This is a genomic window from Acinetobacter sp. 1294596 (assembly GCF_000582925.1).
GTDB classification, from domain to species: Bacteria; Pseudomonadota; Gammaproteobacteria; order Pseudomonadales; family Moraxellaceae; genus Acinetobacter; species Acinetobacter radioresistens.
The window spans coordinates 1-44589 of record NZ_JFCC01000022.1 but is presented as its reverse complement, the minus strand read 5'-3'; the positions used below and the strand labels follow the sequence as shown (position 1 = coordinate 44589).

Genomic DNA, 44589 nt, shown 5'->3' with positions numbered 1-44589 from the left:
GAATAATACTAGAGATAGAGATTATTCATAAATGTTTTTTATTTTTGAATAATCTAAATGACTTAAACTATATAAGTAAAGGAGAAAGAAGCATGGCAACAGGTATCGATCTCAGTCAAATTACTCAACATGCAGAAGTTTTAGGTTCAGATAACGAACATGTAGGCCGTGTTGACCACCTAGAAGGTGAAGATCAACTAAAACTTATTAAGAATGATGAAGACAGTGATGGAAAACATCATTTAATTCCTCTGACTTGGGTACAGGAAGTCAGCAATAATCAGGTAATTTTAAACCTGACAGCCAATGAAGCAAAACAGCAATGGCAAGTTGTATAATATAATTTAACATTATATTAATAAAAGGATTACCCTATTTAAAGGTAATCCTTTTATTTTATTTTAAAATGTAAAGAATCATTTCGGTTAATTGCTACTTTAAATCAACATTATTTTACCTAAGCCTTGTATATGTACATTTTTTCAACAGGCTAAATTGTTTTTTTATACATAAGCTTACCTCATGACGCTGCATTATGAATGACAGGTCAGTTTTCTTACTCAACAAAATTTTTACATGATTCTGCTGACTCTAAAAATAAACCAGAGAGGAAATAAGAATGCGCGCTCTTACATATCATGGTGCTCGGGATGTCCGGGTAGAATCTGTTCCTGATCCGATTATTCAAGAACCGGATGATGTTATTTTGCGAGTTACTGCAACTGCAATTTGTGGTTCTGACCTGCATTTATATCGAGGTAAAATTCCGGCCACTAAAGATGGTGATATCTTTGGCCACGAGTTTATGGGTGTAGTAGAGGAAGTTGGTCCGGCAGTCACTGAAGTAAAAAAAGGCGACCGGGTAATTATTCCTTTTGTAATTGCCTGTGGTAGCTGCTTCTTTTGTGAGCATGATCTGACTGCGGCCTGTGAGAATACCAATACGGGTCGGGGTGCTATCTTAAATAAAAAGCAGATTCCGCCAGGTGCTGCGCTGTTCGGCTATAGCCATTTATATGGTGGAGTTCCAGGTGGGCAAGCTGAATATGTACGTATTCCTAAAGGAAACGTAGGGCCATTTAAAGTACCAGGTTCTTTATCTGATGAAAAAGTTTTATTCCTGACTGATATTTTGCCTACTGCCTGGCAAGCAGTCACCAATGCCAAAATTGGTAAGGGATCAAGTGTTGCAATTTATGGTGCAGGACCGGTAGGCCTGCTCTCGGCCGCCTGTGCACGTATGCTGGGTGCCGAACTTATCTTTATGGTAGACCACCATAATTATCGTCTACAGTATGCACGAGACACCTATGGTGCCATTCCAGTTAATTTTGATGAAGTCGATGCAGCTGAATTTATTATTAGCAATACGCCGGGCTACCGTGGTGTAGATGGAGTAATTGATGCTATCGGTTTTGAAGCCAAGGGCAGCATGCTAGAAACCGTCATGACTAACTTGAAGCTTGAAGGTTCGAGTGGCGCTGCATTACGTCAATGTATTGCAGCTGTACGTCGTGGCGGTGTAGTAAGCGTACCGGGCGTTTATGCAGGACCAATTCATGGCTTCCTGTTCGGTGATGCATTCGATAAAGGCTTAACCTTTAAGATGGGACAAACCCATGTACATAAGTTCTTGCCACAATTACTGGAATTTATTGAAAATGGTGACCTTTCCCCAGAGGTAATCATTACCCACCGTATGAACCTGTCTGAAGCTGCTGAAGGCTATCGTATCTTTGATAAACGTGAAGAAGACTGTCGTAAGGTGATCCTTACCCCTTAATAGTAAGATATAAAAAAGCGCCTTCTGGCGCTTTTTTATTGGGCAGTAATGAAATTAAGCATCAATATCGGCATTCAATGCATTTTCTTCAATAAATGCACGACGTGGCTCAACATCATCTCCCATCAGGCAAGAGAACATACGGTCTGCTTCAATTGCATCATCAATAGTTACTTGCAGCATATTACGATTTTCCGGGTCCATCGTGGTTTCCCAGAGCTGCTCGGCATTCATCTCACCCAGGCCTTTATAACGCTGAATCATCATGCCGCGGCGTGAGTCCTGCAAGATGAACTGCCAGACCTGATGGAAATTACTGACCTGTACACGACGCTCACCTTTTTCAAGATAAGCACCCTCTTCAATCAGGTTGAACCAGCTTCTTGAATTCTTGAGCAGTCGAGCATATTCGGCAGAGGCCAGCAATCCGGCATCAAGCAGATAATGATGTGGCAAGTTATGCACATAAACAGTGATCCGTGGCCAGTAAAGCGCCGAGGACTGACCATCTGCATCAATGCGTTCAAATTTTTCAAGAGTCAGTTCAGGACGCAAGCTAGACTGCATGTCTGCAATACGTGAACGTAACTGTTCGCCCCATTGCTGGACATAACTTTCATCATGGTTCTGGTCCATTTTAAAAGCTTCTAGCGCCAAGAGACCATCAAGCAAGGTCGCAGGATAACGCAAGGTTAATCGGTGCAGACTCTTTTGTGAAACCTGGTAATCCTGAATCACCTGAGCCAATGCCTGTCCATTAATTGCTGGCGCATCGGCACTGACATGCAGAGACAAATCATCAATTGCATTGGAAATCAGATAAGTCTCCAGAGCATCATTATCTTTAATATACTGTTCCTGCTTGCCTTTTTTCAGTTTATATAAAGGCGGCTGAGCAATATAAATATGACCCCGTTCTACCAGTTCAGGCATTTGACGGAAGAAGAATGTCAACAGTAACGTACGAATATGTGAACCGTCGACATCAGCATCTGTCATGATCACAATCTTATGGTAACGCAGCTTGTCCGGATTATATTCCTCACGTCCAATACCACAGCCTAATGCCGTAATCAGTGTACCGACCTCAGCAGAAGAAATCATCCGGTCAAAACGGGCACGCTCTACATTTAGAATTTTACCCTTTAATGGTAAAATCGCCTGCATTTTACGGTTACGGCCCTGCTTGGCAGAACCGCCTGCCGAATCACCCTCGACTAGAAACAGCTCAGACAAGGCGGGATCTTTTTCCTGACAATCAGCCAGTTTTCCAGGTAAGCCAGCAATATCCAGTGCACTTTTACGGCGTGTCATTTCACGGGCTTTACGTGCTGCATCACGGGCACGTGCTGCATCAATAATTTTACCTGCAATAGACTTGGCCGCTGCCGGGTTCTCAAGCAGATATTCAGAGAACGCCTTATTCATTGCCTGTTCGACAGCCGGTTTAACCTCACTGGACACCAGTTTTTCTTTGGTTTGCGAAGAAAACTTAGGATCTGGAACTTTAACTGACACGATAGCAGTCAATCCCTCACGTGCATCATCCCCTGTTACTGCAACTTTTTCTTTCTTAAGAATATTCTCATTCTCAAGATAGCTGTTCAGGCCACGGGTTAATGCTGCGCGGAAACCAGCCAGATGGGTACCACCATCTTTTTGCGGAATATTATTGGTAAAGCAGCGTACATTTTCCTGATAAGAATCATTCCACTGCAACGCCACTTCAACACCAATTCCATTTTCAGCCTGAGTGGTGAAATGGAAAATTTCATTCAGGTGATTTTTACCTTCATTGATATATTTAACAAATTCGGACAGACCACCTTCATAGTCAAATACATGTTCAAGGTTAATGCGTTCATCGCGCAGAACAATACGGACACCGGCATTTAGAAAGGACAGCTCACGCAGACGGCGTGCCAGAATATCGACATTAAAAATAGTCTGGCTAAAGGTTTCAGCACTCGGCCAGAAACGGACTTTAGTACCTGTACGTTCAGTTTGTCCCACGACACGTAACGGATACTGAGGTACACCGTGCTGGTATTCCTGCTCATGTATCTGCCCTGCACGCTGTACAGTCAGCTCAAGCTTGCTCGACAAAGCATTAACAACCGATACACCTACACCGTGCAGGCCACCAGAGACTTTGTAACTGTTATCATCAAACTTGCCGCCCGCATGCAAAATTGTCAGGATTACCTCTGCAGCAGAGACACCCTCTTCCGGATGGATATCGGTTGGAATACCCCGGCCATTGTCAGATACGCTCACAGATTCATCTTCATGAATGGTCACCACAATTTCATCACAGTGTCCAGCCAGTGCTTCATCAATCGAGTTATCGACCACCTCGAATACCATATGGTGCAGACCTGTCCCATCGTCTGTATCACCAATATACATACCAGGACGTTTACGCACTGCGTCTAGGCCACGTAATACCTTGATACTAGAGGAATCATAAGCCTTTTCTTGGGTGTGTTCTGTTGGAGAGGCAGATTGAGATTCTGAACTCATGGTTTCTCCCTAGTGTAAAATGGATCAATCCAAAGATGGGTTAAATCATTGCTGAACGACACTGACTTGACCGTGTTCAACGTGGAATAATTGATAGGAAATAGACAGATCATGCAAATGCTGCTGTACCGATTCATGCTCTAGAGTGGTAATAAAAACTTGACTACCAAGTTGGCTCAATCGCTCAATTAAACGTTGTTGTGCGGTTAAATCTAATTCTGCCGTCAGATCATCTAATAATACCACAGTTTCCTTATTGCTCGCATGCAACATTGCAATCTGAGAGAGTTTTAAGGCCATAATTAATAGTTTTTTTTGTCCTCTTGAAAGAATGTTATCCGCATCTCCAAGTGGTGTTTTCAAGCGTAGGTCTGCCCGGTGTGGTCCATACTCGGTATAGCGTCTATCCAGGTCTTTCTGATGATATAACGTCAGGTCCTGATAAAGCCCCTGCTCACTATGAAAACCGGATACATAGTCTAGCTCAATCTCCAGATCAGGTAAAAGCTGGCTTAAATCCTGTTTAAAATAAATCTTCCATTGCTCCATCACCTGTGAACGTTGAGCATGGAGCAATTCACCATAACTGGCCAACATCTTGTTCCATGGATCAAGCTCATCCACACTTAGATTTTGGCGGGATTTAAGCAGACTGTTACGCTGCTTGAGTGCGCGAGAATAATATTGCCATGTCTGATAAAATTCAGGTTCCACGTGGAACATCAGCCAGTCCAGTAACTGTCGCCGCGGTTTGGCTCCATGGTCAATGATATCCGTACTGAGTGGGTCGATATATTGTAATGCCAGCATTTTAGCAAGCTGACCCTGAGTTGCGACCGTATCGCCATTCACTTTAATTATCTGCTCCCCCGAGAGCATTTTTTGCATGCCAATTTTCTCGGTAGCAGACTGTGCAAATACAATCGCGTCTGAAGCACCACTCTGAATGTAGTGTTTGGGAATATAAGTTCGAAAAGAGCGGCCTGTGGCCAGCAAATGAATCGCCTCAAGAATCGAGGTTTTGCCTGAACCATTGGCGCCATAAAAAACATTAAACGGCTGCAACTCAGAGAGTGCAACCGCTGAAAGGTTCCGGACACGTTCGATATTTAAACGCGTAATATACATAAAATAGCTTTAAGTCTAGACACGCATTGGCATGACAACATAAGTCTGGTCCTGCTGGGCAGGGTCTTGCACCAGCACTGACTGATTGGCTTCAGTCATAGTCATAACAACATCGTCACCATCCAGCACGTTTAGCACTTCAAGCAGATATTGTGCATTAAAAGACATTTCTAGCGGAGAGTTATTATATTGAATAGCCAGATCCTCAATCGCTTCATCCTGCTCCGGGTTATTGGCTCGAAGCTGTAATGAATCTGCATTAAAGTTGAGGAATACACCACGCAATTTTTCATTACTAAGAATCGCCACCCGTTGCAATGACTGTTTAAATACGTCATGCGCGATCTGGACAGTTTTATCACCACCACGTGGAATAACCCGACGATAATCAGGGAATTTCCCGTCAATCAGTTTGGTCGTGAAACGTACTGTAATTTCGCCCTGTTCCTTGTCACGGCTTGGGGTTTGAATTGTAACATTTAACAGTTCACGGCCAATCAGTAACGTAAGCTGTTCATCTTCAATGCTGAGCAGGCGTTGCAGTTCTGCTACTGCCTTACGTGGAACAATTGCCTGTACTGACTGAGAAGCGGTAGAAGATGCCAAGGTTTCACACAATGCCAGACGGTGACCATCGGTAGTTACAGCACGCAATTGAGCTTCATCAATTTCCAGTAATGTGCCGGTTAGATAAAAACGGACATCCTGCACTGCCATTGCAAAAGCAGTTTTTTCAAACAGACGCTTGAGTTCACGCTGGGTAACTTGAACCTGAGTACCCTGACTATTGTCATGATTAAGTAAAGGATAATCTTCAGCAGGTAAGGTTCCCAGTACAAAACGGCTATTTCCAGACTTTAAAATGCAGCGCTGGTCTTCAGTGATTTGTAAATCGATTAAAGCAGCACTTGGTAGTGACTTACAGATATCCATGAGTTTACGTGCCGGCACAGTAGTTTCACCCGGCTGTAAACAGGCTCCCTCACTTAAGCCGGTACTGGCCACCAGCTCAACTTCCAGGTCAGACCCGGTGATTGTCAGAGCCTGCGGACTCGCCTGAATTTTAACGTTTGAAAGAATGTTCAGGGTATGACGACGTTCGACCGCCCCTACCACATGTGATAGAACATTGAGTAAGCTCTCTTTAGCGATTTTCAAACGCACGATTCATTCCTCTAACAACTGAAGACAGATAAAAAAATAATTTTTAGCAGTGTACTATGCGGCAGTTTCAAGCACTTTGCAAGAATCCGGATTGATCAACTCTGCAACAGGCGCAGCAGGTTTTTATAATCCTCATTAAAGATCGGATCTTCAGCACGGAGGCTCTGGACTTTTTCGCAGGCATGCATGACTGTACTATGATCTCGCCCGCCAAAAGCCATGCCAATTTCTGGAAAACTGTCACCAGTTAATTCACGCGCCAAACCCATTGCCAATTGACGAGGACGTGCATAAATTCGGGTTCTTTTAGGCCCGACCAGCTCTTTGAGGGGAATACGAAAATACTCACTCACCACACGCTGAATATTTTCTACACTAATAGTTCGGGCCCTAATCGCCAAAACATCTTTTAAGGATTCTCGTACCACGTCCAGATCAATTGCGGTTCCCTTAAACCGGGAAATAGCGACAACCTTGTTTAACGCGCCTTCAAGTTCACGAACATTGGCAACCACCTGCTGTGCAATAAATAAAGCACAGTTACGGGGCAAATCAATCTCATTGCTTTCAGCTTTTTTCAGCAGGATTTCTATCCGTGTTTCAATGTCTGGTGGCTCGACTCCAACAGATAAGCCCCAGGAAAAACGGGAAACCAAACGTGGATCCAGTTCAGTCAATTCTTTCGGATAGCGGTCTGAAGTTAAAATAATCTGCTTGGATTCATCCAATAAAGCATTAAAGGTATAGAAAAACTCGACCAGACTTGCTTCTTTACCCGCTAAAAGATGAATATCATCGACCAATAATAAATCCAAGGAACGACAATTTTTTTTGAATTCTTCAACCTTGCCACGCTGTAAAGAACTGACAAAATCCTGTACAAAACTTTCCGCAGTCATATACATGACACGTGCATTGGGTTTGGCCTGTAATAGCGCATTACCGACAGCCTGCATCAGGTGTGTTTTACCCAAACCGGTAGGTCCATACAGAAATAAGGGATTATGCTGGGATGCACCAAGCTGTGTCAGTACTTTGCGGCACGTTTCTGCTGCCATCTGGTTAGAGCGCCCTTCTACAAAAAGTGCGAAAGTGAAAAGTGGATTTAAAAGACGCTTCTTATTCTGTTTGGCCGGTTCAGCTTCTTTTTCCTTTTTAGGACGCGATACCGGCATAGAAGCCGGGTGCTCTAATGCAGCCGTAGTAGTGGCTGGCTGCTCCGCTGCTGATAAAATAGCGCCGGGCCGGGAATCTACTAAAATCTCAACCTTACGTACACGGCCTTCCGACATTTGTTCAGCCAGAATTGTGATTAATTCTAGATGATGCTCTTGAATATATCTGGTCCAATAAGGATTAGGCGCATATAAACGTAAAGTATCCTCCAGTTCTTCAGCCACTAGAGGACGAATCCACATCGCAAAGATATTATCAGAGAGCTCTTGTCGCAAGCGAGTTAAGCAGTCCGTCCAAAGCATGTGAATCCCCTATCTTCATGTTTTAAATTTAAATTGAACTACAGCACCCCTTGCGAGGGGTGGCCATTCTAACCAAGTTATCCACATCTGTCATGGGTCATTTCTAAAGTTTTGGCCAAAAAAGAAACTTTCTGTTTTAAATTTGAATTTAAACCACATGTGGATAAAGTTTTCCATAACCTGTGGATAAAATATATCACAAAGTTATCCACAATTCATATAAATTATAAAAACATAGTTATCCACAATGTAATCACCTGATATTAGAATATAAAAATATCATTTCCACAGAAAAAAGCCGCTCTAATAATAATAAATTTAAATTTTAAAATTTGAATTTAATAATAACGATGCAATCTGGTGTGGATAACTTAACTTACAATGAATTTAAATTCAAAACCAGCAGCCTAACTCAGAAATATAATATATTGTTTATAAAACTGTGGATATTTTTGGTTTTTACATAAATATATTTTAAAATAAATGGTTTATATTGTGTATAAGTTTCAAATTTTATCTCTCTCCTTTTTATATTTGTATATTTCTCTCTTCTTGGAATTACAATCAAAATTGAACAAAAGACGGGTTTTCATTGACAGCGTAAAGATTGCACAATACAATCGCGAACCTTTATAGAAAGATCATTTTGGAGTTTCGACATGAAACGTACATTCCAACCATCTGAATTAAAGCGTAAGCGCGTTCATGGTTTCCGTGCTCGTATGGCTACTAAAGCTGGTCGTCAAGTATTAGCTCGCCGTCGTGCCAAAGGTCGTCACAGCTTAACTGTTTAATTTCAGTTTAAGTTTAAACGACTTGGGTGTCATGACACTTTATAGCTTCAGCACAGCTGTACGTATCCGCTGTGCTGCAGATTACAAAAGTGTGTTTGATGGTGCGCTTTTTAAAGTGCATCAACCCCACTTCTTATTTCTTGCCAGACCGACCGAATTGCATCATAGCCGTTTGGGTATTGTTGTGGCCAAGAAAAAAGTGCGTCGTGCACATGAAAGAAATCGGATAAAACGACTTGCTCGCGAAAGTTTTCGCCTGCATCAGCAGCAACTGGAATTATTAGATATCGTAGTAATGCCTAAAATAGGTATAGAAGATATTTCTAATGCCGAGTTGCACCAGCAATTACAGATAGCTTGGCAAAAGTTACAACGCCAGGTTAAAAAACACCGAAAAATAGCTGTTTCTTCCTCACAAAACTAGAGATACCAATGAGACGTTTATTGCATTGGTTGATACGTTTCTATCAAATTGCGATTAGTCCGCTGCTTGGACCTCGTTGTCGTTATATTCCAACTTGTTCTCAATATTCGTTAGAAGCCATTCATGCGCATGGCGCGATGCGTGGCGTGTGGTTGGCCGGTAAACGTATCTGTCGCTGTCATCCGTGGGGTGGTTCTGGCTATGATCCTGTTCCCCCAAAAGCAATTCGTTTTATTTCATTTCAGCAAATAGATTCTCAAACCTTTCACGTTGCTGTACCCTTTCGTGATCGTTTTTTGAATCAAAATCACTCTAACCACTTGGGGTAATAGATATGCAACAATGGGCCAGGTTTGCAATTCTCGGGGCCATGTTTGTCGTCGCATATTTGCTCATTTTGGCGTGGCAAAAAGATTATGGTCATGCAGAGACAGCGCCGCAGCAACAGGCAGTCGTTTCGCATGAAGTATCTGCAGATTTGCCAAATAGCCAAGCGGCATCAGCTTCTTCTGATGTACCGCAAGCAAATATTGCAACGCCACAAGCAACAGATGTAACTGCACCTGTAAATCAGCAGCTGATTTCAGTACAGACTGACCTCTATCATCTTTTGATCAATCCAAAAGGTGGGGATATTGTACGAATTGAATTACTGAATCATGACAAGAATAAAGACAGCGATCAGCCGTTTGTCATGCTGGAAAGTGATGCCAAGCGTACCTATGTCGCACAATCTGGTCTGATTGGACTCAATGGTCCAGACAGTAACCGTAGCGGCCGCCCGGTATATGAGGTTGAAAAAACTTCTTATGACTTGCTTAAAGATGCTCAGACTGTCAGTAAAGATAATGGTAAAGCAGTAAAAGTACTGACTATACCAATGGTATACAAGACTGCTGATGGTGTAGAGATCATTAAGACCTTTACCTTTAAGCAGGGCGAGTACCCGATCGTGGTCAACCATAAAGTGGTGAACCGTAGTCAGCAAAACTGGCAGGGTCAGATGTTTGGCCAGATCAAACGTGATAATTCTGAAGATCCTGGTAAGTCTGATCAAGGGATCTTTACGCTGGGTACCTTCCTGGGCGGTGCCTGGGGCACACCAGAAGAGCATTACAACAAGCTCAAGTTTGATAATTTTAATGATGAAAAGCTGAATGTTGATGCAAAGGGTGGCTGGATTGCTGTAGTACAGCATTACTTTGTGAGTGCCTGGATTCCGGGTCAGCTTAAACTGACTCAAGCCAATGGACAGCCATATGCTGCCAAGCTCGAATCACGCAAATCAGCTGATGATATGAATATCATTAGTTTTACTTCGCCAACTATCAATGTGCCAGCCGGTACGGTTGCTGAAGTAGATGCAACCTTCTACTCAGGTCCAAAGATTCAGTCCGAGCTCAAAGATCTGGCAGTAGGTTTGAACCAGACTGTAGATTATGGCTGGGTATGGCCAATTGCTAAATTATTGTTCCTGGGTCTGCAGTTCTTCCATAACATTGTCGGTAACTGGGGTTGGTCAATTATCCTGCTGACTATACTGGTTAAACTTATTCTTTGGCCACTGTCGTCCAAGAGCTATCGCTCTATGGCGAAAATGCGGGTAATTGCGCCAGAAATGCAGCGCATGAAAGAAGAGTTTGGTGAAGACCGTATGCGTTTCTCTCAGGAAATGATGGCACTCTACAAGCGCGAGCAGGTCAATCCTCTCTCAGGCTGTTTGCCGCTCTTGCTGCAAATGCCGATTTTCCTTGCCCTATACTGGGTATTGATGGAAAGTGTAGAACTGCGTCATGCGCCATGGTTCGGCTGGATTCAGGATTTGTCGGCGATGGATCCGTGGTTTATTCTGCCGTTAGTCATGGGTCTGACCATGTTTACTCAGCAATCACTGAATCCGCAGCCAGCTGATCCAATGCAGGCAAAAGTCTTTAAGATCATGCCGATCATTTTCACGGTATTTATGCTGTTCTTCCCAGCAGGACTAGTACTGTACTGGATTGTCAACAACAGTATTACTATCTTGCAGCAATGGTTTATTAACCGGAGCGTGAAGAAAGAACGCGAAAATGGTGTTGAAGTGATTTAATAATCCATTCAGCTCACTTGATCGATGCTGAATAAATCCGTCCAAGATGATAATCTTGGACGGATTTTCTTTTGCTGTTTTTAAAATTTTTAGGTGATCAATATGCTCAACTCCACCACAATTGCTGCGATAGCGACTCCACCTGGCCGTGGTGGTGTTGGGGTAATTCGCCTCTCAGGTCCGAAAGCCTATATGATTGCCGAACAGTTAACCCAGCGGTCTCTACCAAAAGCCCGCATGGCAGCTTTTCGGCAGTTTTATGATGCAGAGCAGCTGGTAATGGATGAGGGATTGGTTATCTGTTTTCCAAATCCCTATTCATTTACGGGAGAAGATGTTGTTGAGCTACAGGGTCATGGTGGACCGGTAATTCAAAATGCCCTGCTCTCCCGACTATTCGAGCTGGGTGCCATAGCGGCCAAGGCTGGCGAGTTTTCCATGCGTGCCTTTGAAAATGGCAAACTTGATCTGGTACAGGCCGAAGCCATTGCTGATCTGATTGATGCCACGTCACAGGCAGCTGCACGCTCTGCAGTACGTTCTTTACAAGGTGCTTTTTCTGTTAAGGTGAATTCTGTATTAGAGAAGCTTATTCATTTACGTTTACATGTAGAAGCGGCGATTGATTTTCCTGAAGAAGAAATTGATTTTCTCGCTGACGGAAAAATTCTCAAGCTGCTGGATGATGTTGCCAGTTCAGTCACGCTGGTACAGCAATCTGCACGTCAGGGCCAGTTACTGCGAGAAGGCTTACAGGTGGTCATTGCCGGAAAACCAAATGCCGGTAAGTCTTCGCTCTTAAATGCATTAGCAGGTAATGACCGCGCTATTGTTACTGATATTGCTGGAACAACCCGTGATGTACTGCATGAAAAGATTAGTCTGAACGGTCTACCCATTACACTCACAGATACAGCAGGTTTACGTGAAACCGGTGATATTGTAGAACAAGAAGGGATACGTCGCGCAATTAAGGAAATTGAACAGGCTGACTTACTGTTACTGGTCTATGATTTGAGCCAAGGTGAAGATCCTCTAAAATTAGCCCAGAATTATTTTGCTGAACATCTGGAGCCTAAACGGCTTATACTAATTGGAAATAAGTGTGACCTCATTGGGGTCCAGCCAGAAGCAGGAAAATATCAGGGTTTTCGTCATATCAGTGTATCTGCAAAAATGGAAACCGGCGTCCAGACACTCATAGAAGCGATTACAGACCATGCCGGCTTCCAGCCAGAAGAAGATACCTTTATTGCCCGAACACGGCATCTGGACGCAATGAAGCGTACACAGGCATATCTGGCTGAGGCACGTGAGCAGCTTACAGATTTTCATGCAGGTGAGCTGGTAGCCGAATCATTACGGCTGGCCCAAAATGCTTTAAGTGAAATTACTGGTGAATTTAGCGCCGATGACCTGCTTGGGAAAATTTTCGGGTCTTTCTGTATCGGGAAATAGTTCAAAATCAAGTGAACTCATTATCAATAAATTGATAAGTTATTTAAGCCGGTCTTAGGACTCTCTATAGAGAATTAAAACCCTACCTTTATCAGAGTTGGCCGGCTTTTAATTTCTATTAATAATTTGCCAGAATTTTTATAAAAAGCATAAGCAATGAGCTAAATTTTAATATTAGTAACTCCAAGACTTGATAGAAAATTTTACCTGAATCAGGTTTAGATAAAATTTATGGAATTCCAAATATCTAAATAATATTTTCAGTGAAAATGATTAAAATATAATAAATTAAGCTGATTTAGGATTTGATGACTGCTCCATTCTGCTAAGCCATAAAGTTCAGGTAATTATGATGAAACTATTTTTTTAGGCCAGAGTAATAAGGCCAGACAGAGCAGCGCTATGCTCGCACAGAAACTCAGTACCCCGAATGTCAGTCCAAAATGATCAGCCAGATAGCCTACGGCAATAATTGGTACAATTGTGCCCAGATAACCGATAAAAAGATAAGTTGACATAACCGCAGCACGATTACGTTCATGAGTCATGCTGTGAATCAGACCAAATGCACCCATTAACCCTAACCCATGCCCTGCGCCGACCAGAAGGTCACTGATGAAAAATAGCGGGCTCCATTGGGAAATCATACACAAGGCCAGTAAGATCAGGCTGAACATTAATGTACCCACACCCAGATTCAGGCTTTTAATGGGTGATAGTGAGCGTGCAAAAAACTGTACAACAGCAGAGGTAAGTAAAATACTGGCAATTGCACTGCCACTTACCAGCGGGCCATGCCATGGAATTAAATCTTTCACAAAAGAAGGTGACAGTGAAGCAAATAGACTGAAAGCACCAAAAGCACTAAAGGCAGTCAGGCCGGCAATAAAAAACAGGGTCTTGTAATGTGACTCAGGAATTTCCAGATGTGGCGCTATAGAAAAATTCTGCCGTTCGAATTGAGGTGATTCAAGGCGGGCCAAACCTAACAGGCAAAGGAAAGCTACCACAATCACCGGCAAATAAGGACTTATAAGAGGCTGATCAGAAAACTGGGCAATCAGTCCTCCAATAAAGGGCCCAAGCCCGAAACCAATCACAGTAATCACTGAACTGAGTTGCGGTGCATAAAGTTTATGTTGATCAGGAATCGTCGTAATCAGGCCAAGCATGGCTGAGGTACTAATCAGTCCAGAAGCAATCCCGATCACAAATCGTCCTGCCATCAACCAGTAAATATCAACGGCAACTGCAGAAAGTGCCAATCCACAAATCACGATGACTAAACCGATTTGCAGTGTACGGAGAAAACCCAAACTATTACTGGTACGACCAAAGAACAGTAAAGTGGCAAGACAGCCAAACATATAGGCGACGAAAATATAAGTAATGTGACTTGGCAGTAAATGCCATATTTGCTGGTAAATCGGATAAAGCGGGCTAGCGAGCGCTGTTCCAATGGTACCAGTACATAAGGCAAGGCTTACCATAAGAAATGGATGCCAAGATTGTTGTTTCATAAATGAAAAGATCAGGTCGTAAGCAGGAATAAAGCTGATAGTAGCCTGAAGCCTTCGAAAAATCGAAAGTAAATAAGTAACCTGAATTAGTGCCTGTCATAAATCTGGGACATTACTATTTAGATAGCCAGGATCTATGGCCAGATCAGGTATAACGCTTAAGTAACTTGAGAAACTCGGCCAGTTCCTTTTCATTATCATCATTTTGTTTGATTACATGTTCACGTAGATGAGATTCAATCAGCTCATTCATCAGGCCATTTACTGCACCTTTTATAGCTGCCACCTGCTGTAATACTTCAATGCAGCTTTTATCTTCTTGCTGCAACGCAGTTTCTACAGCTTGAAGCTGCCCTTGAAGCCGCTTGACCCGATTTAAAATTTTCTTGTCCTGATGTAAATGACCCATGCATCACCTCTAAAAATAATTATACTGGGGGGAGTATATGGAATAAACTGTTATGCAAAATTTTAACCTATCCCGACACCATAAACACCAGTTTGATCAGGGGAATCCGCTCGCCCAGAAACGAATCCTGTGGGCTACACTGTTAACCGGTTTCATGATGCTACTCGAAATAAGTGGTGGCTGGCTATTTAACTCTATGGCTTTACTGGCTGATGGCTGGCATATGAGTTCACATATGTTGGCTTTGGGGCTCGCTTATCTGGCTTACCGCGCGGCGCGTCACTATGCAAATGACCAGCGTTTCAGTTTTGGAACCTGGAAAATCGAAATTCTGGCAGGTTACAGTAGCGCCATTTTATTGATTGTTGTAGCTTTATATATGGCGGTTCATTCAGTTGAACGTCTGATTTTTCCGGTTGCTATTCACTATAATGAAGCAATTCCGATCGCAGTACTCGGCCTATTGGTAAATCTGCTTTGTGCCTGGCTCTTGCATGATCATACTGACCATCACCATCACCATCACCATCACCATCATGAACATGAACATGAACATGAACATGAACATCGTAAGCATAGTCATGATTTAAATCAAAAAGCTGCTTTCTTGCATGTGGTTGCTGATGCGGTGACATCGGTTTTCGCTATTATTGCGCTTCTGGCTGGAAAATATTTCGGCTGTGCCTTTCTGGATGCCGTCTTGGGAGTTGCTGGTGCTGTATTGGTAGCGCGCTGGGCCTGGGGACTTATAAGAGATACAGGCCGAACCTTGCTGGATGCAGAAATGGATCATCCGGTAGTCGCTGAGATTCGTGAGGTTATTGTCGGTTTACCAGTACAAGTAGAAATTACTGATCTGCATGTGTGGAAAGTAGGCCGTGGAAAATTTGCCTGTATTTTGGCTTTGGAAACCCAAGATGACTTGAATGCTGATCAGGTTCGTGATGCATTAAGTATTCATGAGGAAGTGGTGCATATTTCGGTTGAAATCAATATGCCGTTGCAGATGTTCCACGTGAAACCTTCCTTAGTTAGTTAAAATATTTTGTTAAAAATATGTTTAAAAAGAGCTAAAAGATTAGAATCAGGCAGGATTAACCTAAAATGAGCCATCCACGCATGAAAAAATTATTAATGCTAGCGCTAGCTGGAATACTCAGTAGTAGCTGCTTTGCCAATGTAGAGTCAGTACAGAATAATTTAAAGCAGCATTATCCTAACCTGAAATTTGAGCAGATTCAGTCTACTGAGATGAATGGAATCTATAGTGCAGTGCTAGATGGCCAAGTAGTTTACGTGGGTGAAGAAGCCAATCATATTCTGGTTGGTTCCATGATACGTCTTAAGGATCAGCAGAATCTAACCAAAGATCTGGTGCTTAAGCAAAATAGTATTGACTGGAAAAAGCTACCTTTACAGGATGCGCTTAAAACAGTACGGGGCAGCGGCAAGCGTCAACTTGCCGTCTTTTCTGACCCAAATTGTCCATATTGCAAAAAGCTTGAGGCTGAGCTTGCCAAACTTAATAATGTAACGATTTATACTTTTATTTATCCGATCAAACCACAGTCGGTAAAACCGGCTAAACAGGTATGGTGTTCGGATAGCCGTACAGTGGCTTGGCAAAGCCTGTTAGTTAAAGGAATACAGCCCACTGCCAATACCAGTTGCACTAATCCGATCGAGCGGAATTTGAGTCTGGGAAAATCACTGGGCTTGCAAGGTACTCCGGCAATCATTTTCTCAAACGGTTTTAAACTGATGGGGGCTTATCCGGCGGAACAGATTGAACAGGCTTGGCAGGAATTTGGCTTATAAGCTATAGCCATAAAAAAGCACCGGAAACGGTGCTTTTTTATTTTAATTTTTAAATTATTTAAGGATGATGATTTACACGTGAACGCTTGGTAATCATGTTATAAATAAACAGGATGATCAATGCACCCACGACTGATGCAATAAAGCCTGCAGCCGAGTTTTCATCATAAAGGCCGAGCATACGGCCACCATAGGTAGCCACCAGTGCACCAGCGATCCCTAATAAAGTGGTAACGATAAAGCCTGCCTTGTCATTACCTGGGTGAATTGCCCGTGCAATTAGCCCTGCAATGAAACCGACGATAATAGCAACAATAAGTGACCACATACGCGTTCTCCTTCTTATCTTTTCTGATGTGATGTCTGGAACATGTACGCTTATTATCATTGAGCACGTATCAAATTTTAAAAAGTGCCATAATGCTACTTCCTGTTGAGTTTTTGTGCCGCTAGGGCATCAATACGATAAAACTGCTAAAGAACGTATAAAAAAAGTGGCCATAGGCCACTTTTAAGTATCAGGAATTTAGAAAACTAAAGACCAATTTCCCCAATAAAAGGAATGTGTCGATACTTCTGGTCATAATCCAGACCATAGCCAACAATAAATTTATCTTCTACTTCAAAGCCTAAAAATTTGACTTCAAGTTCAATTTCACGGCGTGACGGTTTGCTTACCAGGGTGCAGAGTTCGATTGAATTAGGATTACGGGTTTGCAGAATTTCCAGAACTTTACTCAGGGTATTGCCTGAGTCGATGATATCCTCGACTACCAGAACATCTTTACCCCGGATTTCCCCGTCCAGATCTTTCAGGATTTTTACATCACGACTTGAAGTAGTGCCTCCCCCATAACTGGAGACGGTCATAAAGTCCAGTTCATGTGGTTTATGAATGGCACGGCATAAATCTGCCATGAAAATGACCGAGCCACGTAACAGTCCGATCAGAACCAGTTCCCGGTCACTTTGTGCATAGTGAGCATCAATTTTTGCACCAAGCTCTTTGACTTTTGCCTGAATCTCTTCAGCAGAAATCAATACGCTCATTTCAATGGTCATGGGCAGATCCCTAAAAACGAGTAAAATGGAAAAATAAAAAAGGTGTTGACCTGCAACACCTCGAATAGGGAAATTTTAATGCAATTTTTCATTCTGTGCATCCTTTTCAGAAGCCAGAATATGAATTATCTGTTAGTTGAGGGCTGATCAGACTTGAGCAGAACTGCACAGGCTAAAGCCAATACTCCCCATTTAAAAAGACTACTACCAGGAACTCTAGACTGGTTCTGCTTTGCTGTAGGCCTTTTGTCCATAGATATAGGTTGCTTCAACATTACGATCATCTCCTAATGTAAACAGGGCAAATAGGCTGTCTTCTAGTCCCTTGCTATGTTCCTGACGCAGTTTCTGTAAAGTTGTTGCCTTCAGGTCGAGTACTATAAAGTCAGCTTCTTTACCTAAATCGAAATTACCCAGTTTGTCCTCTAGGTTCAATGCACGTGCGCCCCCCAATGTAGCGTGGTAGAAAGCCTCAAGCGCAGAGAGCTTGTTGCCCTGTAACTGCTGGACTTTATATGCTTCATTGGCTGTCTGTAACAGGCTGAATGATGTACCTGCACCAATATCAGTCCCGAGGCCAACCTTTACCTGTTTTTGCCAGGTTTTAGACAATGGAAACAGCCCGCTTCCTAAAAACAGGTTCGATGTTGGGCAGAATGCGATTGCAGATTTACTCTGGTGCAGACAGTCCCATTCCTGCTCCTGCAGATGAACACAATGTGCAAATACACTGCGTTCTCCAGTCAGCCCGTAATGATGATAAACCTCCAGGTAACCCTGCTGCTCAGGGAACAATTCTTTTACCCAGGCAATTTCATCCAGATTTTCACTCAAATGGGTATGTATATAGACATCCGGAAATTCTGTTTTTAATTTTCCCGCCAGCTGCAATTGTTCCGGTGTAGAGGTAGGCGCAAAACGTGGTGTAATAGCATAGAGTGCCCGGCCCTTGCCATGCCATTTTTCAATGAGTGCCCTGCTATCTTCATAGCTGCTCTGGGCCGTGTCACAAAGTGCCTCGGGCGCATTACGGTCCATCATGACCTTACCTGCAATGAGCCGCATCTGGTACTGTGCTGCCTGCTCAAATAATGCATCTACTGATTGTGGATGCACCGTACAGAAAACCAATGCAGTGGTGGTTCCATTTCTAAGCAGTTCTTCTACAAAAAAATGGGCAATCTTGCTGGCATGTTCAGGATTTTCAAACTGCATTTCAGTCGGAAACGTATAAGTATTAAGCCAGCTCAACAGTTGCTCGCCATATGCACCAACCATTTCACTTTGCGGATAATGTATATGCGTGTCAATAAAGCCAGGAACAATCAACTGTTCAGGATAATGTTCTACCAGAATACCGGCAGGTAATTGGGTCTGGCCCTCCTGCCAAGGGCCAAACCAGACTATTTTCCCCTGTTCTGTAATCAGCAGGCCATCTTCTAAATAACGGACCTGATGAGCCAGATCGGTAGGCTGGACAACAATCTGCCGAATATCTAGAAAGCGCCCGCGAATGGCTGTGGAAATGGGAAGTGAAGACATGGTTAAAACCTGCAAGTTATACTTTTTTCAACCGATTTTAACCGTAACTCTCAGCGACTGTATACCGTTATAATGCGTAAAACGGTTAAGTCAGAGCCTTAACCGTTTAAGCTATCTGTGGACTATTGTGGTAGCTGCTTTTGGTTATAACGGTATGACATCCAGCCGGTAATGGTGAGCACAACTGCAATAAAGCCTAGAGAAATCCAGATTGGCATATGGAATACGTCAAGCAGAAGCATTTTTGCGCCAATAAACAGCAGGATTACACCTAAACCATAAGGAAGGTAATGCATTTTTACTGCAGCACCAGATAGAAGAAAGAACATGGCACGTAAACCGAGAATCGCCATCAGGTTTGCTGTAAGAACAATAAACGGATCACTGGTGACTGCGAAGATTGCCGGAATAGAATCTACTGCAAAAATTACATCAGAGAATTCAACCAGAATCAGTACTACAAAGAGCGGCGTCAACCATAACTGGCCCTGTTTACGTACCCAGAATTTATGACCTTCGAGCTGCGGGGTAATACGAAAATGCTTACGCAGCCATTTCAGTAAGGCCATCTCTTCAATATTGGGGTCATCATCTTGCCCTTTCAGGAATTTATAGCCGGTATATACCAGGAAGGCACCGAAGATATAAAGTACCCAGGAAAACTCCTGTACCATCCATGCGCCAATAAAGATAAAAATGGTCCGCAGGATAATTGCACCCAGAACCCCGTAAAGCAGAACCTGTTTCTGCAAAGCAGGTGGAATGGCAAATGCCGAGAAAATCATCAGCCAGACAAACACATTATCAATAGCCAGCGATTTTTCCAGTAGATAACCGGTAAAGTATTCCATGGTTTTCTGGTTGGCAATTTCAATTCCGCTGTTCTGTTGCAGATAAAACCAGAGACCTGCACCAAAAATCACTGAAACGGTTACCCAGGCTGCACTCCACCACGCAGCCTGCTTCATAGGAACAGGCTGATCCTGATGCTGTCTGAAACCTAAAAAATCTACCAAAAGCATGACTGCAATTATGGCAAAAAATACCAGATACAATCCCATACTGCCGATTGATTCCATCACTATCTCCTCATCCGGCATACGGGCACAAAAAAACCTTGACCTGCTGCCAGATGTTTTTATTCATCTGTGTCAACATGATCAAGGTCTTGCCTACATCAGGGTTAGAACATCCTGATGCTCAGATACCGACTTTTTGCAAAGTGTATTGACGATATCTGACACGCAACCGAACGTTATAAAAAACTATCGGCTACGCTTGGAGGAGGCTACTCCCCTTGTCAAACTAAAATTCTGTCTCAAATAGAATGCTCTATTTGAATATGTGTAGAGTTGCACATTTTTTAACAAAGTGCAATTTAAAAAAATAACTCAAATCAACGGTAATTGTTGTCTGGATGTGGCATGTTAAAACAAATTGACAAGATTCATGAAGGAGAAAAGTATGGAAGTTCAGCATCATGAAAATGACCAGCGCGGTGCCTTTATTATTCCTGAAAATGGCGAACGCTTGGGCGAGCTGACTTATGTGTGGCAGGGTGAGGACAAATTTGCTATTGATCATACCTGGGTCAGTCCGGCAGCACGTGGCCGAGGCGTGGCACGCGAACTGCTTGATGCTGCAGTTGCTTATGCACGTGAGAAACAGGTCAAGATTATTCCAGTCTGCTCTTACGTAGCTACCATGTTTCAGCGTGAGAAAAGTTTTGCTGATGTAGCTGTCTGAGTCTTGTATCTGAACAGGTACTGCTGCTACAAGCAGTACCTGAGAGACTTTAAAGGATTATACAGTCGTGACCAATGGCAGTTTTAACTGAACACGACGGCGTAACCATGCACTCGGACGATAACGTGGATCACGGCTAATTGCAGACATACGGTCCAGAATAAGCAGAATTTTATCTGCTCCCAACTTGTCACCCCATTCAATCGGGCCATAAGGATAGCCCAGACCCAGACGTACTGCAGCGTTAATATCCTCAACACTGGCCACACCCTGCTGGGCAATGTCACAGCCCAGATTGACGATCATGGCCAGTACACGCTGTGCTACGAAGCCGGTACTTTCCTGAATCATGCTAAGTGAAGTGCCATCCAGATTAAAAATGGAATGTGCTGCTGTCTTATGTTTTGAGTCAGTGATGAGGGTTGGCATAAGAGTACGATGTTTATTAAAACCGTATAGCAGGTCAATACACACTACCTGTTTCGGATTGATCTGATAGCGTAAGGCCGCAGTCGTTGCATCTTCACCATAGCTGGCAATAAGCACTAAAGCCTGTTCAGAAGGCTCTGGACCTGTTTCTAGCGTTATGCCCTGCTGTTCCAGATAATCTTTTAAAATACTCTGGTCTTTTTCAAGGTCTGCTGCAATCCAGACGGTTGGATACTGATCCAGCTTTTCTACAAAAACTGCCGGGTCTTCACCCTGCTTTTCACCAGTCGTATAGTCATAAAAACCTTTACCGGTCTTTCTGCCCAGCTGTTTGGCTATATATCGCTGCCGGGTAATAACACTTGGACGATAACGGGCTTCTTCATAGTACTGATGATAAATTGATTCGCTCACCGGATGGGAGACATCCATCCCGGTCAGGTCTACCAGTTCAAATGGACCCATTTTAAAACCGATACCATCACGGTAAATCCGGTCAAGCTCAGACACTGAAGCCACATTTTCAATCAGCATGGCATAGGCCTCACTGCCAAAGGCTCGGCCCGCATGATTAATGATAAAACCTGGGGTATCCTGTGCTTTAACCGGATGATGACCCATTTTGACAGAAAGCTGCATGAGTGCATCTACAATATCCTCACGGGTATTGAAGCCCTGAATGACTTCGACAACTTTCATCAGCGGTACAGGGTTGAAGAAATGGTAACCCACGATCTGTTCAGGACGCTTACAGCCAGCAGCAATTGCAGTAATAGATAAAGAAGAGGTATTGGAAGCCAGAATGGTTTGTGTACCCACTAGGCTTTCCAGCTGCTGCATGAGCTGCTGCTTGACCTCAAGATTTTCAACAATTGCTTCAACAATCAGGTCACAGTTTTTGAGCTGTTCCAATTCGGTCGCTATACTAAGATGGCTCAAATCCTGATTGGCTTTTTCCTGACTGAATTTTCCTTTACTGGCCAGCGTATTTAAAGTCTTGCCGAGTTTTTCTCTAGCTTGCTCTGCAGCCCCCGCCTTGGCATCAAACAGTATTACATCGTGGCCAGATTGGATTGCAATCTGGGCAATACCTGCGCCCATAGTACCTGTGCCAATAATTCCGATCTGCTGAATTTGAATACTCATGTTTCTATCCCTGAATTATTTACCCTGATAATTTGGTTTTCGTTTTTCAATAAAAGCCTGCATGCCTTCTTTCTGGTCTTCGGTATCAAAGAGTAACTGGAAGGATTTACGCTCTAGCGCCAAGCCTGCATGAAGGGGTACATCTTCGGCCATCAGCGCAACTTCTTTAATCTGTTCCAGCGCGACAGGAGGCAATTTAGCTATGGATTCAGCCATTTTGAGGGCAGCTGGAATCGCATTGTCTTCTTCAACTAACTGGGACACCAAGCCCATTTGTAAGGCTTCTTGAGCTGGAACCAGACAGCCAGTCAATATCATGCGCATGGCCTGGAATTTGCCTACCGCACGGAACAGACGCTGGGTACCCCCCGCCCCTGGCATCACGCCAACTTTTACCTCTGGTTGTCCAAATACCGCTGTCTGGCTGGCAATAATAATATCTGCATGCATGGCCAGCTCACAGCCTCCACCCAAGGCATAGCCATTGACTGCAGCAATGACCGGTTTTGGACAGCTGGCAATTGCCTGCCAGTAACGCTCACTGCGACGTTGCATCATCTGAACTGCATGAGCATTTGCCAACTCTTTTAAATCTGCGCCTGCTGCAAAGTCCTGTTCTCCGCCTGTCAATACAATGGCACGAATTTCCGGGTCATCGCTGAGTTGATTAAAGATTTGTGCCAGCTGAATCCTCACTTGGGTATTTAAGGCATTTTTTGCTTCTGGACGGTGAATTTTAACTACAGCTACATAGGATTTTAAATATTCAACCTGAACGACCTGTTCCATTTTATCTCCATTGTTTCGTTATGCGGAAATATGTTTTATTAAAAATAAGTTTATTCTATAGCCAATGCAATGCTTTTTTAATAAAAACTTAGCTTAATAGGCATTCTTGGCTTCTTTGTAGTGTTTTAGGAAAAACACTTGAGCAGTTTATGGGAATATGATTTTATATTTCGTATTATGAAATAAAATTTTGGATTCATCTGAAGCTGGTTTATTTCATTAATATCCGACTCATATAAAAACTTAATTCAAGACAAAAGCTGCTGCAGTGACGCAATAGCAGAAACCATAAAGATAAGCCTCTACAGCCCAGGAGGAAAACTAGAAAAAATATTAGGAATTTGATGAGCCTGTTCTATCACCGGTATATCTAACTATATGACATCACTTCTAATCGCTGTTTAATAACCAAAACAATAATTTGCTGTAAGCAATAAAGATAATAAGGAAAATTTAATATGGAAAAGGTTTCACCTTTAATAATAGAAGAGGTTTCAGTACCACCTGCTAAAAAGGTCTGGATGACCGCATTTATATTTTCATTTCTGGTTTTACTGGTCGATGGCGCTGATATTGCATTTTTAGCCTATAGCCTGACCAGTCTTAAAGCCGAATTCGGATTGACCTCGATTCAGGTAGGTGCCTTGGGCAGCTGGTCATTGATTGGCAGTGCAGTAGGTGGCCTGATTGGCGGCTGGGCCTGTGACCGTTTTGGCCGGGTACGTATTATTGTGATTTATCTGGTAATTTCATCTGTTCTATCCTGTGCATTAGGTTTTGCAGACTCCTATTATCAGTTTGTTATTTTAAGAACGCTGGCTGCGGTCGGACTGGGTTCATTATACATTGCCTGTAATACCTTAATGTCAGAATATGTGCCTACCAAATACCGGACTACGGTACTTGCGGCGCTAATGACCGGTTTCACTATGGGATCTCTGGTGGCCACACTGTTAGCCGGCTGGATTATTCCGGCTTATGGCTGGCGAATGCTGTACTGGATTACTATCGTTCCCATCTTTCTCTCGGTTCTGATTCATTTTATGGTACCAGAGCCGGAATCCTGGAAAAAATCCATTGCCTTAAAGCTGAAGAAAGCCGAACAGCTGGCACAAACTATAAAAACCACCAATCCATATAAAGATATATTTAAAGAGAGAAAACACCGCAAGATGTTTTTACTCTGGTCATTAAGCGCGGGTGCATTACAGTTTGGTTATTACGGTATGAGTAACTGGTTACCATCTTATCTTGAGGCCGAAGTCGGCATCAAGTTTAAAGAGATGACCATGTATATGATCGGTACATTCCTGATCATGATCTTTGCCAAGGTTGTAGCAGGGATGGTCGCCGACCGTTGGGGACGCCGTGTAGTTTTTGCTTTTGGAACCATGGGTACGGCGCTGTTTATTCCTGTTCTGGTCTACCTTAATACCCCTGCCAATATTTTATGGCTGATGTTGCTGTTCGGTTTTCTGTACGGTATGCCATTTGCTATTAATGCTACTTACATGACCGAAAGTTTTCCAACATCTATTCGTGGAACAGCGGTTGGCGGTGCATTTAATGTCGGGCGAATTGGAGCAATTTTTGCGCCTGTTACAATTGGTATTTTTGCTCAGAATGGCTCTATTGGAACCGGCCTTCTGGTAATGGGGGCTGCTTATTTTCTATGTGGCCTGATTCCGTTGTTATTTATTAAAGACCGCTTATATGATCCGCAAAAAGCTGATTAAAAAAGAATTCACAAAGCAAAAATCTACTTTTAATTAGATTTTTTATTAAAAATGCAAGACAAATTAACAGATTAAGAAGAATTTTTATAAATAAAAAACCATGATCAATAACCGATCAGATTCCATATAAGAAAAGGATCACAAGAATGAGAAAGACAGTAATCGCTACAGTAATTGGAACATTATTTAGCCCAACACTTCATGCGGCAGCATTTGACCGTACTGGCCAATCAATCTCCAGTTTTTTACAGCCGGGCAATTACTTTGAAGCCACTTTAACGGTCAGTGATACTACACTCAAGGGCCAAGAGGCTGGCACGACAAATACTGACCGTATGATTGATGATATTGCCAATACTGATTATCGACCGGCGGCTGCATTCAAATTGCAGCTTGCACCACAATTTTCATTTGGCCTGATTTATGATCAGCCTTTTGCTTCAGACAGTGAATACTCAGGAAATAACAGTTTCACTGCTACTCCGCAGGATCAGGTGGTACTGCCAGGAATTACAACTGGCAGTCTGGCTGAGGCTACAGATGGTCAGATACCTGAGGGACAAACCCTGTCACAGGTAAATACACAAAATTTGAGCTGGATCATGGGCTATCAGCCCAATAAAAACTGGAATATTTATGCAGGGCCGGTTTATCAGACTTTTAAAAGCGATATTCAACTGCGGGGGGCCACTTACAGCTTATATAACGGTTATAACTTTCAGGCCGAGGAAACAGGAGATTGGGGCTGGCTTGCCGGCTTCGCCTACCAGATTCCTGAAAAGGCTATCAGGACTTCCTTAACTTACCGCTCTGCAATCACCCACAAGATTAATGCCATCGAAGAAGCACCACTGATTGATATGCTGAGTACCCGGTCCGGACGAGATTATGTGGGCAATTATCTGCAACAGCTGGTAGCTCTTGGCCAGATTTCTCCGGAGCAGCAGGCTGCCATTAATAGTATCGTTGCCCGTTTACCTTCTGCAGGGGAGTCTGGAACCACCAAATTTGAATCACCGGCTTCGCTTAATTTTGAGTTCCAGACTGGTTTACGGCCGGGCACTCTTCTGTTTGGTAATGTGCGCTGGGTAAACTGGGATGACTTCGCATTTCAACCTTACCGCTTTGGCGCAATATCTGAAATAGTCGGTGTGCTTTCTACGCCCAGCCGGCCGGAGGGATTTAATCTGGTGCGCTATTTTCATGACCAGTGGTCAGCGAATTTAGGTATTGGACAGCGTTTTAGCTCCAAATGGAATGGTTCTGCTTCTATAGGATGGGATTCCGGTGCTGGAGAATATGTATCTACGGGCGGTCCAATAAAAGGTTATTACAATATTGGACTGGGCTTTCAATATAGCCCTGTCACGTCATATTTTATTTCTGGAGGAATGAAATATACCTGGCTTGGAGACGCCAAGGGGCAAGTCGGTGCACAGGCAGGAAGTCAATACTATGTCAGCGAATTTAAAGATAACCATTCTATCGGCTATGGATTAAAGATTGGTTATCGTTTCTAGTCAGCTAATGGCACAGCCTGTCTCATCCAATAGAACCAATAAGAAGTGCAGCTTATTTAAAGTAAATCCTAAGCCACTTGATTAGTAAAAATAAGATGACTGCTTTTCTGAGTATATTTAAAAATTTTAGCTAAAATTTAATTTCTTGATATGAAATTTTTTGTAATAGCTATTCTTATGCTTCACTGGATTTTCAAGATTTCTTAAATTATGATGGAATAAAACATAACTGAATTTCACAGTGCGAAATATTATTTACAAATAGCTTGAGCCGTACAGATAGAAATTCAGACTACAAACCCGATAAGGATATGGCCGATGCCGAATTATATTGCACCGCTACGCGACATGAAATTTGTTCTCAATGATTTTTTAAACTTTGAACAGAGCTATCAACAATATCCGGCTGCCCAAGATAACTTTAGTGCAGAGATATTAGAGCAGTACTTGGAAGCTGCAGCAGATTTTTGCCAGAACGAACTTTTACCACTTAACGGTATTGGTGACCAGCAGGGCTGCAAGCTGGAAAATGGTGTAGTAACCACGCCAGACGGTTTTAAAGATGCCTATAAAAAATATGTCGAGCTGGGTTTTACTTCACTCACTGGCGATGAGCAGTATGGCGGGCAGGGGTTCCCTACCCTATTCCGTATTGCAATTTCAGAAATCATTACTTCAACCAACTGGGCTTGGGGCATGTACCCTGGACTCTCACATGGAGCCATGCGCACTATTGAACATCATGGTTCCGAACAGCAGAAGCAGCACTACCTTACCCGGCTGATTTCGGGGGAATGGACAGGTACTATGTGCCTGACCGAATCCCATGCGGGTTCTGATCTGGGTCTGATCCGGACCAAAGCAGTGCCCAATGCGGATGGCAGTTATGCTATCAGTGGTGAAAAAATCTTTATTTCTGCTGGGGAACATGACCTGGCTGAAAATATTATTCATATTGTACTGGCACGTTTACCAGATGCTCCTGCGGGTACCAAAGGAATCTCCCTGTTTATCGTACCTAAGTTTAATTTGGATTCGGACGGGAATATTGCCGAACGTAATGGCGTGGTGTGTAGTGCACTTGAACATAAAATGGGTATTCATGGAAATGCGACTTGTGTACTGAATTTTGATCAGGCTAAAGGCTTTCTGATTGGGCCGGAAAACCGGGGCCTAAACTGCATGTTTACCTTTATGAATTCGGCACGGATCGGCACTGCAATTCAGGGACTGGCTGCTTCTGAAGCTTCTTATCAGGGCGCACTGGCATATGCCAGAGAACGCCTGGCAATGCGCTCTCTGGCTGGACCCCAGCACCCAGAACTGCCGGCTGACCCAATAATTGTGCACCCGGCAGTACGCCAAATGCTATTAACTCAAAAAGTCTTTGCAGAAGGCTCGCGTGCCCTTGCCTATTACTTATCTACTTATGTCGATATGGCCGAGTTTTCAAATGATGAAGATGAAAAGAAACAGGCAGAAAACAAACTTGCCCTTTTAACCCCAATCGCCAAAGCATTCATGACCGAAACGGGGGTAGAGTCGGCCAAGCATGGGATGCAGATTTTTGGCGGACATGGTTATATCGCTGAACATGGAATGGAACAAATTGCTCGTGATGCACGGATCGCCTGTCTTTATGAAGGAACAACCGAAATTCAGGCAATTGACCTGCTGGCACGTAAGGTAATTGGTTCTAAAGGTAACTTGCTCAAAGCCCTGACCGATGAAATTCAGGAGTTTACTGCGCAGCATCAGCAGCACGATAAGTTCTCTGCTCAGGTGCAGCAGCTTGAGCAGCTAGTCAAGAAATGGTTAGAACTGACCAGAGACGTGGTGGATAAAATGCAGCAGAGACCAGAAGAAATTGGTGCCGCAGCAGTCGATTATCTTTATTTCTCCGGATACACCGTATTTGCCTATTTGTGGGCAAAAATGGCGATTGTAGCGGAAGATAAAATTGCTCAGGGCGATACAGATCCTTACTATCCGGCCAAGGTAGCTACGGCGCAGTTTTATTATAGCCGCATTCTAAACCGTACCTTAACCCATGCGGCAATGATCCGTTCTGGAATGGATACCCTATTTGAACTTAATCCGGAACAGTTCAAGTTTGATTAATGACTTTGACTCGACAGGTGTGTAATTCACACCTGTTTTTAAAATTCAAATATAAAGATCATTTTGAAGCTGCTCGCAATGAGCAGTAACTAGCTCCATGAGAATAGCCTGATTGAAAAATAATAATTCTGAATAGAAAACTGCTTTGATCTAAAGCGCACAATAAAGGATAGAGCAATGACAGAGAATGTCTGGTCAAATGAATATAAACAATGGAATATTGCCCCAACTATTCAACTGCCTGCACGGCATGTGACTTTACTGGATTTCTGGGAAAATAGTTTTCAAAAATTTAGCTCGCGTACTGCATTTATTTTTAAAGATAAAAAATTCTCTTTCGACGAGATTGAGCAATATAGCCGTAAATTTGCCAGCTTTTTACAACATCTTCAACTACCTCAAGGTAGCCGCATAGCAGTGATGATGCCGAATATCATTCAGTATCCCATTGTATCACTGGCTGTCATCCGGGCCGGTTATATACTGGTCAATGTTAATCCACTTTATACCGCACGTGAACTACACTATCAGCTTAATGACGCAGGTGTCTCTGTACTGGTACTGCTCGACCAGTTTATGCCTGTCTACCAGCAGGTCAAAGATCAGCTTGCTATACAGCATGTGGTGATTACAGCTGCGCCAGATTTGCTGGTTGATCCTGCTGAAAGACCTGAAAGCCAGCAGGAAGCACAAATATTCAGTTTAAAAGATATTCTCTCTGAAACTTTACCGGAGACCTATCTTCGTCCCAAGCTTGATCAAGAGGATACTGTAGTACTGCAATATACAGGTGGAACGACTGGAGTTTCTAAAGGTGCAGAGCTGACACATCGTAATATTATTGCCAATCTACTGCAAAATAATGCAGTGTTTTGCAGTTACTTCGGTGACCGTGATGCCTATGCAGATGAAGTCACGATCTGTGCCCTTCCGCTGTATCATATTTTTGCCTTTACCGTGTGTTTATTGCACAGTACATTAAATAAAGGCTATGCCACAGTGCTGGTAGCCAATCCGCGCGATCTGTCTGATCTGGTGCATTGTTTTAAAACATATCAGCCTGCAGTTTTTCCAGCAGTAAATACCCTGTTCAATGCACTTATTAATCATCAGGAGTTTAAAACACTCGACCATAGCCATCTGCGCATCACCACAGGCGGCGGCATGACTGTACTCAAATCTACTGCCGATGCCTGGCAGAGAATTACCGGCTGCATGATCCGTGAAGGCTATGGTTTGTCTGAAACATCACCAGTGGCTACATTTAACCCTCCGGCATCCACTACATTCAGTGGTTCAATTGGCATTCCACTCCCGGCAACAGAAATCAAAATTCTGGATGATACAGGACAGGAAGTAGTACAAGGCGAAAAAGGCGAGATCGCTATACGGGGACCGCAAGTAATGAAAGGTTACTGGAATCTGCCTGAAGAAACAGCAAAAGTCATGACAGTAGACGGGTTTTTCCGCAGTGGCGATATTGGCGTCATGGATGCAAAAGGCTATGTACGAATTATTGACCGTAAAAAAGATATGATTCTGGTTTCAGGTTTTAATGTCTTTCCCAATGAAATCGAGGCTGTATTATCACAGCATCCCAAAGTGCTGGAAGTTGCAGTGATTGGGGTAGCAGATGAAAAATCTGGGGAAGTACCAAAAGCTTTTATTGTCAAAAAAGAACAGTCTTTAACAGCAGAGGAAATCCAGTCTTATGCCCGAGAAAATTTAACCGGCTACAAACAGCCACGCTATATCGAATTTCTGCATGAACTGCCTAAATCAACGGTGGGCAAAATTCTGCGTAAGGCACTCAGGCAGGATGCATCACTACAGTAGAGAGTCATAAAAAAGCGGGTGTTAACCCGCTCTTTCAGTTTAGCTTTGTAATGCTGCCAACAGTTTCTGATGCAGTCCGCCAAACCCGCCATTCGACATAATCACCACAGCATCACCCTCACCTGCTTCCTGAACTATACGCTGGATAATTTCATCCAGAGAACGGCTCACCTGTGACTTATTTGGAGCAGCCTCGACTACAGGTTGCAGATCCCAGTCCAGGCCTTCTGGCTGATACCAGATTACCTCATCTGCCAGGCGGGCCGAGTGGGCCAGTCCGTCTTTATGGCTACCCATACGCATAGTATTTGAACGCGGTTCAATAACCGCCCAAAGGCGCCGTTCACCCAGACGTTTACGAGCACCATCCAGTGTCGTTTCAATTGCAGTGGGATGATGTGCAAAGTCATCATAAACTTCGATACCCCTGAGCGTACCCAGCAGCTCCATACGGCGTTTGACACCCCCAAAACTGGACAGTGCTTCACACGCCTGAACAATACTGACACCCACATGCTGTGCAGCAGCAATGGTAGCCAAAGCATTGGCAACACTATGCTGGCCTGTCATGGACCATTGAACTTCAGCAATAACCTTACCCTGCTCCAGCACCTTAAAATGGCTGCCATCTGCTTGAATTAGTTCTGCATAGAGTTCGGCTTGGGTATCGGTATCCAAACCGGTACGTATAACAGGTGTCCAGCAGCCCATTTTCAGTACTTCATCAATATGGGTTTCAGTAATAGGCGCAATAATCCGGCCAGTGCTTGGAATGGTGCGCACCAGATGATGAAACTGTTTTTGAATGGCAGCCAGATCATCAAAAATATCGGCATGGTCAAATTCGAGGTTATTCAGGATTGCTGTTTTAGGATGATAATGAACGAACTTGGAGCGTTTATCGAAGAAAGCCGAATCATATTCATCTGCCTCGACTACAAAGTACTTGCCCCCGCCCAGCCGTGCGCTCTGGCTAAATCCAAGGGGCACACCGCCAATTAGAAAACCGGGATTTAAACCGGCCTGATCCAGTACCCAGGCCAGCATGGTGGTGGTGGTGGTTTTACCATGAGTACCCGCGACACCGAGTACATGTTTACCCTGCAATACATGATCAGCCAGAAACTGTGGTCCCGAAATATAAGGCAGACCGGCATCTAGCATATATTCAATGGCATCAATTCCACGCTTCATGGCGTTGCCCACAATGACCAGATCAGGATGTGGCTGTAAATGGCTGCGATCATAGCCCTGCATTAAGGTAATGCCCGCATTCTCAAGCTGGGTAGACATTGGCGGGTAGACACTCTGGGCTGAACCGGTCACAGTATGCCCAAGATCACGTGCCAGAAGTGCCAGTGATCCCATAAATGTGCCGCAAATACCTAAAATATGCAGATGCATAACTCACCCTCTCTACTACTTTTGACACATCACTTGATCTTATCGTGTTGTTGTCGTGATCGATTAAAATTGTCAGCAACGATAGCAAGGCTATTCATGAAAAGATAGTTGTTCTTGTAGTCGTTATAAGGCTTTCAGAGATTTTTTATCAGATCTGATTACTGTTGCCCCGCTATTAAATTATTACGATAAAAAATCTGGTTAAAATATTTGTCGAATTTTTCAAATAGATTAAAGTCTTTACTCTCCTGTACCGTCTTGTATAAATACCCATGAATCCAAACCTGTACCTGCCCCTGCTGTTATTGATTATTTCGAACTGCTTTATGACTCTGGCCTGGTATGGGCATTTAAAATTTTTACATGGTGTACCGTTATGGCAGGCTATTTTATTTGGCTGGCTGATTGCACTGCTTGAATACAGTTTTATGATTCCGGCAACCCGTCTTTTATCCCAGTATGGATGGAGCCTGGGCCAAATGAAGATTACCCAAGAAGTGGTCACCTTACTGGTATTTGTTCCTTTCATGATTTTTCTGTTTAAGCAGCCGTTTAAGCTGGACTATTTATGGGCAGGTTTATGTCTGTTAGGCTGTGTTTATTTTGTCTTTCGCAGCCAGTAAGAATTTTTTAACTATTTTAATAAAGTTTCTCGGCTGCTTCCTGAAAAATCATAAAAAACAGCCAGCAGCTATAAGGTTAAATGGTCGTGAGCGCAAAAATCAGTCTATAATAGAGGGCTACTTATTCATTTAAAGCTTGGCTCTGGTCGAGATCTCTTTTTACCTAGTCTCTGGAACATTAGCAATGAATGCGGTCGCAACTGACGCTCAACCCCTAGTCGGAATTATCATGGGCTCCCAATCGGATTGGGCTACCCTCGAACATACTGCCAATATGCTCAAGCAGCTTGGTGTCCCTTTTGAAGCTGAAGTCGTCTCTGCACACCGTACTCCAGACCGTCTGTTTGAATACGCTGAAACAGCTCGCGATCGTGGGATTCAGGTCATTATTGCAGGAGCTGGTGGAGCTGCACATTTACCTGGAATGTGTGCAGCCAAAACCGATCTACCTGTACTGGGTGTTCCGGTTAAGTCCTCAATTCTAAATGGTGTAGATTCCCTGTTGTCTATTGTACAAATGCCGGCAGGTATTGCAGTCGGTACCTTGGCCATTGGCCCTGCAGGTGCTGCCAATGCCGCTATTATGGCCGCCCAGATTCTGGGTTTGACCCGTCCCGAAATTGCAAAAAATGTAGCAGGCTTCCGTGAAGCGCAAACTGCAAAAGTTGCGGGTAATAATATTCCAGGTCAGGGTTAAGACAGGATCGATATCATGAATAAGACTATCGGTATTTTTGGTGGCGGCCAGCTCGGCCGCATGATGGCCCAAGCTGCCTTACCACTCAATATTCAATGTACATTTTTTGAAGCCAACCATAACTGCCCTTCAGCAATATTGGGTCAGGTCTTTTCTGAGCATGACGCGCAGGGTCTGGAAAAATTTATTGAAAGTGCAGATGTATTTTCCCTCGAATTTGAAAATACACCTCTCGCGGATGTTGATACTCTCTTGCAGAGCAAACAGCTTTATCCACCACGTCAAGCATTGGCTACTGCTCAGAACCGTCTGCTGGAGAAGGCACTGTTTGACCAGCTGGATATACCAGTAGCGCCGTATCGTGCAGTAGATTCTTTGTCGAGCCTACAGCAGGCTGTAACCGAGTTGGGTCTACCGATTGTACTGAAAACGGCAACTGGAGGTTATGATGGCAAAGGGCAATTTGTACTGCGCGAGCAAGAGCAGATTGAACAGGCTTGGGCTGAACTGGGTCCGGCCAAATCTTTAATTGCAGAAAGCTTTGTAAAATTTTCCCGTGAAGTTTCAATTATTGCGGTACGTGGACAGAATAGTGAAGTTAAGAGCTGGCCATTAGCTGAAAATCATCATCATCATGGTATTTTGTCACATTCGATTGTACCTGCACCGAATAGTGAACAACTACAGCCGGTTGCTCAGGATTATATTACCCGGCTGCTGAATCATCTGAACTATGTAGGTGTGCTGACACTTGAGTTATTTGTGACAGAAGCCGGTCTGTATGCCAATGAAATGGCGCCACGGGTACATAACTCGGGGCACTGGTCAATTGAAGGTGCAGTCTGTTCACAGTTTGAAAACCATATACGTGCTGTTGCAGGTCTACCGCTCGGTTCTACAGAAGTGCTTCGCCCTACAGTGATGATCAATATTATTGGGCGATATCCTGATGCCGCACAGATACTGGCTTTAAATGGTGTGCATCTGCATATGTATAACAAGGAAGAACGGCCGGGGCGTAAACTCGGTCATATTACCTTAATGCCGGTTAATCATGCAGAGCTGACAGAGCTATGCCGTCAGCTGGCGAAAATATTGCCAGAGCCATTAGCCTTGACTCAAGATATGAACATTTAAACCTTAAACTGTTGCTAAAAAAAGCGGTCATTTTAGTGACCGCTTTTTTTATAGCAGTCATTACGGCATGATTGCGCCTCTTTTTTATTAGCTATGAATATCTTTAATTTTTTAAGTTTTATTTAATATCTGAATCGCGTCAGATTCTTCAATAGTTACTGAATTTATCAACTCAATATTCAACTGAAAAAAGTAGCTTCACATATAGAGTTTATGAAATTGGGAAATAATATTTAAATTTAGATTTATGAATTCATTTTATTGAATTTAAATTTTCTATTTTAAGTTTGAATTCAAAGTTTCATGCCGGTTGGCTTGTGGACAAACTTTAAATTTAAAATTAGAAAATAAATTTTGAATTTAAAACTAAAAAAATAAATTCAAAATTCATCTTGTTGAGCGTAACCATTCTTTAGCCAGTGCATTCGTATTGATAATTATCTATAAATTTAAAAGAGATTATTTGAATTCAAATTAATTTAAGATGGATTTTTAATTTGAATTTAAAACTATCTTTATAAATTTAAATGCTGAAGGGTTGTGGATAAAATTTTTAAATTTAAAATGAATTTAAAACAGGAAATTTTGACTTTAAATTTACGTTTCAAAACTTCCATTTTGACTTCAGAATGCTATGGTAAAAACAATAATTTAAATTCAAAGTGATAAGGATCTTATGCGCCACTTTGCTCTAATTTTTTCTACCGCTTTTTTGAGCGTGTCTCAGGTTAATGCTGAATTAATTATTAATGGTCAATCGAGTTCTACTTCGGTAACAGCAACATCTGCTATTTCAAATGCCTATAGTCCACAAAATAATTTTCAGGCATGTCTGGGCAACTTGCGTTCACAGGCTATATCTGCTGGAGTAAACGGAAGTACTTATGACCGTTATACCCAATCTTTAACACCTGATTATTCAGTAATCGACAAGCTAAATTATCAGCCAGAGTTTTCTACACCAATCTGGGATTATCTGTCGGGTCTGGTGGATGAAGAGCGAGTACAGGCAGGCCGAACAAAACTGGCACAGCATGCAGAGGTACTCAAGCGTGTTGAGGCAGCTTATGGTGTACCAGCCGAAACAGTAGTGGCAGTATGGGGGGTAGAGAGCAACTTCGGTGATATTTCAGGAAGTTATCCCTTGTTACAAGCGCTTGGAACATTAAGCTGTGAAGGCCGGCGCCAAAGTTATTTTCGTGGCGAGTTTTTTGCAGCCATGCGAATTTTACAACGTGGAGATTTACGTGAAGAGCAATTAAAAGGTTCATGGGCAGGCGCTTTTGGCCATACCCAATTTATGCCTTCGACCTATGAGGAACTGGCGGTCGATTTCGATGGAGATGGCCGGCGTGATTTAGTCTCAAGTACTATAGATGCCTTGGCTTCTACAGCAAACTTTCTAAAAAAACGCGGCTGGCAAACCGGTATGCCTTGGGGATTTGAAGTCAAACTTCCTTCAGGTTTTTCTGCACAGGGAGAAGGGCGGCGTAATAAAAAAGCTTTAAACAGCTGGGTAAATCGCGGATTAACTCGTACTGATGGTACTGCACTGGTTCAGGGAAACCTTTCAGGTTCTACACCAGCAGGTTTGATGATGCCGGCAGGTGAAAATGGACCGGCTTTTCTAGTATTTAAAAATTTTGATGCAATTTATAGTTATAACGCGGCAGAAAGTTATGGGTTGGCGATTGCCCATTTGTCTGACCGTTTACAAGGACAGGGACCTTTTTTGACGGCTTGGCCAACCGATGATGCCGGAACATCACGTGCGGAGCGGCGTGAAATTCAACAGTTTTTATTAAGAAAGGGTTATGACATCGGGGCAGTAGATGGACTGATCGGTGATAAAACCCGGCAGGCCATTCGTCAGGAACAGCAACGTTTAGGATTAAATCCAACCGGACGGGCGGGGCAGCAAATTCTGCGTGCTCTGCGTGCTGAATATATTATGCAGTAAAATCTAAAATTAAAGCAGCGAAATATTTCGCTGCTTTTCATGAATATAAAAGTCGGAAAATAATTTAAATTATTTCATCATCTTCGTCTGGTGTAATCATCGCCTCTAGCAAGTCCATAATAACGGCGGTAACATCTTGGCAAACTTCATGGTCATTTAAAATTTCAGATGCAGTGATGGTAATTTCAGTATCACTTGGCAAAAGTTTTTGTTCTTCTTCAATGAGCTGTTCAATAGGTAACAAGGTCTGCTTGATAGAGAAATGTAAAATATCATTAAATTCAATATTTTCATCTTCAAGTTCAATCGCACAATCATTTAAGTAGGGGAGCAGTACTGAATAAAGATAGGGCTTTAAGTCTGTAATATTAAATAACTCAATATCACGCGATTGCTCAATAGTGCTGATATGATCATTTGCTTCAATCAGAATATGATAGTAACTCACCTGAATATCCATCTTTGTTCCCCTCTAGCTGTCTTAACCATATCATGAAAATGATCTGTAACTAGACAGGGTAATATCCATACATAATATTGCAAGGCTTTTTACCGGAAAACCCTAAAACTATAAACAAGAAAAAACCGCGCCTGAGCGCGGTTTTTTTGAAAGTTAAAGTGAAAAATTATTTTTTATCATCTTTAACTTCAGTAAATTCAGCATCAACGACACCGTCATCAGCTTTTTGTTGCTGACCAGCATCACCACCCTGGAAAGCATTCGGATCAAAGCCTTGCGCACCACCCTGAGCACCTTGAGCGGCTTCATAAGCACGCTGGGTGATTGGCATAATGATGTTTTGTAATGCTTCAGTTTTTGCCTTAATAGCGTCAACATCATTTTCTTTAGTTGCAGCTTCAAGTTCAGAAACTGCTGTTTCAACGGCAGTTTTCTCATCAGCAGTTACTTGCTCGCCCAGATCTTTTACTGCTTTTTGTGCAGAAGAGATCAGTGCATCCGCTTCATTACGTGCTTTCGCCAGTTCTTCAAACTTGCGATCTTCTTCCGCATTCGCTTCCGCATCTTTAATCATTGCTTCAATTTCAGCATCAGACAAACCTGAGTTTGCTTTAATCTGGATCGATTGCTCTTTACCAGTACTCTTGTCTTTTGCAGAAACTTTCAGGATACCGTCAGCGTTAATGTCAAATGACACTTCAATTTGCGGTACGCCACGTGGAGCAGGTGGGATATCGCCTAACTGGAAGTTACCCAACAATTTATTTTGTTGAGCCATTTTTCGTTCACCTTGGTAAACCGAAATATCTACTGCAGGCTGGTTATCTGCCGCTGTAGAGAACACTTGTGATTTCTTCGCAGGAATCGTCGTGTTTTTCTCGATAATTGGAGTCAACACGCCGCCCATAGTTTCAATACCCAGTGTTAACGGGGTTACATCTAACAATAGTACGTCGTTCTTGTCACCAGACAATACAGCACCTTGAATCGCAGCACCAATTGCAACTGCTTCATCCGGGTTTACGTCTTTACGTGGCTCTTTACCAAAGAATTCTTGTACTTTTTGTTGTACAAGCGGCATACGAGATTGACCACCAACCAAAATGACGTCAGAGATGTCAGAAGTTGAAAGCCCAGCATCTTTAAGCGCAATACGGCAAGGCTCAATGGTACGCGCCACTAAATCAGCAACCAAACCTTCAAGTTTCGCACGTGTTACATTGATCACTAAGTGTTTAGGACCAGTTGCATCAGCGGTGATATATGGAAGATTGATTTCAGTTGCATTTGATGAAGAAAGCTCGATTTTTGCTTTTTCAGCAGCTTCTTTCAAACGTTGTAACGCAAGTGGATCATTTTTCAAGTTCACACTTTGTTCTTTCTTGAATTCTTCAACCAGAAATTCAATTAACGCGTTATCAAAGTCTTCACCACCAAGGAAAGTATCACCATTGGTTGATAACACTTCGATTTGCTGGTCGCCATCAAGGTCTGCGATTTCAATGATTGATACGTCAAAAGTACCACCACCTAAGTCATAAACTGCAACTTTACGGTCGCCTTCTTTTTTATCCATACCGAACGCAAGTGCAGCAGCAGTAGGTTCGTTAATGATACGTTTAACGTCTAGACCAGCGATTTTACCCGCATCTTTAGTTGCCTGACGCTGTGCATCGTTAAAATAAGCAGGCACAGTAATAACCGCTTCAGTTACGGTTTCACCTAAATAGTCTTCTGCAGTTTTCTTCATCTTTTTCAAGATTTCAGCAGAGATCTGTTGAGGTGCCAATTTTTTATCGTTAACTTCAACCCAAGCATCACCATTGTCTGCTTTGATGATTTTATAAGGTACAAGACCGATGTCTTTCTGTACCGCTTGATCTTCATAACGACGACCGATCAAACGCTTGATTGCGAATAATGTATTTTTCGGGTTGGTTACTGCTTGGCGTTTCGCGCTTTGACCAACCAGAATTTCGCCATCTTTATAGGCAATAATGGATGGGGTAGTGCGTGCGCCTTCCGCATTTTCGATTACTTTAACTTTATCGCCTTCAAGTACAGCAACACATGAGTTGGTTGTACCCAAGTCAATACCAATAATTTTAGCCATCTGACATATTCCTCAGTAATTTTTACAATCTTATGTTTGTTATCCGATATGAGAGTCTTTCAAAAATTTTCAAGTAAATTAGCTAAAAATTTTTAAAAACTCCCGCATTTAGAAGGCTTATTGCCCTACCATGACCATTGCAGGCCGTAACAGACGACCGGATAGGGTATAGCCTTTTTGCAAAACTGTACCTATTTCACCAGACTTGGCATTTGGATCAATACCCACCGCCTGATGCAGATCGGCATTAAAACCATTTGCCGTGTCTACAACTACCACGCCCGCTTTTTCAAGCGTAGTCAGTAACCCTTTTAATGTGAGTTCTACACCTTCCGATAAAGGAGTTTGTTCTTCACCAGTGGCTTGCAGCGCACGTTCAAGGTTATCTACTGTCTCAAGCAGGTTTTTCGCAAATTTCTCTAGAGCAAATTTTTTCGCAGTCTCAGCTTCACGCTCAAGACGCTCTTTTACTTTTTCACTCTCATAAATCGCATTCGCCGTACGAGCTTTTTCAAGTTTCAGGCTTTCTTCAAGCTTGATAATTTGTGCTTTTAAATCTTCAGCATCTGTTTCTAAATGCCCTGAACCGCTTTCAGCCTGAGTCTGTTGGTCATGTGCTTCTAATTGCTCTTCTTGAGGGTTTTGAGCCTGCTCATTTTGCTCATTCGCCATTGCTGATCTCCGTTTAAATGGGTTTTTAAACATGTACAGTCCTTATTTGGCCTCAGTACTAACTGCGTTACTTCTGAACTGCCATGATTGCTCATTCATTAATACTGTTGAAGTCGGGGCTAGATGAAAAAAATCAAGCAGAAACCCATATAAATATAAGGTTTTTTATTTCTTCTATATATAAAAGGTCATTTTTCTAAAAATTATCAGAAAATAAAATCGCTAAACCCCCTATAACAGGACGCTATAGAGGTATTTTTTCTTAAAATGGGTATAATTTTTAAATCATCTTCTTAAATTACAATGTAAAGCTTTTATAACGGTGTATAAGAGTTGTATAGCTGAATTATTATTAAAAATGAAAATTCCATCCTTTATGTAAATTAAAATCTTTATAAACTGAATAATTTAAATAATTCTCATTTGCTAATCCTAAAGATGTGCTTATTCATTTTACTCTGTAACAGTTTAATAAAAGATTTCAGAAGCTGTACCTGTCTTATTCAAAACACCAACCAATTGTATGCAGGACAATGAAAAGCTTTTGTTCATTATGATTTTCGCAAAGCAGTGTCTAGGCTTTGTGTATTTGATGTTTTTTTAAGGAAGGAAATGATGAAAAAATTAGGTTTAATTTCACTGGTGCTGGCAGGTGTTTCTTTTGCAGCTGTAGGCTGTGCGACCAATGATGGTATGACTCATCCTGAAACTGCACAAAGCCAGTCTGCTGTACAGTCTGAGACTGACACTTCATTAGTAAGTGCTCAAGCGTCTACAGATATTAGCGCACAAGGTGAAGTTGCGGCTCAAGCTGATCCTGCAGCTCAACAAATCGAAGCAGCACAGGCAGCTCCTGCTGAGCAGCCAGCAGCTATGACTGAAGCTACAGCACAGTAAGAACTAATCCTCCAGGAAAGGATACAATGAAGAGAAGCCATCTCTTGATTGTTTAATTGTTGAGGAAACAATTGGAAATAGATAATAGACCTGAGATCTGTTATCTATTTTTGTCTAAACAGTCGTTATTAATAAAAATATAAAAACTCAATAAGAAAGATGAACTGTTGATTTAGAATTATAGATAAGAAAGTAATCCAGGTGTTTAGCTTAATATTTTAAGTTAACCATAGAGATATTGTTGTTAAGCTGACGGCTGACTTGTTTGGTAGAAATATCTGGCATGATATAAATAGAAAAGACAGTTAAAGTTTTAGTCTGCTCTATAATTTTGAGTTTATTTTAAAGAATAACTGCTATGTCAAACTATGCATAGGTTATAGCTAGAGTAAAAGATAAAAGAAAGCCCGGTTAAAACCAGGCTTAGTCTAGAGGGGGTAAGAAAAAGAGATTTAGTCTCTATCCCATTTCCGATATTCACGCTCGCGTTCACGCTGACGCTTTTCCCATTCCTTGTGATCTTTCTTCCATTCTTTACTATTTTCTCTACGCTGTTCATACAGCTTTTTACGCTGCTCCATACGCTTACGTTCCCATTCACGCTGATCATAACGCTGCTGGTCATAGCGTTGATCTCGGTCATACCGATGATCACGATCATAACGCCGGTCCTGATCATAACGGCCATCATATTGATAGTCATCCGGATAAACCGCACAACCACTTGCTAATACTGCTGTTGCAAGCGAAAGTCCTAATAATTTATTTAACATGCTGCTGTTCCTTTCTACTCTTGCCGTCCAGTGGCAAAAAACATCCTGAAAACCATTGCTTAATGTCAATGACAGTTTATAGAAATAAGAATAGCGTATTCAGCTTGTTGGATTTGTATACACACTAGTTGTTTTATATACCAGTATAGTCAAATGACAGTTAATCATGTAGAAAGTATGAAGAAATAAATAAGGAGAAAATGGCATGGCAGTTTCTAACTTGGCAATACAACAATTATTAAAAAAAACTCAAGGTCCCGCAGCACGTGCACTCGATAAATTGCCTGATCTTGCCAAAGAATCAATTGCCAAGGCATTGGGCTATAGCTATATCTATCCGCAGCTCGACCCTCTGGTCAAATGTTTAATGGCCATACAGCATAAGCAGGGTAAGTTTGGTTTAATTACAGATCAGCCCTTAAAAGATCGAGAAGGCTTTGAAAAACAGATTGCAGAGCTAACCGCAAAGAAAACTCCTATCAAACATGTAGAGGACATCCGGCTACCTTTACAAAGTGGCACGATTACAGCCCGGCATTATCATCCTGATCCACAGAAAAAATTACCTTTAATCATGTTTTATCATGGAGGAGGGTTTGTGATTGGTAGCTTGAATACACATGATGAAGTTTGTCGTCTGATTGCCAAATATGCCAATACTCAGGTGATCAGTATAGATTATCCACTTGCACCTGAGGTTGGTCCAAAACAGATAATTCAGTGCTGTGAGGATGCGCTCGCATGGGCCTATCAGAACCGTAAGCAGCTTAAGATTTATAAAAACCGTATTGCAGTCGCAGGGGACAGTGCCGGTGCCAATATCAGTGCAGTAGTTGCACAGCGTACAGTGAATAAGGCTTATAAACCTTCTGCGCAGTTATTAATTTACCCGGTAGTAGACTTCAAGAGCCGTCACCCTTCTTTTTATAACTATAATGAAGGATTAGTACTGACCAAAGATGACGTGGACCGCGTTACAGAGTTTTATGCTATTCGTCATCATATCGAATTGGATGACCCGATGATTTCGCCTACTTATGGTGAGTTAAAACATCTGCCGCCAACTTTTATTTTAACTGCCGGGCATGATGTTCTACACGATGAAGGAAAGATTTATAGCCATAAGCTGCGTCAGCAGGGCGTAAAGGTCCGCTATCAGGAATTTGAAGACCAGGCTCATGGTTTTGTTAATCTGACTTTGGTATCTGGAAAAGCCAAAAAATATACAATTCAAATTGCCAAGGATTTCCGTAAATTCTGGAATAAAGCAGCATAACTGCTATCAAGGTTTCTTATATTTCTAAAGCTCATTTAGATGAAGTATTTTAGGTTCCACGTGAAACAAAAAATATCAAGTGATCTGAGCTTTAGGAAATATTAAGTCAAACGCAGGTACGTATAGACCTTTTAGAAAAATTGCCTGGGAAAAGTCCGGAAACAGGCAGCCAGTATTTTTCCAGTGTGCCTGATATATTACATTTAAGGAACCTTTAAATTCAGGACGGAAACGGTAATGCCGTTGTCCATCAAACTGATCAATCTGCATCAACTGTTTAGGTAGATATTTAGAGTTGACTGGTACACTTTTAAAGTAAGGTGAAAAACCAATATGCAGAGACATTTCATGTTCAGAAGATGCAATATGGCAAAAGAGTTGATTCTGCTGTCGTCGCCATTCAAAACGTGCCAGTTCTTTAGGAATGCCCCATAACTTACGGCCGTGTATTACAGACTCTGTAGTTGAGACATAAATTTTTGGAATAGTAGAAAGTATACGTTGTGTCATTAAAGGATGATCAAGAATCAATAATTCATCATAAGGTTGTATAGGAGTATCCTGATAGCGTACCAATATGACTTGGACGAAGCGCCCTGTAGAAGAGTAGGACAAACCAAAATGGCGAAATTTTTTCAGAAACTGCGGAGTAAGCCAGTAATTTAAAATAAAGCCTTCTCCTTGCAAGTTCCAAGGCGGTAACTGTAAGTTATGCGGATCAGTATGATTTATTCTTGTCATAACACATACTCAAAATAATTACTTTTCTGCTGATTAATAAATTATGAAAGCTTAATATAGCTAAATCTAAAAGCTCTAGAAAATAGTGTGGGTAAATAAATGTTAAAACAGATAATCGTGGGTATGAGCGCAGGTTTTTTGAGTATCTCGGTATGGGCTGCCAACAGTGCCATGCAAATAAAAACATCTTTGGGTAATATCGAAATAGAATTATTTAACGATAAAGCGCCTGTGTCAGTTAAAAATTTTGAAAGCTATGTAAAGAGTAATTTCTACAATGGTACCATTTTCCATCGGGTCATTCCTGGCTTCATGATTCAGGGTGGAGGGTTTGATGCACATATGAAACAGAAACCTACAAACGCGCCTATACGTAATGAAGCAGGTAATGGTTTAAAAAATACCCGGGGTACTTTAGCAATGGCACGTACCAATGATCCAAACTCGGCTACCAGTCAATTTTTTATAAATATTGCTAATAATGAGTTTTTAAATAGAAATATAATGAATGACGGATACGCAGTATTTGGCCGGGTTACTCAAGGAATGGAAATAGTCGATAAAATCGCTGCTGTACCGACAGGTAACAATGGCCCATACCAAAATGTTCCAGTTCAACCAGTTAAAATTTTAGAGATAAAAACAAAAGTAAACAAAACTGATAAATAAATACTTACTTAAGTGGAAATATTTAACTTATATTTCTATTTTAAAATTAATAAGTTATAGGGTAGTTATACCAATAAAAAGTTAAATAAAATGTATATTTTTAGAACACTTGTAAAAACAGCAGCTTAAAAGTGCTTGCCATAGCTCATTTTTGCCCTATAATGAGCTCATCCCGACGCGATTAAGACAAAGATCTTCACTAAAGGGTGAAGGTAGTGGTTCTTATTTGCGTTAATTCTGTCTCTGACGAAGAGCAGAAAGATCATTAAGAGAGTATGAAGAACAACTTGTGTGGATTTTTACTGGTTGATCGATCGAAATAATTTTCATTGATTGAATGGTAGAAATTTCTCGAAGTTTATTTGAGTAAATTTTTAGTCAGAAGATTAATGAGCCAGAATTGGTACCTTGTCTATAAATAAGGTACAAATGATTTTAACTGAAGAGTTTGATCATGGCTCAGATTGAACGCTGGCGGCAGGCTTAACACATGCAAGTCGAGCGGATGAAGGTAGCTTGCTACTGGATTCAGCGGCGGACGGGTGAGTAATGCTTAGGAATCTGCCTATTAGTGGGGGACAACGTTCCGAAAGGAGCGCTAATACCGCATACGTCCTACGGGAGAAAGCAGGGGACCTTTGGGCCTTGCGCA

Annotated in this window: 39 protein-coding genes and 1 rRNA gene; 22 read left to right on the top strand and 18 right to left on the bottom strand. The window is 42.3% G+C overall.

Going from position 1 to position 44589, the window contains the following annotated elements; genetic code table 11:
- Positions 1-92 precede the first annotated feature (92 nt).
- Both J502_RS09390 and J502_RS09385 read left to right on the top strand, forming a co-directional pair.
- Positions 93-338, top strand: a complete 246-nt coding sequence (locus tag J502_RS09390) for a DUF2171 domain-containing protein (RefSeq protein ID WP_026444122.1) — start codon at positions 93-95, stop codon at positions 336-338.
- A 281-nt stretch (positions 339-619) separates the two neighbouring features.
- Positions 620-1783 (top strand): zinc-dependent alcohol dehydrogenase, encoded by a 1164-nt coding sequence (locus J502_RS09385; RefSeq protein WP_005017515.1) that lies wholly within the window; start codon positions 620-622, stop codon positions 1781-1783.
- A gap of 54 nt (positions 1784-1837) precedes the next feature.
- On the opposite strand, the gene gyrB is transcribed toward J502_RS09385, so the two are convergent.
- The 4 genes from gyrB to dnaA all read right to left on the bottom strand — a co-directional run bounded on the left by gyrB (position 1838) and on the right by dnaA (position 8076).
- Positions 1838-4306 (bottom strand): DNA topoisomerase (ATP-hydrolyzing) subunit B, encoded by a 2469-nt coding sequence (gene gyrB, locus J502_RS09380; protein ID WP_034683905.1) that lies wholly within the window; start codon positions 4304-4306, stop codon positions 1838-1840.
- A 45-nt stretch (positions 4307-4351) separates the two neighbouring features.
- The gene (recF, locus tag J502_RS09375; protein WP_005405730.1) at positions 4352-5434 is read right to left on the bottom strand and encodes a DNA replication/repair protein RecF; all 1083 of its coding nucleotides are present in this window, start codon (positions 5432-5434) and stop codon (positions 4352-4354) included.
- Positions 5435-5449: 15 nt separating this feature from the next.
- On the bottom strand, positions 5450-6598 hold the full coding sequence (dnaN, locus tag J502_RS09370; protein WP_005023825.1) for a DNA polymerase III subunit beta: 1149 nt from the start codon (positions 6596-6598) through the stop codon (positions 5450-5452).
- Positions 6599-6693: 95 nt separating this feature from the next.
- The gene (gene dnaA / locus J502_RS09365; RefSeq protein ID WP_005017523.1) at positions 6694-8076 is read right to left on the bottom strand and encodes a chromosomal replication initiator protein DnaA; all 1383 of its coding nucleotides are present in this window, start codon (positions 8074-8076) and stop codon (positions 6694-6696) included.
- A gap of 659 nt (positions 8077-8735) precedes the next feature.
- On the opposite strand from dnaA, the gene rpmH reads away from it, so the two are divergent.
- From rpmH to mnmE, 5 genes are all read left to right on the top strand, one after another.
- Positions 8736-8870 (top strand): 50S ribosomal protein L34, encoded by a 135-nt coding sequence (gene rpmH, locus J502_RS09360; protein WP_000831329.1) that lies wholly within the window; start codon positions 8736-8738, stop codon positions 8868-8870.
- A 31-nt stretch (positions 8871-8901) separates the two neighbouring features.
- On the top strand, positions 8902-9294 hold the full coding sequence (gene rnpA, locus J502_RS09355) for a ribonuclease P protein component (protein ID WP_005017526.1): 393 nt from the start codon (positions 8902-8904) through the stop codon (positions 9292-9294).
- Between the two features lie 8 nt (positions 9295-9302).
- The gene (gene yidD / locus J502_RS09350; protein ID WP_017401114.1) at positions 9303-9623 is read left to right on the top strand and encodes a membrane protein insertion efficiency factor YidD; all 321 of its coding nucleotides are present in this window, start codon (positions 9303-9305) and stop codon (positions 9621-9623) included.
- Between the two features lie 5 nt (positions 9624-9628).
- Complete coding sequence (gene yidC / locus J502_RS09345) at positions 9629-11383, top strand: membrane protein insertase YidC (protein WP_034683903.1); 1755 nt, start codon at positions 9629-9631, stop codon at positions 11381-11383.
- 102 nt (positions 11384-11485) lie between these two features.
- On the top strand, positions 11486-12841 hold the full coding sequence (mnmE, locus tag J502_RS09340) for a tRNA uridine-5-carboxymethylaminomethyl(34) synthesis GTPase MnmE (protein WP_005023830.1): 1356 nt from the start codon (positions 11486-11488) through the stop codon (positions 12839-12841).
- Positions 12842-13188: 347 nt separating this feature from the next.
- On the opposite strand, the gene J502_RS09335 is transcribed toward mnmE, so the two are convergent.
- Both J502_RS09335 and J502_RS09330 read right to left on the bottom strand, forming a co-directional pair.
- A complete protein-coding gene (locus J502_RS09335) occupies positions 13189-14361 on the bottom strand; it encodes an MFS transporter (protein ID WP_005404705.1) in 1173 nt (390 codons plus the stop codon).
- A gap of 145 nt (positions 14362-14506) precedes the next feature.
- On the bottom strand, positions 14507-14770 hold the full coding sequence (locus J502_RS09330; protein WP_005017539.1) for a metal/formaldehyde-sensitive transcriptional repressor: 264 nt from the start codon (positions 14768-14770) through the stop codon (positions 14507-14509).
- 52 nt (positions 14771-14822) lie between these two features.
- Here J502_RS09330 and dmeF point away from each other — a divergent pair, with 52 nt between their 5' ends.
- Both dmeF and J502_RS09320 read left to right on the top strand, forming a co-directional pair.
- Entirely contained in the window at positions 14823-15809 is a 987-nt protein-coding gene (gene dmeF / locus J502_RS09325) for a CDF family Co(II)/Ni(II) efflux transporter DmeF (RefSeq protein WP_034683902.1), read from the top strand.
- A 65-nt stretch (positions 15810-15874) separates the two neighbouring features.
- Complete coding sequence (locus J502_RS09320; protein ID WP_005017545.1) at positions 15875-16588, top strand: DsbC family protein; 714 nt, start codon at positions 15875-15877, stop codon at positions 16586-16588.
- A 58-nt stretch (positions 16589-16646) separates the two neighbouring features.
- Here the strand turns inward: J502_RS09320 and J502_RS09315 are convergent, their stop codons facing one another.
- The 4 genes from J502_RS09315 to J502_RS09300 form a co-directional block, all read right to left on the bottom strand.
- Entirely contained in the window at positions 16647-16916 is a 270-nt protein-coding gene (locus tag J502_RS09315; RefSeq protein WP_005017546.1) for a GlsB/YeaQ/YmgE family stress response membrane protein, read from the bottom strand.
- A 206-nt stretch (positions 16917-17122) separates the two neighbouring features.
- Positions 17123-17650, bottom strand: a complete 528-nt coding sequence (hpt, locus tag J502_RS09310; protein WP_005017552.1) for a hypoxanthine phosphoribosyltransferase — start codon at positions 17648-17650, stop codon at positions 17123-17125.
- Positions 17651-17866: 216 nt separating this feature from the next.
- Positions 17867-19192, bottom strand: a complete 1326-nt coding sequence (guaD, locus tag J502_RS09305) for a guanine deaminase (RefSeq protein ID WP_034683900.1) — start codon at positions 19190-19192, stop codon at positions 17867-17869.
- Positions 19193-19314: 122 nt separating this feature from the next.
- Positions 19315-20271: a TerC family protein gene (locus tag J502_RS09300; protein ID WP_005017558.1), complete on the bottom strand. Its 957-nt coding sequence runs from the start codon at positions 20269-20271 to the stop codon at positions 19315-19317.
- A 370-nt stretch (positions 20272-20641) separates the two neighbouring features.
- On the opposite strand from J502_RS09300, the gene J502_RS09295 reads away from it, so the two are divergent.
- Positions 20642-20938: a GNAT family N-acetyltransferase gene (locus J502_RS09295; RefSeq protein ID WP_005404701.1), complete on the top strand. Its 297-nt coding sequence runs from the start codon at positions 20642-20644 to the stop codon at positions 20936-20938.
- Between the two features lie 57 nt (positions 20939-20995).
- On the opposite strand, the gene J502_RS09290 is transcribed toward J502_RS09295, so the two are convergent.
- Positions 20996-22513 (bottom strand): 3-hydroxyacyl-CoA dehydrogenase, encoded by a 1518-nt coding sequence (locus J502_RS09290; protein WP_005017563.1) that lies wholly within the window; start codon positions 22511-22513, stop codon positions 20996-20998.
- A gap of 15 nt (positions 22514-22528) precedes the next feature.
- Entirely contained in the window at positions 22529-23302 is a 774-nt protein-coding gene (locus tag J502_RS09285) for an enoyl-CoA hydratase (protein ID WP_005023853.1), read from the bottom strand.
- Positions 23303-23760: 458 nt separating this feature from the next.
- Here J502_RS09285 and J502_RS09280 point away from each other — a divergent pair, with 458 nt between their 5' ends.
- From J502_RS09280 to J502_RS09265, 4 genes are all read left to right on the top strand, one after another.
- Positions 23761-25038, top strand: a complete 1278-nt coding sequence (locus J502_RS09280; protein WP_017401120.1) for an MFS transporter — start codon at positions 23761-23763, stop codon at positions 25036-25038.
- Positions 25039-25184: 146 nt separating this feature from the next.
- Positions 25185-26558, top strand: coding sequence for a long-chain fatty acid transporter (locus J502_RS09275; protein ID WP_005023858.1), 1374 nt, complete (start codon positions 25185-25187; stop codon positions 26556-26558).
- A gap of 318 nt (positions 26559-26876) precedes the next feature.
- Positions 26877-28679 carry an acyl-CoA dehydrogenase C-terminal domain-containing protein gene (locus J502_RS09270; RefSeq protein WP_034680111.1) on the top strand — a complete coding sequence of 601 codons (1803 nt, stop codon included), beginning with the start codon at positions 26877-26879 and terminating at the stop codon, positions 28677-28679.
- Between the two features lie 177 nt (positions 28680-28856).
- Positions 28857-30515 carry an AMP-binding protein gene (locus tag J502_RS09265; protein ID WP_017401121.1) on the top strand — a complete coding sequence of 553 codons (1659 nt, stop codon included), beginning with the start codon at positions 28857-28859 and terminating at the stop codon, positions 30513-30515.
- Between the two features lie 39 nt (positions 30516-30554).
- On the opposite strand, the gene mpl is transcribed toward J502_RS09265, so the two are convergent.
- The gene (gene mpl, locus J502_RS09260; RefSeq protein ID WP_034683899.1) at positions 30555-31919 is read right to left on the bottom strand and encodes a UDP-N-acetylmuramate:L-alanyl-gamma-D-glutamyl-meso-diaminopimelate ligase; all 1365 of its coding nucleotides are present in this window, start codon (positions 31917-31919) and stop codon (positions 30555-30557) included.
- Positions 31920-32191: 272 nt separating this feature from the next.
- On the opposite strand from mpl, the gene J502_RS09255 reads away from it, so the two are divergent.
- The 4 genes from J502_RS09255 (at position 32192) to J502_RS09240 (ending at position 36336) form a co-directional block, all read left to right on the top strand.
- Positions 32192-32542, top strand: a complete 351-nt coding sequence (locus J502_RS09255) for a DMT family protein (protein WP_005404700.1) — start codon at positions 32192-32194, stop codon at positions 32540-32542.
- A gap of 184 nt (positions 32543-32726) precedes the next feature.
- Positions 32727-33239 (top strand): 5-(carboxyamino)imidazole ribonucleotide mutase, encoded by a 513-nt coding sequence (gene purE, locus J502_RS09250; RefSeq protein ID WP_005017582.1) that lies wholly within the window; start codon positions 32727-32729, stop codon positions 33237-33239.
- Positions 33240-33254: 15 nt separating this feature from the next.
- Positions 33255-34376 (top strand): 5-(carboxyamino)imidazole ribonucleotide synthase, encoded by a 1122-nt coding sequence (locus tag J502_RS09245; RefSeq protein ID WP_034683897.1) that lies wholly within the window; start codon positions 33255-33257, stop codon positions 34374-34376.
- 676 nt (positions 34377-35052) lie between these two features.
- Positions 35053-36336 (top strand): lytic murein transglycosylase, encoded by a 1284-nt coding sequence (locus tag J502_RS09240; RefSeq protein ID WP_005023869.1) that lies wholly within the window; start codon positions 35053-35055, stop codon positions 36334-36336.
- A 64-nt stretch (positions 36337-36400) separates the two neighbouring features.
- Here the strand turns inward: J502_RS09240 and J502_RS09235 are convergent, their stop codons facing one another.
- The 3 genes from J502_RS09235 to grpE all read right to left on the bottom strand — a co-directional run bounded on the left by J502_RS09235 (position 36401) and on the right by grpE (position 39581).
- The gene (locus tag J502_RS09235; protein WP_005023870.1) at positions 36401-36796 is read right to left on the bottom strand and encodes a hypothetical protein; all 396 of its coding nucleotides are present in this window, start codon (positions 36794-36796) and stop codon (positions 36401-36403) included.
- 166 nt (positions 36797-36962) lie between these two features.
- On the bottom strand, positions 36963-38909 hold the full coding sequence (dnaK, locus tag J502_RS09230; RefSeq protein WP_005023873.1) for a molecular chaperone DnaK: 1947 nt from the start codon (positions 38907-38909) through the stop codon (positions 36963-36965).
- 117 nt (positions 38910-39026) lie between these two features.
- Positions 39027-39581, bottom strand: coding sequence for a nucleotide exchange factor GrpE (gene grpE, locus J502_RS09225; RefSeq protein ID WP_005023875.1), 555 nt, complete (start codon positions 39579-39581; stop codon positions 39027-39029).
- Between the two features lie 612 nt (positions 39582-40193).
- Between grpE and J502_RS09220 the strand changes: the two genes are divergently transcribed.
- On the top strand, positions 40194-40478 hold the full coding sequence (locus J502_RS09220; protein WP_228131041.1) for a molybdenum ABC transporter substrate-binding protein: 285 nt from the start codon (positions 40194-40196) through the stop codon (positions 40476-40478).
- A 452-nt stretch (positions 40479-40930) separates the two neighbouring features.
- Here J502_RS09220 and J502_RS09215 read toward each other — a convergent pair whose 3' ends face one another.
- Positions 40931-41251 carry a hypothetical protein gene (locus J502_RS09215; RefSeq protein WP_005017598.1) on the bottom strand — a complete coding sequence of 107 codons (321 nt, stop codon included), beginning with the start codon at positions 41249-41251 and terminating at the stop codon, positions 40931-40933.
- 205 nt (positions 41252-41456) lie between these two features.
- On the opposite strand from J502_RS09215, the gene J502_RS09210 reads away from it, so the two are divergent.
- Positions 41457-42527 carry an alpha/beta hydrolase gene (locus tag J502_RS09210; RefSeq protein WP_005017599.1) on the top strand — a complete coding sequence of 357 codons (1071 nt, stop codon included), beginning with the start codon at positions 41457-41459 and terminating at the stop codon, positions 42525-42527.
- A gap of 75 nt (positions 42528-42602) precedes the next feature.
- On the opposite strand, the gene J502_RS09205 is transcribed toward J502_RS09210, so the two are convergent.
- The gene (locus J502_RS09205) at positions 42603-43268 is read right to left on the bottom strand and encodes an acetoacetate decarboxylase family protein (protein ID WP_005017601.1); all 666 of its coding nucleotides are present in this window, start codon (positions 43266-43268) and stop codon (positions 42603-42605) included.
- Between the two features lie 123 nt (positions 43269-43391).
- Here J502_RS09205 and J502_RS09200 point away from each other — a divergent pair, with 123 nt between their 5' ends.
- The gene (locus J502_RS09200) at positions 43392-43937 is read left to right on the top strand and encodes a peptidylprolyl isomerase (RefSeq protein WP_373867500.1); all 546 of its coding nucleotides are present in this window, start codon (positions 43392-43394) and stop codon (positions 43935-43937) included.
- 436 nt (positions 43938-44373) lie between these two features.
- Positions 44374-44589 (top strand): 16S ribosomal RNA (locus tag J502_RS17075); the annotation flags it as partial.

Coding starts and splice junctions, on each gene's coding strand:
- J502_RS09330 (WP_005017539.1), bottom strand. CDS start 14,770: ATGGGTCATTTACATCAGGACAAGAAAATTTTAAATCGGGTCAAGCGG.
- recF (WP_005405730.1), bottom strand. CDS start 5,434: ATGTATATTACGCGTTTAAATATCGAACGTGTCCGGAACCTTTCAGCG.
- J502_RS09335 (WP_005404705.1), bottom strand. CDS start 14,361: ATGAAACAACAATCTTGGCATCCATTTCTTATGGTAAGCCTTGCCTTA.
- gyrB (WP_034683905.1), bottom strand. CDS start 4,306: ATGAGTTCAGAATCTCAATCTGCCTCTCCAACAGAACACACCCAAGAA.
- J502_RS09285 (WP_005023853.1), bottom strand. CDS start 23,302: ATGGAACAGGTCGTTCAGGTTGAATATTTAAAATCCTATGTAGCTGTA.
- J502_RS09200 (WP_373867500.1), top strand. CDS start 43,392: ATGAGCGCAGGTTTTTTGAGTATCTCGGTATGGGCTGCCAACAGTGCC.
- J502_RS09255 (WP_005404700.1), top strand. CDS start 32,192: ATGAATCCAAACCTGTACCTGCCCCTGCTGTTATTGATTATTTCGAAC.
- J502_RS09320 (WP_005017545.1), top strand. CDS start 15,875: ATGAGCCATCCACGCATGAAAAAATTATTAATGCTAGCGCTAGCTGGA.
- purE (WP_005017582.1), top strand. CDS start 32,727: ATGAATGCGGTCGCAACTGACGCTCAACCCCTAGTCGGAATTATCATG.
- rnpA (WP_005017526.1), top strand. CDS start 8,902: ATGACACTTTATAGCTTCAGCACAGCTGTACGTATCCGCTGTGCTGCA.
- dnaK (WP_005023873.1), bottom strand. CDS start 38,909: ATGGCTAAAATTATTGGTATTGACTTGGGTACAACCAACTCATGTGTT.
- J502_RS09300 (WP_005017558.1), bottom strand. CDS start 20,271: ATGGAATCAATCGGCAGTATGGGATTGTATCTGGTATTTTTTGCCATA.
- J502_RS09205 (WP_005017601.1), bottom strand. CDS start 43,268: ATGACAAGAATAAATCATACTGATCCGCATAACTTACAGTTACCGCCT.
- J502_RS09295 (WP_005404701.1), top strand. CDS start 20,642: ATGAAGGAGAAAAGTATGGAAGTTCAGCATCATGAAAATGACCAGCGC.
- guaD (WP_034683900.1), bottom strand. CDS start 19,192: ATGTCTTCACTTCCCATTTCCACAGCCATTCGCGGGCGCTTTCTAGAT.
- J502_RS09315 (WP_005017546.1), bottom strand. CDS start 16,916: ATGTGGTCACTTATTGTTGCTATTATCGTCGGTTTCATTGCAGGGCTA.
- mpl (WP_034683899.1), bottom strand. CDS start 31,919: ATGCATCTGCATATTTTAGGTATTTGCGGCACATTTATGGGATCACTG.
- J502_RS09390 (WP_026444122.1), top strand. CDS start 93: ATGGCAACAGGTATCGATCTCAGTCAAATTACTCAACATGCAGAAGTT.
- J502_RS09245 (WP_034683897.1), top strand. CDS start 33,255: ATGAATAAGACTATCGGTATTTTTGGTGGCGGCCAGCTCGGCCGCATG.
- J502_RS09280 (WP_017401120.1), top strand. CDS start 23,761: ATGGAAAAGGTTTCACCTTTAATAATAGAAGAGGTTTCAGTACCACCT.
- J502_RS09385 (WP_005017515.1), top strand. CDS start 620: ATGCGCGCTCTTACATATCATGGTGCTCGGGATGTCCGGGTAGAATCT.
- grpE (WP_005023875.1), bottom strand. CDS start 39,581: ATGGCGAATGAGCAAAATGAGCAGGCTCAAAACCCTCAAGAAGAGCAA.
- J502_RS09270 (WP_034680111.1), top strand. CDS start 26,877: ATGCCGAATTATATTGCACCGCTACGCGACATGAAATTTGTTCTCAAT.
- J502_RS09210 (WP_005017599.1), top strand. CDS start 41,457: ATGGCAGTTTCTAACTTGGCAATACAACAATTATTAAAAAAAACTCAA.
- J502_RS09240 (WP_005023869.1), top strand. CDS start 35,053: ATGCGCCACTTTGCTCTAATTTTTTCTACCGCTTTTTTGAGCGTGTCT.
- yidD (WP_017401114.1), top strand. CDS start 9,303: ATGAGACGTTTATTGCATTGGTTGATACGTTTCTATCAAATTGCGATT.
- J502_RS09220 (WP_228131041.1), top strand. CDS start 40,194: ATGATGAAAAAATTAGGTTTAATTTCACTGGTGCTGGCAGGTGTTTCT.
- dnaA (WP_005017523.1), bottom strand. CDS start 8,076: ATGCTTTGGACGGACTGCTTAACTCGCTTGCGACAAGAGCTCTCTGAT.
- J502_RS09275 (WP_005023858.1), top strand. CDS start 25,185: ATGAGAAAGACAGTAATCGCTACAGTAATTGGAACATTATTTAGCCCA.
- yidC (WP_034683903.1), top strand. CDS start 9,629: ATGCAACAATGGGCCAGGTTTGCAATTCTCGGGGCCATGTTTGTCGTC.
- J502_RS09215 (WP_005017598.1), bottom strand. CDS start 41,251: ATGTTAAATAAATTATTAGGACTTTCGCTTGCAACAGCAGTATTAGCA.
- J502_RS09265 (WP_017401121.1), top strand. CDS start 28,857: ATGACAGAGAATGTCTGGTCAAATGAATATAAACAATGGAATATTGCC.
- dmeF (WP_034683902.1), top strand. CDS start 14,823: ATGCAAAATTTTAACCTATCCCGACACCATAAACACCAGTTTGATCAG.
- J502_RS09290 (WP_005017563.1), bottom strand. CDS start 22,513: ATGAGTATTCAAATTCAGCAGATCGGAATTATTGGCACAGGTACTATG.
- hpt (WP_005017552.1), bottom strand. CDS start 17,650: ATGACCATTGAAATGAGCGTATTGATTTCTGCTGAAGAGATTCAGGCA.
- J502_RS09235 (WP_005023870.1), bottom strand. CDS start 36,796: ATGGATATTCAGGTGAGTTACTATCATATTCTGATTGAAGCAAATGAT.
- rpmH (WP_000831329.1), top strand. CDS start 8,736: ATGAAACGTACATTCCAACCATCTGAATTAAAGCGTAAGCGCGTTCAT.
- mnmE (WP_005023830.1), top strand. CDS start 11,486: ATGCTCAACTCCACCACAATTGCTGCGATAGCGACTCCACCTGGCCGT.